This window comes from Alkaliphilus pronyensis (assembly GCF_009017275.1).
GTDB lineage: Bacteria > Bacillota > Clostridia > Peptostreptococcales > Natronincolaceae > Alkaliphilus_C > Alkaliphilus_C pronyensis.
On the sequence record NZ_WBZC01000015.1, the window covers coordinates 1 to 57671 of the forward strand.

Annotated in this window: 49 protein-coding genes and 1 other RNA gene; 37 read left to right on the plus strand and 13 right to left on the minus strand. The window is 32.9% G+C overall.

The window, feature by feature from the left end; genetic code table 11:
• Positions 1-471 precede the first annotated feature (471 nt).
• The 12 genes from eno (at position 472) to F8154_RS05390 (ending at position 12176) form a co-directional block, all read left to right on the plus strand.
• Positions 472-1764 (plus strand): phosphopyruvate hydratase, encoded by a 1293-nt coding sequence (gene eno, locus F8154_RS05335; RefSeq protein ID WP_151860574.1) that lies wholly within the window; start codon positions 472-474, stop codon positions 1762-1764.
• 198 nt (positions 1765-1962) lie between these two features.
• Entirely contained in the window at positions 1963-2205 is a 243-nt protein-coding gene (gene secG, locus F8154_RS05340) for a preprotein translocase subunit SecG (protein ID WP_151860575.1), read from the plus strand.
• A gap of 38 nt (positions 2206-2243) precedes the next feature.
• Complete coding sequence (locus tag F8154_RS05345; protein ID WP_151860576.1) at positions 2244-4268, plus strand: sodium-translocating pyrophosphatase; 2025 nt, start codon at positions 2244-2246, stop codon at positions 4266-4268.
• Between the two features lie 92 nt (positions 4269-4360).
• Entirely contained in the window at positions 4361-4675 is a 315-nt protein-coding gene (locus F8154_RS05350) for a DUF1294 domain-containing protein (RefSeq protein WP_192930171.1), read from the plus strand.
• A gap of 101 nt (positions 4676-4776) precedes the next feature.
• Entirely contained in the window at positions 4777-6891 is a 2115-nt protein-coding gene (gene rnr / locus F8154_RS05355) for a ribonuclease R (RefSeq protein WP_151860578.1), read from the plus strand.
• A 158-nt stretch (positions 6892-7049) separates the two neighbouring features.
• Entirely contained in the window at positions 7050-7739 is a 690-nt protein-coding gene (locus F8154_RS05360; RefSeq protein ID WP_151860579.1) for a TrkA C-terminal domain-containing protein, read from the plus strand.
• 81 nt (positions 7740-7820) lie between these two features.
• The gene (gene smpB / locus F8154_RS05365) at positions 7821-8294 is read left to right on the plus strand and encodes an SsrA-binding protein SmpB (RefSeq protein ID WP_151860580.1); all 474 of its coding nucleotides are present in this window, start codon (positions 7821-7823) and stop codon (positions 8292-8294) included.
• Between the two features lie 138 nt (positions 8295-8432).
• Positions 8433-8785, plus strand: a transfer-messenger RNA (tmRNA) gene (ssrA, locus tag F8154_RS05370).
• A 231-nt stretch (positions 8786-9016) separates the two neighbouring features.
• Entirely contained in the window at positions 9017-9280 is a 264-nt protein-coding gene (locus F8154_RS05375; RefSeq protein WP_151860581.1) for a zinc ribbon domain-containing protein, read from the plus strand.
• A gap of 15 nt (positions 9281-9295) precedes the next feature.
• Complete coding sequence (locus tag F8154_RS05380) at positions 9296-9721, plus strand: DUF3788 family protein (RefSeq protein ID WP_151860582.1); 426 nt, start codon at positions 9296-9298, stop codon at positions 9719-9721.
• Positions 9722-9921: 200 nt separating this feature from the next.
• Complete coding sequence (locus F8154_RS05385) at positions 9922-10593, plus strand: hypothetical protein (protein ID WP_151860583.1); 672 nt, start codon at positions 9922-9924, stop codon at positions 10591-10593.
• 434 nt (positions 10594-11027) lie between these two features.
• Entirely contained in the window at positions 11028-12176 is a 1149-nt protein-coding gene (locus tag F8154_RS05390) for a dicarboxylate/amino acid:cation symporter (protein WP_151860584.1), read from the plus strand.
• A 95-nt stretch (positions 12177-12271) separates the two neighbouring features.
• On the opposite strand, the gene F8154_RS05395 is transcribed toward F8154_RS05390, so the two are convergent.
• A complete protein-coding gene (locus F8154_RS05395; protein WP_151860585.1) occupies positions 12272-13087 on the minus strand; it encodes a hypothetical protein in 816 nt (271 codons plus the stop codon).
• 162 nt (positions 13088-13249) lie between these two features.
• Between F8154_RS05395 and F8154_RS05400 the strand changes: the two genes are divergently transcribed.
• The 9 genes from F8154_RS05400 (at position 13250) to F8154_RS05440 (ending at position 22180) form a co-directional block, all read left to right on the plus strand.
• On the plus strand, positions 13250-14098 hold the full coding sequence (locus tag F8154_RS05400) for a patatin-like phospholipase family protein (RefSeq protein ID WP_151860586.1): 849 nt from the start codon (positions 13250-13252) through the stop codon (positions 14096-14098).
• A gap of 259 nt (positions 14099-14357) precedes the next feature.
• Positions 14358-16139 carry a GGDEF domain-containing protein gene (locus F8154_RS05405; protein WP_192930172.1) on the plus strand — a complete coding sequence of 594 codons (1782 nt, stop codon included), beginning with the start codon at positions 14358-14360 and terminating at the stop codon, positions 16137-16139.
• 131 nt (positions 16140-16270) lie between these two features.
• Positions 16271-16753, plus strand: coding sequence for a ribonuclease H-like YkuK family protein (locus F8154_RS05410; RefSeq protein WP_192930173.1), 483 nt, complete (start codon positions 16271-16273; stop codon positions 16751-16753).
• Between the two features lie 76 nt (positions 16754-16829).
• On the plus strand, positions 16830-17975 hold the full coding sequence (locus F8154_RS05415; RefSeq protein ID WP_151860589.1) for a glycosyltransferase family 4 protein: 1146 nt from the start codon (positions 16830-16832) through the stop codon (positions 17973-17975).
• A gap of 40 nt (positions 17976-18015) precedes the next feature.
• Positions 18016-18504, plus strand: a complete 489-nt coding sequence (locus F8154_RS05420; protein ID WP_151860590.1) for a methyltransferase domain-containing protein — start codon at positions 18016-18018, stop codon at positions 18502-18504.
• Positions 18505-18635: 131 nt separating this feature from the next.
• A complete protein-coding gene (locus tag F8154_RS05425; protein ID WP_151860591.1) occupies positions 18636-19166 on the plus strand; it encodes a phosphatase PAP2 family protein in 531 nt (176 codons plus the stop codon).
• Positions 19167-19304: 138 nt separating this feature from the next.
• On the plus strand, positions 19305-20135 hold the full coding sequence (locus F8154_RS05430; RefSeq protein ID WP_151860592.1) for a YitT family protein: 831 nt from the start codon (positions 19305-19307) through the stop codon (positions 20133-20135).
• Between the two features lie 42 nt (positions 20136-20177).
• The gene (locus F8154_RS05435; protein WP_151860593.1) at positions 20178-21290 is read left to right on the plus strand and encodes an MGDG synthase family glycosyltransferase; all 1113 of its coding nucleotides are present in this window, start codon (positions 20178-20180) and stop codon (positions 21288-21290) included.
• 311 nt (positions 21291-21601) lie between these two features.
• Complete coding sequence (locus tag F8154_RS05440; RefSeq protein ID WP_151860594.1) at positions 21602-22180, plus strand: zinc dependent phospholipase C family protein; 579 nt, start codon at positions 21602-21604, stop codon at positions 22178-22180.
• A 75-nt stretch (positions 22181-22255) separates the two neighbouring features.
• On the opposite strand, the gene F8154_RS05445 is transcribed toward F8154_RS05440, so the two are convergent.
• From F8154_RS05445 to F8154_RS05465, 5 genes are all read right to left on the minus strand, one after another.
• Entirely contained in the window at positions 22256-22651 is a 396-nt protein-coding gene (locus F8154_RS05445; RefSeq protein WP_151860595.1) for a hypothetical protein, read from the minus strand.
• A gap of 14 nt (positions 22652-22665) precedes the next feature.
• Positions 22666-22896 (minus strand): hypothetical protein, encoded by a 231-nt coding sequence (locus F8154_RS05450; protein WP_151860596.1) that lies wholly within the window; start codon positions 22894-22896, stop codon positions 22666-22668.
• Positions 22897-22909: 13 nt separating this feature from the next.
• Positions 22910-24394 carry an HMA2 domain-containing protein gene (locus F8154_RS05455; protein ID WP_151860597.1) on the minus strand — a complete coding sequence of 495 codons (1485 nt, stop codon included), beginning with the start codon at positions 24392-24394 and terminating at the stop codon, positions 22910-22912.
• 86 nt (positions 24395-24480) lie between these two features.
• On the minus strand, positions 24481-24747 hold the full coding sequence (locus F8154_RS05460; RefSeq protein WP_151860598.1) for a hypothetical protein: 267 nt from the start codon (positions 24745-24747) through the stop codon (positions 24481-24483).
• Between the two features lie 95 nt (positions 24748-24842).
• A complete protein-coding gene (locus tag F8154_RS05465; protein WP_151860599.1) occupies positions 24843-25478 on the minus strand; it encodes a hypothetical protein in 636 nt (211 codons plus the stop codon).
• A 257-nt stretch (positions 25479-25735) separates the two neighbouring features.
• Between F8154_RS05465 and F8154_RS05470 the strand changes: the two genes are divergently transcribed.
• On the plus strand, positions 25736-28813 hold the full coding sequence (locus F8154_RS05470) for a cation-translocating P-type ATPase (protein WP_151860600.1): 3078 nt from the start codon (positions 25736-25738) through the stop codon (positions 28811-28813).
• A 101-nt stretch (positions 28814-28914) separates the two neighbouring features.
• Here the strand turns inward: F8154_RS05470 and F8154_RS05475 are convergent, their stop codons facing one another.
• Genes F8154_RS05475 through F8154_RS05485 form a run of 3 tightly spaced genes read right to left on the minus strand, consistent with a single transcriptional unit; the run spans position 28915 to position 31402 of the window.
• Positions 28915-29103 carry a hypothetical protein gene (locus F8154_RS05475; protein ID WP_151860601.1) on the minus strand — a complete coding sequence of 63 codons (189 nt, stop codon included), beginning with the start codon at positions 29101-29103 and terminating at the stop codon, positions 28915-28917.
• A gap of 43 nt (positions 29104-29146) precedes the next feature.
• Entirely contained in the window at positions 29147-31249 is a 2103-nt protein-coding gene (locus F8154_RS05480; protein ID WP_151860602.1) for an HAD-IC family P-type ATPase, read from the minus strand.
• A 15-nt stretch (positions 31250-31264) separates the two neighbouring features.
• The gene (locus tag F8154_RS05485; RefSeq protein ID WP_151860603.1) at positions 31265-31402 is read right to left on the minus strand and encodes a hypothetical protein; all 138 of its coding nucleotides are present in this window, start codon (positions 31400-31402) and stop codon (positions 31265-31267) included.
• A gap of 248 nt (positions 31403-31650) precedes the next feature.
• Between F8154_RS05485 and F8154_RS05490 the strand changes: the two genes are divergently transcribed.
• The 5 genes from F8154_RS05490 to F8154_RS05510 all read left to right on the plus strand — a co-directional run bounded on the left by F8154_RS05490 (position 31651) and on the right by F8154_RS05510 (position 36515).
• Entirely contained in the window at positions 31651-31851 is a 201-nt protein-coding gene (locus F8154_RS05490; RefSeq protein WP_151860604.1) for a helix-turn-helix domain-containing protein, read from the plus strand.
• A gap of 37 nt (positions 31852-31888) precedes the next feature.
• Positions 31889-32482, plus strand: a complete 594-nt coding sequence (locus tag F8154_RS05495) for a 5' nucleotidase, NT5C type (RefSeq protein ID WP_151860605.1) — start codon at positions 31889-31891, stop codon at positions 32480-32482.
• Between the two features lie 255 nt (positions 32483-32737).
• Positions 32738-34258: an alkaline phosphatase gene (locus F8154_RS05500; RefSeq protein WP_243141176.1), complete on the plus strand. Its 1521-nt coding sequence runs from the start codon at positions 32738-32740 to the stop codon at positions 34256-34258.
• Positions 34259-34355: 97 nt separating this feature from the next.
• Positions 34356-35552 (plus strand): YibE/F family protein, encoded by a 1197-nt coding sequence (locus tag F8154_RS05505; RefSeq protein WP_243141177.1) that lies wholly within the window; start codon positions 34356-34358, stop codon positions 35550-35552.
• Positions 35553-35753: 201 nt separating this feature from the next.
• Positions 35754-36515, plus strand: a complete 762-nt coding sequence (locus F8154_RS05510; RefSeq protein WP_151860606.1) for an epoxyqueuosine reductase — start codon at positions 35754-35756, stop codon at positions 36513-36515.
• On the opposite strand, the gene F8154_RS05515 is transcribed toward F8154_RS05510, so the two are convergent.
• Entirely contained in the window at positions 36508-37485 is a 978-nt protein-coding gene (locus tag F8154_RS05515; protein ID WP_151860607.1) for a tocopherol cyclase family protein, read from the minus strand. The genes F8154_RS05510 and F8154_RS05515 overlap by 8 nt on opposite strands.
• A 168-nt stretch (positions 37486-37653) precedes the next feature.
• On the opposite strand from F8154_RS05515, the gene F8154_RS05520 reads away from it, so the two are divergent.
• From F8154_RS05520 to F8154_RS05545, 6 genes are all read left to right on the plus strand, one after another.
• A complete protein-coding gene (locus tag F8154_RS05520) occupies positions 37654-38511 on the plus strand; it encodes a DegV family protein (protein ID WP_151860608.1) in 858 nt (285 codons plus the stop codon).
• 153 nt (positions 38512-38664) lie between these two features.
• Positions 38665-40641, plus strand: coding sequence for a toprim domain-containing protein (locus tag F8154_RS05525; RefSeq protein WP_151860609.1), 1977 nt, complete (start codon positions 38665-38667; stop codon positions 40639-40641).
• A 43-nt stretch (positions 40642-40684) separates the two neighbouring features.
• The gene (locus F8154_RS05530; protein ID WP_151860610.1) at positions 40685-42871 is read left to right on the plus strand and encodes a DNA gyrase/topoisomerase IV subunit A; all 2187 of its coding nucleotides are present in this window, start codon (positions 40685-40687) and stop codon (positions 42869-42871) included.
• Positions 42872-43123: 252 nt separating this feature from the next.
• Positions 43124-44074 carry an L-threonine 3-dehydrogenase gene (locus F8154_RS05535; protein ID WP_151860611.1) on the plus strand — a complete coding sequence of 317 codons (951 nt, stop codon included), beginning with the start codon at positions 43124-43126 and terminating at the stop codon, positions 44072-44074.
• A 150-nt stretch (positions 44075-44224) separates the two neighbouring features.
• On the plus strand, positions 44225-45673 hold the full coding sequence (locus tag F8154_RS05540; RefSeq protein ID WP_151860612.1) for a PAS domain-containing protein: 1449 nt from the start codon (positions 44225-44227) through the stop codon (positions 45671-45673).
• A gap of 89 nt (positions 45674-45762) precedes the next feature.
• Complete coding sequence (locus F8154_RS05545) at positions 45763-47271, plus strand: DUF1846 domain-containing protein (protein WP_151860613.1); 1509 nt, start codon at positions 45763-45765, stop codon at positions 47269-47271.
• 16 nt (positions 47272-47287) lie between these two features.
• On the opposite strand, the gene F8154_RS05550 is transcribed toward F8154_RS05545, so the two are convergent.
• Positions 47288-48505 carry an FprA family A-type flavoprotein gene (locus F8154_RS05550; protein ID WP_151860614.1) on the minus strand — a complete coding sequence of 406 codons (1218 nt, stop codon included), beginning with the start codon at positions 48503-48505 and terminating at the stop codon, positions 47288-47290.
• Positions 48506-48806: 301 nt separating this feature from the next.
• The gene (locus tag F8154_RS05555; protein WP_151860615.1) at positions 48807-49484 is read right to left on the minus strand and encodes a transporter associated domain-containing protein; all 678 of its coding nucleotides are present in this window, start codon (positions 49482-49484) and stop codon (positions 48807-48809) included.
• Between the two features lie 180 nt (positions 49485-49664).
• Here F8154_RS05555 and wrbA point away from each other — a divergent pair, with 180 nt between their 5' ends.
• The 4 genes from wrbA to F8154_RS05575 all read left to right on the plus strand — a co-directional run bounded on the left by wrbA (position 49665) and on the right by F8154_RS05575 (position 56276).
• On the plus strand, positions 49665-50276 hold the full coding sequence (gene wrbA, locus F8154_RS05560; protein ID WP_151860616.1) for an NAD(P)H:quinone oxidoreductase: 612 nt from the start codon (positions 49665-49667) through the stop codon (positions 50274-50276).
• A 157-nt stretch (positions 50277-50433) separates the two neighbouring features.
• Positions 50434-51849: a M28 family metallopeptidase gene (locus tag F8154_RS05565; protein ID WP_192930174.1), complete on the plus strand. Its 1416-nt coding sequence runs from the start codon at positions 50434-50436 to the stop codon at positions 51847-51849.
• A 123-nt stretch (positions 51850-51972) separates the two neighbouring features.
• Positions 51973-53187 carry an efflux RND transporter periplasmic adaptor subunit gene (locus F8154_RS05570; protein WP_151860618.1) on the plus strand — a complete coding sequence of 405 codons (1215 nt, stop codon included), beginning with the start codon at positions 51973-51975 and terminating at the stop codon, positions 53185-53187.
• Complete coding sequence (locus F8154_RS05575) at positions 53187-56276, plus strand: efflux RND transporter permease subunit (protein ID WP_151860619.1); 3090 nt, start codon at positions 53187-53189, stop codon at positions 56274-56276. Before F8154_RS05570 ends, F8154_RS05575 begins: the two co-directional genes overlap by 1 nt.
• A gap of 54 nt (positions 56277-56330) precedes the next feature.
• Here F8154_RS05575 and F8154_RS05580 read toward each other — a convergent pair whose 3' ends face one another.
• Complete coding sequence (locus F8154_RS05580; protein ID WP_151860620.1) at positions 56331-57272, minus strand: TDT family transporter; 942 nt, start codon at positions 57270-57272, stop codon at positions 56331-56333.
• Positions 57273-57671: the final 399 nt, after the last annotated feature.

Genomic DNA, 57671 nt, shown 5'->3' on the forward strand with positions numbered 1-57671 from the left:
AGTTAAAAACATAATCAAAATTGAAAATTGAAAATTGAAAATTGAAAATTGAAAATTGAAAATGGAAAATTGAAAATGGAAAATTGAAAACCTTAAAATCAATTAGTAATGAGTAATGGAAAACCCAAAACCAAAAACCAAAACTAAAGTTAAGAGTGAAGAGTTAAGAGTTAAGAGTTAAGAGTGAAGAGTGAAGAGTTAAGAACCTTAAAATCAATTAGTAATGAGTAATTAGTAATGGAAAACCTAGACAAAATGGAAAATTGAAAACAAGAAAACATAATTAAAAGTGAAAAGTGAAAAGTGAAAAGTGAAAAATTAAAAACATAAAACGAGTTTAAAATTAAAGGCAAAGATAGAAGAAATATTGAATGTTGAATGTTGAATGGAAAAGAGTAAAACAAAACCCAAAACTTAAAAATGAATTTAAAGTTGAAAATGAAAAATGAAATAATGAAAGGAGACTTATAAATGACAATAATAAGTGAGGTATATGCTAGAGAGGTATTGGACTCAAGAGGAAATCCTACTGTTGAGGTGGAGGTTTACTTAGAGGATGGAATAGTTGGTAGAGCCATAGTACCTTCTGGTGCATCTACAGGTGCATTTGAAGCTGTTGAGTTAAGAGATGGAGATAAAGGCAGGTACTTAGGTAAGGGTGTAACTAAGGCAGTTGAAAACATAAATAAAACAATAGCTCCACAGATAGTAGGCTTTGATGCCACAGATCAAGTGGGAATAGATGAGGTACTAATGGAGCTAGACGGTACACACAACAAGGCCAAACTAGGTGCTAATGCTATATTAGGGGTGTCAATGGCAGTTGCAAAGGCTGCGGCAGAGGCTTTAAGCATGCCTTTGTTCCAGTATATAGGAGGGGTAAATGCCAAGCAGTTACCAGTACCTATGCTAAATATCCTTAATGGTGGTGCCCACGCAGATAATAATGTTGATATTCAAGAGTTTATGATAATGCCTGTTGGTGCAGACAGCTACAAAGAGGGCTTAAGAATGTGTGTGGAAGTATACCATAATTTAAAGCTTGTACTTAAAGAAAAGGGACTAGGAACTGCAGTAGGAGATGAAGGTGGATTCGCTCCAAACCTAGCATCAAATGAAGAGGCACTTCAAGTAATTATGCAGGCTATTGAAAAGGCAGGCTACAAGCCTTCAGAGGATATAAAGCTTGCATTAGATGTAGCAGCAACAGAGATATATGACGAAGCAAATAAGACATATAATCTTGCTGGTGAGGGAGTTACAAAGACTGCTGCTGAGATGGTAGATTTCTACGAAGAACTAGTTAATAAATATCCTATAGTTTCGATTGAAGATGGACTTAGTGAAGATGATTGGGATGGCTGGAAACTAATGACCGATAGACTTGGAAAGAAAATTCAAATTGTTGGTGACGACTTATTTGTAACAAACACAGAAAGGTTAGAAAAGGGAATTAAAAACAATACAGCAAATTCAATCCTTATAAAACTAAACCAAATTGGTACCATTACAGAAACCCTAGATACAATAGAAATGGCCAAGAGGGCAGGCTATACCACAGTTATTTCACACAGATCTGGTGAAACAGAAGACTCAACAATTGCTGATGTGGCAGTAGCTGTAAACGCAGGACAAATTAAGACAGGTGCCCCTGCAAGAACAGATAGAGTTGCAAAATATAACCAATTATTAAGGATAGAAGATATCCTAGGAGAAACTGCTCAATACAAAGGAAATGGTGTATTTTATAATATAAACAGATAATTACACAATTTACCAAAATAGAATAAAATATAATATTAAAGCAATAATAAGGGTGAGGCCCTTGTTATTGCTTTATAAGCTATTAGAACAAACAAGCCTCTATTTATTATATTGGCTTATTAATATATTATTTTGTTGATTTTATAATATACCTGTGTTAAAATATGTATGTTAATCACACGTATGGGAGGTGTAGAAATGGGTGGATTTACAGTTTTTTTAAAGGTAGTTCAAGTTATTACCTCTATAATATTAATTGGAAGTATTCTATTACAATCAGGTAAAAATGCTGGACTTTCTGGTTCAATTACAGGTGGCGCTGAGCAAATATGGGGAAAACAAGGTAGAGGCTACGAAGGAGTTTTAAGTAAAGTAACTACTATAGGAGCAGCCTTATTTATCATTAATGCAATAGCGTTAGTTGCAATACAAAAATTATAATAGCAAAAAACTGAATAACATAAGGAGGATAATTCACAATGAATTTAAATGTACTAGCACCTGCTGTAGGTGTGATTGCACTTATTTTTGCCTATATATTAACAAATAAAATCAACAGTGTGGATTCTGGTAATGAAAGAATGAAGGAAATAGCTTCATATATTCAAGAGGGATCTATGGCATTTTTAACAAGGGAATATAAAACTCTTGCAATATTTGTTGTTGTACTTACCATTGTTTTAGCTATAGGTATAAATCCATTAACTGCTTTATGCTTTGTGGTTGGAGCTCTTTTTTCTGGCCTAGCAGGATATTTTGGTATGAGGGTTGCAACTAAGGCTAACGTAAGAACTGCTAATGCAGCCAAAGAAGGCGGTATGAACAAAGCACTCAGTGTTGCTTTTTCAGGTGGAGCAGTAATGGGAATGTCTGTTGTAGGTTTAGGACTATTAGGAGTTGGAGCATTATACATTTTCCTATCTGGAATAACAACAGAGGTAGAAGCGGCAGAAATTATTACTGGTTTTGCTTTAGGAGCTTCCTCAATAGCATTATTTGGACGTGTTGGTGGAGGTATATATACAAAGGCAGCAGATGTTGGTGCCGACCTAGTTGGTAAGGTAGAAGCAGGAATACCAGAGGATGACCCTAGAAACCCTGCAGTTATTGCAGATAATGTAGGAGATAATGTAGGAGATGTAGCTGGTATGGGTGCCGACTTATTTGAGTCCTATGTTGGTTCAATAATAGCTGCTATTGCGTTAGGATTGATTGCTAACAATGGACAGTATGGTACTAACGGAGCACTATTTCCATTGTTATTATCAGCAACAGGCATTATAGCATCAATAATAGGAACTTTTTTTGTTAAGGGTGACGAAAACTCAGACCCTGCAAAGGCTCTACATATGGGTACATATGTAAGTGGAGCTGTTACAGTTGCAGTTGCTTTTATGTTAAGTAGATATTTATTAGGTAACCTAACTGGCTTCTATGCCATTATAACTGGTTTAGTAGTTGGATTATTAATAGCTAGCATTACAGAAAGATACACATCAGGTGAGTATCAGCATGTTAAGAAAATTGCTGGACAATCAGAAACAGGCCCTGCTACAACTATAATAAGTGGACTTGCAGTAGGTATGGCCTCTACAGCACTACCTATAATTATTATTGCAATTGGAATTTTACTGGCCTATGGAGTTGCTGGATTATATGGTATAGCACTGGCAGCTGTAGGAATGTTAGCAACAGCGGGCATGACTATTGCAGTAGATGCTTACGGACCTATTGCCGATAATGCTGGTGGTATTGCAGAAATGTGTGAGCTACCAAAGGATGTACGTAAAATAACAGATAAATTAGATGCAGTAGGAAATACAACTGCAGCGATAGGTAAAGGCTTTGCAATAGGCTCTGCAGCTTTAACTGCTTTAGCATTGTTTGCCACCTATACAGCAGCTGTAAAGTTAAACTCAATTGATATTACTACACCCACAGTTATTGCAGGTATGCTAATCGGGGGTATGCTGCCCTTCTTCTTCTCAGCCTTAACAATGGAGGCAGTTGGTAAAGCGGCATTCCAAATGATTGAAGAGGTTAGAAGACAGTTTAGAGAGATTCCAGGAATTATGGAAGGAACAGCAAAGCCAGAATATGCAAAATGTGTAGATATTAGTACGGCGGCTGCATTAAAGGAAATGGTTATACCTGGTCTATTGGCAGTTGTGGTTCCTATACTAACAGGATTATTACTAGGACCAGAAGCTGTAGGTGGACTGCTGGCAGGAGCATTAGTAGCTGGAGTATTGATGGCAATTATGATGGCGAATGCAGGTGGAGCATGGGATAATGCCAAAAAATACATTGAAGAAGGACATCATGGTGGAAAAGGTAGTGAAAGCCATAAGGCAGCAGTTGTTGGTGACACAGTGGGAGATCCATTTAAAGATACCTCTGGCCCATCAATTAACATATTAATAAAGCTGATGACAATAGTATCACTTGTATTTGCACCAATTTTCCTAAGATATGGAGGACTTCTAGCAAAGTTCTTTGAATAAAAAAAGATAAGCCCTTAATCCTAGATTAAGGGCTTTTTAAATATGGGGATTTATTTAGTTACCATGTAATAATGGTTGAAAGGGGAAGGAGTATGGGTATATACCATGTATTAGCTAATTCTATTGGTTTCTTTGCAGTATTCTATTTTATAGTTGTTTGGTTAATTAATATTGGGGCATTTATATTAATGGTAGTAGATAAGAAAAATGCTAAAAAAGGTGAGCAGAGGGTTCCAGAAAGAGTTCTATTGTCCTTAGCTTTCTTTTCTGGTGCAGCAGGGATTTTGCTTGCTATGGTAATGCTGCATCATAAGACAAGCAAGAAAAAATTTTATATAGGTATTCCACTATTGTTTCTACTTAATAATGTAATAAATATTTTTATAATATATTTTTTAAATAAGTAGCTATACCAATATTCCAATTCAATATAAAGATACTTATTAATAATAAAAAACAATCAAAATACAAATAATGATATATATACATAATGAAGGGAGGATTATTTTTGTCAATAAAAGAAAAAATACTAGAATTTATGGGAGAATTAGCTTATAGTCCAATGCTTGAGGATGAACTTGCAAACAGCTTTAATCTAAATAAAAAAGAAAGAAAAAGCTTTTCTAAGCTACTTGAAGAAATGGAACAAGAGGGCTTAATAATAAAAACCCGTAAGAAAAGATTTGGAGTGCCAGAAAGAATGGGGTTAGTAGTAGGAAGGCTACAGGCTAATCCAAAGGGCTTTGGCTTTATAATATCAGATCAAATTGAAACGGAGGATGTTTTCATTCCAGCCAATCTGATGAATGGTGCAATGAATAACGATAGAGTTATAGCCCGTATAAATACGACTAATTCAAAAACTAGAAAATCCGAAGGAGAAATAATTAGAATCCTAGAGAGAGCAAACCATGAGATTGTTGGAACCTACGAAGATAGTAGAAACTTTGGATTTGTTGTACCTGATGATCCAAGAATTAATCTAGATATTTATATACCTAAGAAGGAAAGCAAAAAGGTTAATAATGGATATAAAGTAGTTTGCGAAATTACAAGATGGCCAGAGGCCAGAAGGAACCCTGAAGGTGTTATAAAAGAGATTATAGGCCATAGTGAAGATAGCGAAACAAACATACTTGCAATCATGAAAAAGTATAATTTAGAAGAAGGATTTCCGAAGGATGTTGAAGCAGAAGTTGATGGAATTTCAGAAGAAATAACAGAAGAAGAAATAGATAGAAGAACAGACCTTAGGGCAATAAAAATGGTTACAGTTGATGGAGCCGATGCAAAGGATTTAGATGATGCTATTTCAATAGAAGTTCTTGAGAATGGTAATTATAAGCTGGGAGTCCATATAGCAGATGTCACCCACTACGTAAGAGGGAGTTCAGCACTCGATAAAGAAGCACTTAAAAGAGGGACAAGCGTGTATCTTGTTGATAGAGTTATACCAATGCTGCCTAAGAAGCTCTCTAACGGTGTATGTAGTCTAAATCCTAAAATAAACAGATTAGCCCTATCGGTTTTTATGGAGATTGACAAAACAGGAAAGGTTCACAGCCATAAAATTGTTGAAAGTGTTATTAAAATAAATGAACGTTTAATATACGAAGATGTATCAGATATATTAGAAAATGATAATCCAGAGCTTAAAGAAAAATATAGTGATTTATTGGTTGAATTTAAAATGATGGAGGAGCTAAGCATAATTCTTAGAAATAGAAGGGAAGCCCGTGGTGCTATAGATTTTGATTTCCCCGAGGCCAAAGTTATACTTAATGAAGCTGGTAAACCTATAGAGGTTAAAAAGTATGATAGACGAATAGCAAACAGAATAATAGAAGAGTTTATGCTGGTATGTAATGAAACCGTTGCTGAATATTTCTATTGGCTTAATGTACCATTTGTATATAGAGTTCATGAGGATCCAAGCATAGAGCGACTTGAAGATTTCAACAAATTTATTCATAACTTTGGTTATCATTTAAAAGGCTTATCGACAGAAGTACATCCAAAGGTATTGCAGGAGCTACTAAAGAAAATAGAAGGTAAAAAGGAAGAAGTAGTAATAAACACTTTAATGCTTCGTTCATTAAAAAAGGCTAGATATACATCAGAAAACCTAGGACACTTTGGTCTAGCCGCAGAGTATTATTGTCATTTCACATCTCCTATAAGAAGATATCCAGACCTAGCTATCCATAGAATTATAAAGGCTATTCTTAGTAACGGAACAAAGGATAAGTGGCTAGAAAAAATGAATGGATTTGTGGGCTATATTGGAGAACAGTCATCAATATGTGAAAGAAAAGCAGATGAGGCAGAAAGAGACACAGTTGATTTAAAAAAATGTGAATATATGGCAGAAAGAGTTGGAGAAGTTTATGAAGGTGTTATTTCAGGCATCATCTCCTTTGGTTTTTTTGTGGAGCTAGACAACACAATAGAGGGAATGATTAGAGTAAGCTCCTTAGTTGATGATTACTATATTTTTGATAGTGAAAATCATACATTAACAGGTGAGAGAAGCCGCAGAGTATTTAGAATAGGTGACGTTGTAAAAATCAAAGTCTCGAAGGTTAACGTAACCCAAAGGGAAATTGACTTTACACTTGTATAGAAACGGAAACGCGGGGACGGTTCTTTTGTTTCTTTCGACGCGAAACAAAAGAACCGTCCCCACGTTTCTATTAAAATATATAAGACTATAAAAGGGTATTTAAGAAGTAATAAAGAATTAAATAAAGTATATAATTTACTTTAAAGGGGGGAATGCATATGCCCATAATTTATGGTATGGTGGTTTTGATAATTTTAGCTATATTAGTTGAAATATTGTCAATTGCATTGAAGGTAACTGGTTTAGATTTAGATAAGGCAAGATTTCAAGTAATCTCCATAATTACACATACTGGTTTTACTACTAGAGAATCAGAGCTTATTACTCAACATTCTACTAGGAGAAAAATTGTTCAAATATTAATGCTTGTTAGCTATGTTACAACTGCAACTTTAATAAGTGTAATTGTAAGTGCATTTAGGAATTACAGGTCCTTTTTGAATTTTACTTTTTTTATAGCAGTAGCACTTCTTTCTGTATTGTTCTTAATTAGAAATAAGCATATATTATACCGTTTAGAAAGCATAATTGAAAATCAGTTAATAAAGCAAATGAAAATAAATAAAAAGTATAAAACAGTAGAAGAAGTGCTAAAACTAAATGAGGAATACGGAGTTGCAGAGTTTATTATTGAAGAAGGAAATCAGCTGATAGGCTTAACTTTAGACAAATCTAATCTTAAGGAAAGCTTTATACAGGTTTTAAACATTGATAGGGGTTCCCATATAATACATTTCCCAAGAAATAATGATATTTTCAGGCAAGGAGATAAGGTAGTGGTTTATGGGCAGATAGAAAAAATAAGTGAATTTATCATAAGTCAAAAGCAAAGTAAGAAGGAATATTAAGTTATTGACAATATAATACTAATATGTTAGTATAGCAAGAGTCACTCGTTATTTAAATAATCAAAAGAGGGTGGGGGAGAAATGGCAGGCAATGGTACTAAGTCAATTGCTACCAATAAAAAAGCAAGATACGACTTCTTTATAGAGGAAACCTATGAGGCTGGTGTAGAGCTTAAGGGAACTGAGGTAAAATCTATCAGACTTGGAAAGATCAACATTCGTGATGGCTACGGTCGTATTGAAAACGGTGAGGTTTTCTTATATAATATTCATATAAGCCCATATGAAAAAGGGAATATATTTAATGTTGACCCCCTTAGACCAAGAAAGCTTTTACTTCATAAAAGGGAAATTAGAAAGCTAATTGGCTATATACAGCAAAAAGGTTACACCCTAATTCCTCTAAATGTTTATTTAAAAAATGGACTTATTAAGGTTGAGCTTGGTGTTGCAGTAGGTAAGAAGCAATATGATAAACGCCAAGACATTGCAAAGCGTGATGCCCAAAGAAGAATTTCTAAGGAAGTTGGAGCAAGAATGAAGGGTGTAGAGTAACATAACTAAGATGAAAAATGTAAGGCTACTAAAAAGTCTTTCACTTTTAGTTTCTAATCTTTTGTGTTTAATTTACAATTTTCAACCTATCACTTTTAACTTTGCATTTATAATTTTTAATTATGTATATATATCCCTGGGGGCGTACTGGTTTCGACGGGGGTTTAGAGCCTTTAGTAGCGAGCCATGTTTAGCTTGGTGACATGTAAAAAACTGAGCATTAAATATAAACGCAAACGATAATTACGCACTAGCTGCCTAATAGCGCAGCTCGTTTCTACCTAGCCTCCCGCCGTTAGGATAGAAACGTCATCTATGCGGGGAACGTCTTAGGGGGTGTCTTGACCCTAAGTTGTACAATTAAGGCTGGCCAAACCTAAAACCTGTTGCTGGGTGTTAGGCGAGGTGAGATTCTAAAACAGTAACTGCGCTCGGAGAAGCTGAAGGTGAAGGGCCTTCGGACAGGGGTTCGATTCCCCTCGCCTCCACCAATTAAATCAACTAATCAATGAAAGTCGCATTTTTATGCGACTTTTTGCGTCCCTGCGTTTCGTACTTGCAATATTTGTGGTGGCGTTGTGGATGTTCATTATAGAAAGTGCACTGAATGTGGTGCCAAACCAAATAATTATTTATATCACTGACACACTGTTGTCAAGTTTTAAGTGATAAAATACAAAGGTAACTAAGAGTTATAATTATTATTTAAGGAGGAAAAGTAAATGCAAGAAAACTATTGTCAATGTTGTGGAATGCCGATGGGACAAACCGATGAAATGTACGGATTAGAAAAGGATGGTAGTAAATCGAAAGACTATTGTAAGCACTGTTATGAGAATGGTGAGTTCACTTTTAACGGCACGATGGAAGAAATGATCGAGTTATGTGCACCCTATATGGCAGAGAGCAATAAGGAAATGAGCGAAGATGAGGCGAAAAAAATGATGCAGGAATTCTTCCCAACGCTTAAAAGATGGAGAAAATAATTTGGGAGGTATAAAATGGAAGCTGTTATCCACCAGTTGTTTTGCAATCCCGACATATATCCAAATGAAGATGTATTGAAACACGCATTATGCAAAAATTACGAAAACTATCAAACAATGCTAAAGATTTTTGATTATCATGGTCTTGACTGTGAATGGCGATATTATAACGACGGAAAGGCATGGCTATGCAAAGTAGTGCAGAATAAAAGAACCATAGTTTGGGTATCGATATGGACTGACTACATAAAGACAGGTTTTTATTTCTCGCCAAAGCATATTTATAAGGTAAGGGAATTGGATATTTCAGATGTTATAAAAGGTCAAGCTCCAACAGAAGATAAAATAAAAAAATTTAACGAGATTGTGTTTGAAATCAATGATATGAGTCTATTGGCTGACCTTGAAAAAGTGATAAAACTAAAAATTCAATGCAAATGAAATAATTACAGGGAAACGCAGGGACGGTTCTTTTGTTTCTTTTTTATCGAAACAAAAGAACCGTCCCTGCGTTTCGCTGTTTCGCTCTGTGTTAATATTTACAAATTAAAAAAAATATGATAATTTATATTCAAAAAGCTAATTAACATTCCTTAGTTAAAATGCTTTTTTTCATAGCCTATATCACAAGGGGGGATTAAATGGAGAAGAAATTACTTAGTAAACATATTAAGAACATAATAGTTTTAGCGGTTGTTTGTGGTATTTCATGGCTTTTATTATATATTATTGGTCATTTTACTGTACTACATCCGAATGCTTATTTTGATATAACAAAAAGCATTTTTTTAGTTTACGTGGTGTATTTAGTGGTGGGAAGCTTGTATAAAGTATTTCATAATATAAAAAACTTTGATGGAATATGGAGGAAATTTTCACTTTGGTGGGGAAATGAGACACCATTTGAAGCCATTTGCGAGTCCTTTACAATTGTAACAGCTATTAACAGTATTATGATGCTAACAGGGCATGATACACCTAAGGAAGGGGTTTTTGCTTACATACACATGATGCTACGGCTTTTAATTATTTCTAGTATTATTACTATCTGGATGTGGAAGGATATATTACAATGGGTAAAAAAATCTACTTTTAGATTTAATATTAAAAGCCTTTATCAGTTATCTAAAAAACATTTCTTTGCATCTATATCTAAACTATTTACAATTATAACAACAGTATATTGTATTTTAGTAATTGCTTTCTATAGAATTTTAAACCCAGCAGGGGGCATAGCTTTTTATCAAACTTTATTAGGAATCTTAGCTTTTACTGTTTTATTTATGTTTGTACATCCTGCTAGACGAGGATAGCTAAATATTCTTAAGCAATAGCTATAATACATAAAAACAATTGAAGTTACATATATTACAAAATGTTAGTATTATTTTTAACCTGTGTTTTATGTTATGTTTAAGTGGAGCTAGGACTTATGGTATCTTTATTGAAATAGAGGAATTATTAAATAATAATCATCATAAGGATGTTTAGAAGGCTTTACTAAGCCATCACGGAAGCAAAACTTATACCTAGGTTAGAGCATGACTAGAAACAACCAAACATGGATATTATTTAAAAAAATAGAAAATTAAAAGAAATGCTTCAAATGTATAAATATTCAGAAATGATGAACTTTTTTAATAGCATAAAAATGTCTTGAAAATGTAATACTTTGACTGTACAATTAATATAACTGTCACGTGTAAATAGCTGACAGATATAAATATTAAAGAATGGAGGAATAAAAATGAAAAAACTTGGATTATTACCTAAGTTGGTAATTGGTATCATTGTAGGTATTATTGTCGGTGCTACAGGTATTGAGTTTCTTACAAGATTACTTTCTACTTTTAGTGGAATCTTTGGAAACTTCTTGGGCTATATCATTCCACTAATTATTATTGGATTCATAGCACCTGGAATTGCAGAATTAGGAGGTAAAGCTGGAAAACTACTAGGTATAACAACTGGTCTTGCTTATTTATCAACAGTTGTGGCTGGAGTATTATCTTTTGTTGTAGCTACAGTTATTTTACCTATGATTATTTCTGGTGGAGACATTGCTGAAGGTGGAAAAAGTGCAGCTCCCTTCTTTGAAATTCAAATGCCTGCTATTATGGGAGTAATGACAGCACTTATAACAGCATTCCTATTAGGTTTAGGTATGGCAACTCTTAAGAGCAAAAGCATGTATGCAGTAATGGAAGAATTCCAACAAATTATTAAGAAGGTTATTGAAAACGTTATTATTCCACTTTTACCGGTTCATATTGCTGGAATTTTCGCTAAGTTAGCATTTGCAGGTACTGTAGCTCAAACATTAGCTGTGTTTGGTAGAGTATTTGTTCTAGTTATAGGGGTTCATATAGGATTCTTAATTATTCAGTATACTGTGGCTGGTTCAATAGCTAAGGTAAACCCATTTACTGCTTTAAAAAATATGCTACCAGCATACTTTACAGCTATAGGAACACAATCTTCAGCAGCTACTATTCCTGTTACTGTAAAAAGTGCTAAGTCAAACAATATTAATGATGAAGTAGCAGAGTTTGCAATTCCTTTATGCGCAACAATCCACTTATCTGGAAGTACAATTGCATTAACTATTTGTGCTATAGCAGTTATGGCATTAGATGGTGCTACTTTAGGATTTGGTCAAGTATTACCATTCATACTTATGCTTGGTATTACAATGGTTGCAGCACCAGGGGTTCCAGGAGGAGCAATTATGGCTTCACTTGGATTATTAGAAACAATGCTAGGCTTTACAGATGGTCAATTAGCACTTATGATGGCATTATATATTGCTCAAGACAGCTTTGGTACAGCAGCAAATGTAACTGGAGATGGAGCAATTGGATTAATAGTAAATAAGTTCGCTAAGGAAGCAAAATAGTTAAGCTTATCATTATTTAGCTTCTGGTTTTGAATAAGAATATTCAAATTATATAATAAAAACCTTATCATAGTAATTTATGATAAGGTTTTTTATTATTTTCTACTGGAAGGTAAGACATCTGTAAAAATATAAGCCCTTTTCCTTAACAATGCCAATATAATAAGAATGGCAAGAACTGAGATACCAATAATGGACATAGTAATAACCGATCTCACCGCCTCTGTTCCTGCTGCCGTTCTTTTGAGATAAATACCAATAAAGGCCCATGCAATAACAGCTGAATAGAAAATATCCCTTCTCATATGTAAAAAATATAATCCTAAAGCAAGGCTAACAACCATAAGGATTACTGTCCAAATAGCCTCAGGAATACCAAAGCCCTGCCAATTAATGCTTACTAGAAATGCTGTTACATTGGCAATTGTAGCTACACTTATCCAACCCAAATAAACACTAAAGTTAATATGTACTAAAAATACTTCTTTTTTACTAGCTGCTGCCCTTCCAATACTAAGATTATTGTAAATAAATATCAAGGAAATCAACATAAGCACCATTATAATTACTGAAGCTCCAACATATCTGTAATGCCATAGAATAACCCATAGCATATTTCCAACCCCTAATAATATGTTCCAATAACCTATTTTGTGTATAAAGGTCACCACACTATCCTTTGTTTTAAAGGCAACAATCAACTGATATGCAGTAAAGATACCTAATAAGGAATAAATAACTCCCCAAATAGAGAAGGTGATACCTGCTGGTACAAATAGATTTGGATAAAGGGCAGAAAGCTCTCCTGTGGTTAAACCATTAAAAGGAATTAAATTAGCTAAGGTATTTATAAGTATAGTTCCAATGAAGGCAACACAATTGAATACTGCAAGCTTTTTTATATAGCTCATAAATCAACACTTCCTTTCATCTAAGTTTTTAATGTTTATACCCGTAATATGATATTCTAAATCTAGCAAATTATGCAGCTAAACTCTCATATTTCTTTAGATTAATGTATGTAAAGGGATAAGCTGTTAATAATTAAGAAAAAAGAGGAATTAGGTGATTATATGGAGAGGGTTGGTTTAATTTTACAGGGTGGAGGTACAAGAGGGGTATATACTTCTGGGGTAGTAGATTTTTTACTAGATAAGAAGCTTTATTTTTCATATGTTATAGGGGTATCTTCGGGAGCTTGTAATGGTGCAGCCTATGTATCGCAGCAAAGGGGCTATGGCAAAATAATGCATATTAAGTATGTTAATGATTCAAGATATATGGGTTTAATGAATCTTCTTCGTAAAGGTAGCTATTTTGGCTTAGATTTCATATTTGACGAGCTTCCAAACACCATTGAAAAATTTGATTTTAGAAGCTTTGCCAGCTCTAATTCTGAATTCTATGTGGTGGCAACCAATTGCAGGACAGGAAAACCCCAATACTTTGAGAAAAAAGAAGCAACTGATATTTTAAATATAATAAAGGCATCATGTAGTTTGCCATTTATCACTAAAATGGTTGAGTATCAAGGTAATCTCTTATTGGATGGTGGTATATGTGATCCAATACCAATTGAAAAATCTATTAGTGATGGAAATAAAAAGAATGTAGTTATATTGACAGTCCCATTACAATACCCCACAAAAAATTATTGGGAAGGATGGGGTATAGGTTTATTAAAATATAGAAAATATCAAGAGCTAATAAAGTCTCTCCAAAATAGTCATGGTGTTTATTGCAAGAAAATTGATTTAATAAAACAGCTTGAAAAAAATAACAGAGCATTTATTATAAGTCCTACTGTTGATTTAAAGGTAGGCGTTTTGGAAAACAATAAGCAAAATCTGGAGGACATTTACTTATTAGGATATAATGATGCTAAGAAAAGCTATCCTATTCTGCTACAGTACCTGTCTTAATATAAGCATAGCATTACTGTTTACAGCTTATAATCTTACTTCATATGGGTACTAACACTTCCGAATATTAAGGTATAGATAAGTGTCGCTAAGCCTATAAATAAGTGAATCAATAGTTCAGCTGGAATAAAAACTACATCTCAACTAATTTTCTTTTAATTATTAACAAATATTTAATACAGTTAATAATAAATATTTATATAATAGATATATAGGACAAAAGTAACATAAATTTTCAAATACGATGGAGGTGAGTGGAATGGGACAGGATATTTTAAAAGCTTTAGATAATACCCACTGTGATGACATTATTAATAATGAATGTATTGATAATGTTTTTCAGTGTATAATTTCCTTAAAGGACGGTTCTGTATTAGGCTATGAAGCCCTATGTAGAGGTCCAAAAGAAACTGCATATGAAAAGCCCCAAAGCCTATTTGAAATGGCTAAAGAGAATGGAAAAATATTTGAGTTAGAAAAAATATGCAAAAAAAAGGCAATTGAAAAATTCAAAAGTAAAGGTGAACAATTAAAGCTTTTTGTAAATATTGACCCAGGTTGCTTCTTAAAGGAGGAAGAAGGCATAAACCTCTTAGATGATTTGTTTATGTCATGGGCTAAGGATTTCTGCTATGTTATATTTGAGGTAACAGAAAAGACAGGTATACATGATTATAAACGTTTTAATAATGTTATTAGCAAATACAAAAAATCTGGCATTAGTATTTCCGTAGATGATGTTTCTAATGGCTATGCAGGAATAAATATGCTGTCAAACCTTGAACCTTTGTATATGAAGATTAATATGGAGCTAGTTCGTGATATACATAAGGAACCCTTTAAGAAAACCGTCATAAAATCCTTAGTAGTAATTGCTAATAATTCAAACTCTAAGCTTATAGCTGAGGGTATTGAAACTAAAGATGAATTAGATGTTTTAATAGACTTGGGGGTACACTACGGACAAGGCTATTATATCCAAAAGCCCTCCTATGAATTACTCTACACACATTCTAATATTAAACACTATATACTGGAAAGAAACTCTATTAAAAGTGATATAAGAATACAAAACATAACAACCACCAAAATCGGAGAGATAAGTAGATCTATAACAAATGTATCTTCAAATACTGTTGGAAGAGAAGTAAACATGTTATTTGATAAAGAATCAGGTATACAGGGTATTCCAGTGGTTGATAAGGATAAACCAGTGGGACTAATAATGAAGCATAAGTTTTATCGTTATTTAGGAAGACAATATGGTTACTCAATTTATATGGATAGAGCTATAGAAATTTTAATGGATAATACACCATTGATAATAGATTTTGATACACCCCTGGATCAAGTTACTAAAATTGCAATGTTAAGGGATGATGACACCCTATATGATTATATTATTGTTACCAAAAATAATACATATTATGGTATTGCCACAATTAAGGATTTATTAGAAAAGACAACGGAAATAGAGCTTAATAGGGCTAAATATGCAAATCCTCTTACGGGATTACCAGGGAATATTATTATAGAACAAAAAATAAGTAATATAATTAAGTCTACAGAGGATTATTCAGTTTTGTATTTTGACATAGATAATTTTAAATCCTATAATGATGTTTATGGCTTTGACAATGGAGATAGAATAATTGAAATGCTAGGTAATCTGATTCAGCAATGTATGTCTCTTTACGAGTTTGAGAAGGGCTTTTTAGGCCATATTGGAGGAGATGACTTTGTTGCAATTGTTGAAAGTCATACGATTAATAAGCTATGTGAGACAATTATTGATAGGTTTGATAAAAGCATACTACACTACTATTCAGAAATAGATCAAAAGAAAGGATACATCATGGCAGAAAATCGTCATGGTACCATTGAGCAATTTCCATTGATGAGCATATCTATTGCTGTTGTAAACAATAAAAATAGATGCTTTGCTAGTGCTTCACAGCTTGCTGAATATGCCAGTAAGATTAAGAAAAAATGTAAAATACGTTGGACAAGCAACTATATTATTGGAGATATCACTGAATAAGTGATATTTTTTTTAAAAACTTATTTTTTAACATAATTTTTAAATACTCTTAATATAAACACCTCTAAAACTGTGAATTGTAGGAGTATTATATATAAGAGGCCTACTAAGAGTTTATGGAGGTGAATAGTTTGAAGAGCATAACCTATGGAGAGCTTTCATTTGAAGAAGTATGCACTAAAATTAAAGAATACATTAAGAAGGATTTAGAAGGAATATATGTTATCTCTATTGGAACTGATTCCCAAAGCTATGGGGGAGCTACAAAAATGGTTTCTGTCATAACCATAGTTCGTAAATCAAAGGGAGGCATATTTTTTTATGATATTAAAAGCCTAAAATTGATTAAGGATTTGCGTCGAAAGATATTTGCAGAGACTCAATATAGTCTGGAGTTAGCAGGAAGGGTTATGCAATTTTTAGAGAAGAATGAGGTTCATGCTGCTATGGAGGTACATGTAGATATTGGGGAAAGTGGCGAAACAAAATCCCTAATAAGAGAAATAGCTGGTTGGGTTGGTGCGCTAGGTTATAAATGCTGTATTAAGCCAGCGTCATATTCATCATCGGGTATTGCTGATAGACTTTCTAAAAGAGGCAGCATAGTAGGCTAATTAATATTCAAATGGTTTATTTGAAATAAAACCTTTTTTATGTTCTTTGAAGGATAGATATTGAAGGAGGGATTTCATGAAAATTGCTATTTTTACCGACACCTATACTCCTCAGATAAACGGAGTAACAAAGACACTGAAAAAGCTTAAGGATTACATGGATAAAAACGGAATAGAATATAAGTTTTTCGTACCTGCAGAAGGAAATCCATTAGAAACTAAGGAGACTATTTCCTTCTATAGTATCAGATTTCTATTTTATCCTGAGTGCAAAATAGCTCTGCCTAGGTATGGAGAGGTGAAAAATGCACTTGATGATTTCAAGCCCGATATAATTCACATAGTTACCCCCTTCTCTGTTGGTTTAAAGGGACTAAAATATGCAAGAGAAAATAATATTCCTTTAGTATCCTCCTATCATACCAACTTTGTTGAATATTTTAAGTTTTATAATCTCCAAATATTAGAAAACATTTGTTGGAGCTATTTTAACTGGTTTCACTCTTTTTGTGAAATAAATTTTTGTCCCTCAATGGATACATTAAACAAGCTTGATAGAAAGGGAATAGGTAATTTGAAAATATGGGATAGGGGAATAGAGTCAGATGAGTTTTCTCCAATTAAATATAATAAAGATTTAAGGGAAAGGTACGTATCACCCAATGTAAAGCTTTTACTCTATGTAGGGAGAATAGCACCAGAAAAAGAATTAGATGTTCTATTGAAAGCAGTACAAATTTTAAGCAAAAAAGATATACCCTTTAAGCTGTTGATGGTGGGTGATGGTCCGTTATACAATGAATTAAAGGCTCAAAATATAAAAAATGTTATTTTTGATGGATACAAATTTGGTTCTGAGCTTCAGGAAATATATGGATCATCAGATATATTTGTTTTCCCATCTAGTACAGAAACCTATGGCAATGTAATTTTAGAAGCAATGTCTTCAGGCTTACCTGTAGTAGCACCCTTTGAGGGAGGAATAAAGGAAAATCTGAAGAATGGTAATAACGGTTTAGTTTTTAATAAGGAAGATAGTATTGATATGGCAAATAAGATAGAGATGCTTCTTAAAGATGAGAAGCTAAGGGTGAGCTTGGCTAATAATGCCAGAGAGCATGCCATGAGTAAAAGCTGGAACAAGGTATTTCAAAAATTGTTCAAGAACTATAAATCTGTAATTGAAAACTTTCATCATAAAATTAACAACCTATCGGCATAATAGCATAACAAAATACGAATGCACTAAAAGGGAGGCTACCATGAAAATCTTAATAATTATAGCTACTATTGGATGTTTATTATATCTAGCCCATTATCTAAGCTATTGTATTTTAAAGAAAAGAATTCTAAAACAGCAGAAATGGGGCTTAAATATCTGCTGTGGTAAAACTGATGGCGGAGGGGTTAATGCAGATATATTTATGCATACAGATGTTCCCTCTTTTCAGCTTATAGAGGACATATACAACTTACCCTTTGAAGATAAACAGTTTGATAGCATACTTTGCTCCCATACAATTGAGCATGTTGAAGATCCCCTAATGTTTTTCAATGAATTGCAGCGTGTTGGAAAAGAGGTAACAATAGTTGTACCTCCCCTGTGGGATTTGTGTGCAGTTTTCAATATATTTGAGCATAGAAGGATTTTTCTAAGCTTTAGGAAAAAGCATAATAGGCTACCAAGGTATGTAAGACTGCCTGTAGCCATAGCACTACAGAGGAAAATTGGACAAGTAATTAATGCATAGTTAAATATATTCCTTAATTGAGCTATATAATATACTTGTCCACTTTAAGTATTTTACATAAACATAACCATCCTATCATTATACTTTAACATAATATAAATATAATTTAATTAAGAAAGGATGTGAAAGAAATGAATGCAATCGGCGGTTTTGTTAGAAAAAGTGATATATCATTATTTTACTTGTTTAACAGAAAAATACATTGCAACTCTTTGGATTTTTTAATGAAATACATTACCCATTTAGGTTCTACTACCTTTACAACTCTGCTTTCATTATCTTTATTTATTTACCCTAAACAAGAAGTTAGACTAATTGGAGGTAAAATGATTATATGCCTTTTAACCACCTTACTGATAGTTCAGTTTATAAAGAAAACTGTAAACAGGCCCAGACCCTATATTACCCTTAGAGACATAATACCTATTAATCCACCCAATTGCAGCTACTCATTTCCTTCTGGACATACCTGTGCTGCCTTTACAATGGCTATAGTACTTGCTAAACATATTCCATCCCTAGGCTTAATTTTTCTTATGCTTGCAATAATGGTAGGATTTTCAAGAGTATACCTAGGTGTTCACTACCCTACAGATACTATTATCGGTGCAATAATTGCATTTTCAACCTCTAAGCTACTGGTAATTCTGGGTTTGATTTAGGGTTTAGTATAATAGCATTTAAAAGAAATAACCCTTCTTGACAACTTGTTAAAATCATCTTAAGTAAGGAGAATAATATATGAAAAAAAGTATAGACTATAAGAAAATTGCTTTGGATTTTGTATTTCTTATGGTGGGATGTATCTTTTGGCCTTTGCTATAACCTCAATCTTAAAGCCCAATGGATTAGTATCAGGCGGAGTTACAGGAATATCTATTATGCTTGATAAACTAACTGGTATAAAATATACCTACATTTACTACACCATATCAATTCTGATTTTTATAAGTGCCTGGTTAACATTAGGAAGAAGGGAAGCAAAAAAAATATTACTATTATCTATCATATTCCCGTTAATTCTTATATTATTTGAAACTCTAGATGTTTCCTTTATAAGAAATGACACTATGTTGGCATCGGTTTATTTTGGAATTATTGGTGGTATAGGCTGTGGATTAGTTTTAAAAAGGGGATTTTCTACAGGTGGCACAGATACAGTAGCAAAAATATTTCACTATAGAATTGCTCCCTTTATTAGCATAAGCCAAATTCTTTTATGTATAGATGTTTTTATTATACTGGCATCAGCATTTATATATGATGAAAATATAGCATTATATGCAGTGTTAGCTCAAATAGTTATGATGAAATCAATTGATGTTGTTCTTTTTGATTTTGGCTCAAAGTATGTTAAGATAGAAGTGATTAGTGATAAAAATAATGAAATAGCCGATTATATCATGAACAATATAAGAAGAGGAATAAGCACCTATGAAATTAAGGGTGGATACACAAACCTTACCAGAGAAAAATTGGTTTCAGTTTGCTCCCCTAGAGAAAGTATGTTAATAAAAAGGTTTATTTCTGTGACTGATTCAGATGCCTTTGTAAATGTGCTTCCAGTAATGGGGGTATGGGGCAATGGAATAGGTTTTGAAAGTGTAATAGAAGAAGCAATAGATAAATAAGAATATATTAAAGCAATACTTCATTCTTTAAGGAGGATATATATGAGAATAGCTATAGTAACAGCTTCAATAGGCCATGGTCATAACTCAGTTGCCTTTGCCCTAAAGGAAGCTTTACTAAATGAAAATAGCAACAATTGTGTAGAGGTTTTTGACATATTAGACGATAGTAAATTATATCAATTAGTTACAAGTGTTTATCTTGAAGTAATATCTAAAACTCCATACTTGTATAGTAAAGTTTTTCATTGGTCACAGCATTATCAAAAAACCAACTCAATAGTGAATCTTTTAAGCTTCTTATCCTTAAAAATATTAAAAAACATAAAAAGCTCATTTCAGCCGGATGCCTTTATATTTACACATCCTATACCTGCCATGTGCTATAACAATAATAAATTAAGAGTTCCTGCCTATACAGTCATAACCGATTATGCATATCATCATTTTTGGTTTAACCCTAAAGTAGCAGGCTACTTTGTTGCTAGTCCAGAAATTAAAAGGCAGCTTGAAAAAAACAAGTTTCCTTCAAAAAATATATTTAATACAGGTCTACCAATTAAAAAGTCATTTACATCAAACAATATGAAGAATAGCCTTCATAACTCAAATATTAGTGAAAAACCTTTGGTTTTGGTTATGGGAGGGGGCTTCGGTATAGGTCCACTAAAGGGCATTGTTGATGAGTTAGAAAAAATTCAATTGCCCTTTCAGGCAGTTGTGATAACAGGAAAAAATGAGAGTTTATATCAAGACATTTTAAAGTCTATTGAGAATAAAACAAAGGACAGATGGAAAGTTATATCCTTTACTGATGAAATCCATACCCTAATGAAGAAGTCCTCCTTACTAATATCAAAGGCTGGTGCTATAACCTTAACAGAAGCTCAGATAAGCGGTTTGCCAACAATTATATACAAACCAATACCAGGACATGAGGAAGAAAATGCTAGATTTGTTTGTCAACAGGGTTGGGCTACTTGGGTTAAAAAATCAGAAGAGCTGATATCGATTACTAGCAAACTACTGTCTTCTGCTGAGGAGCTAGAAGCTATGAAGAAAAAATCTAGCTTATACAGTAAGCCCTTTGCAGCAAGCAATATATGTAGAATTATATCAAATTATATAGAAGCTCCCCTAAGAAGATCATTATAATAAAACATTTAATAGTTTTTTAATGTTTTATTTACCCCCATATAACATTTTTATTTAATTGTATTGATATAATATAATCAAAATGAATTGAATAGAAATAGCTAACATAATTTATATATAGAGTAAAAGAGTGTCGTTCCCCCCTTTAAGATACTCTTTTTTATTTTTTGTAAATTGATAGGAGGTTGTTAATTAGAAAATAACAATATCTTAAAACTAAATTAATTGATACTTAATATTAGAAATCTATAATGTATATAGAAGGTACTTTATTACTTTAGTAGAGGCAGTTTTAGAGAGGAGTTGGTAGTATGATTATGGAAACTCATATGCTAATAGGACAAAAAGTTTTTAATAATATTAATGAATTAACTAACATGAACCTCAATAGAACAAGTTTTATATTCGGAAACATGAAGCCTGATATTGTATATAGCCTGTTAAAGAAGTCTCATCGTATGAAGGACTCTTTATACTTTGTTATTAAAGAGATAGATAAGCTTTTAACATCTGAGATAAAGGACAAAAACAAGTTCTCTTCAAGCTTAGGAGTTATAAATCACTTCCTATCAGATTTTTTCTGTAGTGCCCACTACTATAATTTAGATAAATTTAATGGAGGAATTAACCATATAAGATATGAACTAAAGCTACATAAAACCTTTAAGAAAATGGAAAAGGAAAAGCAACTGAATCTTCAAGAGCTAAACATTAATAGGTATATGAAGGATACCGTTCTTAATTCAATTTATTCTCTTGAGAATGAGTATAAGAAGCAAGAGCCCAGTATGGAAAATGATATTATTTTCGCTTTAAGGGTATCTACAGTAATAAGTGTTTATATATTAAATAATTCAGTGTCAACTAAGAGCATACTAGTAGCTGCATAGTGGTTTATTATAACATCATTAAAAAAGATAATATATCTAAGCAATATAGATAATTATCTTTATTTAATCAACTTATTATTTGTCCTTTAGCTTAGCATCATTAGCTGTTTTCTTTAAGGCTTGAACCTCTGATTGAAGACTCTTCATTGTTGTAGATAGTTCCTTTAAAGCACTATTAAATTCCTCTCTATCGGATTTTATTTCTTTTATTAAATCTTGTCTAAAATTATGCTCCATCTCCATATAGTCTTTTTGATGGCCAGTCATACTATCAAATAAGTTGCCCATACTCTCCTTGCCAGATTCCATCATATTAGTTGCAGTATTACCTGCCATCATGGCTCCTTGCATTCCTTTAACCGCAACAGTTCTTGCACCTTGTTTTAAAGAAGGTCCCAATAAATAGCTAAGGGCGGCTATACCCACTCCTAATATAAAATTTTGACTACCAAATGGCTTTAATAAATTCATTATGTTTCCTCCTATCATTTAAATATCAACATTTTAGTATTTCCTTTTATTATAGATTTGTTACTATACTTTTCACTCATTACTATAGATTCCTTTATAAAGTCATTTCCAAACTCCTTCCACATATCAACTATCTCATTAGTATCATTAGGATTATTTTCGAGATGCTTAAAGCATATCTCCATGTTTTCCTTTAACTGAGTGAGTGCTTCATTTATATTAGTTTTTACATTTTTCTTATCCAAAATTCATCACCCCTTAACTATAACTATATCCATTTTTTAGAGGCATTAGAGAATTAAAGTATACAAAGACTTTGCTAAATATAGCCAGTAACCAAGTGTATAATGGTAAAACACCGCTATAGGTAAAAAGTATACCTATTAAATAGCTCCAAAAGGATAGCAATTGATTTTGTAATACCTTTTCATTGGTATACTTAATAAAGTCTATGGAATCCCCTAACATATAAATATTGTTACCAAGAATAACAATATCAAAATTATTTAGCTTTTTATTAAAGTCCTCTTTAATAACAATGCTAATATGATAGCTATTACTTTTATCTACAATTGCTTCCATTAATTTCTCGTCGTTACTAATAATAGCTATGGTTTTCATATTATCTTTAATAATCTGTAGCTCTTTTAACAAATCTTCTAATATTGGATTATAATATTTAATCTCTATTCCTAAATCTGCTGCAAGCTTGTTTAATTTAGCACTATTAATGCTTGTAATAACTCGAATATCTATAACTCCTCTTTCTCTAATGCTTTCAATTATTGTAGGATTTATATATTGAGTATTACTAATAATAAATACGGCGGTATCAATAGCTTCAATGTTAAGGAGGCTATCAATATTATAAAGTAGAATGTTATGGCTTAGTCTGTTGTAGTAGGCTGCTTTATAGGGTAAACTAACACCTAGCTTAACGGGGTTTAGTATTGATAAAACCATAATAGTTAATAGCACCAGGGGACTATTAGTAACAGCCATAATTATTAAGGCCAGTAGTAAGCTAAGGCTCTCAATTTTATTAACAGCAGTTAAAATTGGTGTACTAATGCTTATTTTATTACAAGCTTCACAACCATAATCCATTGATGTGTATAAATTTTTCGATTGATTGTAAAGCTTTTTTTCAAAGTAACTACTTAAAAGTATATCTACTATATTACTCAAATATAATACAGTTAAAACTACAAGAGCTGTATAGGTTTGTCCCATTAGTATAGGTAATCCAATAACTCCAATACCTAACAAGCCTAATTTTAAGCTGTGGTTTTTTATAATAGCATCAGCATATTTTCTAATTAGTGGATATCCTAAAGCTAACAACAATATACTTTTTGCTAAGCCATTAGGTGTAAACATCGAAATAATTATTGGCTTAAGCAAAAGACCAGCGCAAACTCCGCCAAAAACAAAGGATTCAATAGTCCTAGTTATGCTTTCCGTCTTTAATGGTGGAAAGTCATTATTAAAGCCTGTTTCTTTTTTATGACTATATAAATCTTTATTTATTTGATGTATTAAGTTTAGGATCTCTATAGATTTAAGGTGTTTCTTATCATAAGTTATCAATATATTAGAGGTATATATATTTGGCTTTACAGTATAAATATGTTCACTATTAAGCTTTGAAACAAAAGCTTCTAACAAATTACTATTTTTATATAAGCCCTTAATATTTAATCTCATTCTACCTGGTATATGGGAAAGAACTTTAATATTCATTTTATATGCCCATAACCATACCAATAAGATTAGAGCTTAAGATAAAAATACCCCCTATTAAAAATATTTTTAGTATTAATGACATACTATTTACCTCCTTTATCAATAGTTTGCTCCATTGTTAAGTTTTGCTGTCTCTTCATGTTTTCATATTGAGCTTCAGCTATTATATCTTCAAACTCCTCCTTAATAGTGTGGGCTGTAGTCTTAGCTGCATCAACTGCATTAAACATTTGACTTGTAACCATAACAGCAGCCCTTCTAATAGGTTTATTTGTGACCTTCAATAGGCCAGATACACCAAAAAAAGTTGCTATTCCAAAGAAAATACCTATTGGTTCCAAATTATTCATCCTCCTGCAAAGTATTTTATTTAATTAAAGTATTAACAGTTACAATAAAATTATTCGTAAAAAAAAAACCTCAGTTGAGGTTTTAAATTTCTTTCTTATGCATTTTTTCTATATTCATGGGCTGATTGAAGATATATATGAATTTGCTCCTTAATTGCTTTTAATAATCTATATTTAATGTTTAATAAAATTCCCTTAATTCTATTTCCAACATCCTTATTATGCTTATCAAAAACCCTCTTACTATGAAAGCTAACATCTAAAACATCCATTACTATATCGGTAAAATCTATTTCATTATATATAACTTCTATTAACTGATTGCTGTAGAATCCTAATAAAGAGTTTTCTATAACATCACCTAAACACTTTTCACCTTTATCAGCTATAATATGGGAAAGCTTATACTGATTAACTAAAGATGAGTTAAAATTGCAATTTACTATTTTTTCATCCTTTATGGAAAGTGTAAAGGGAACATATCCGCTGTGGCTTTTAAACTCAATATTTAAGGTTTCAGATATTGAAGCTAACATATCATAAAAATCTTTATTCTTAGTTACTTGATTAACAATATCATCTTTAGTTATATTGTATAAACCCTTTTTTAAGCTAATCTTTTTTAGTAGTTTGTTTTCTATTTTTAAGAAGTACTGGTTAACTTCTTCATCTATAAAGCTAAAGGTGTTGTTAATGAAATGTGATTTAGTGACTATAGATAAGCTCCTCATTTTTTCTATCCTCTCTAATGTAAAATATAAAGTATATTAAAATTATAAAGGGTTTATATTAAATAAGAATGTATTTTATGTTAAGTTTATGCTAAATATATTTATATGTTTTAACCCAATGTTAAAAAAAAGTAAATTTAGTACCACTTATATCGAAGCTTGACGGCACTTGTCTTCCATTATGAAGTGGGAGTAATAGTAACGTTACTAAGATATAAAGCTTTCATCTATGTAGGAGTAGGAGGATTGTAAAGGCAATGGAGGAAATTAATTTTTATGTTTTGTCAAGTATTCCAGGGAGAATAAGGTTTAAAAGCAGTGAGTTATACCAAAACCCCAATATAGCCAGATGTATTTACAAAGGGTTGGCTGAGGTAAAGGATATTAACAGGGCAATTATTAATATCTATAGTAGTACTATATTAGTAATATTTAATGACAAGGCATTGAATGCTGAGGAAGTTTTCAATGTAGTTAAGGATATAATAAGGAGCTATCAAACCACCTTGACGTTAGAAGAGGAAACTAAAGCTTCTATATCAGTAACTAAAGATAGTGTAGTGCCACTAAAAAAAGCTATTGGTAATGAGGATAATATAATTGCCTTAAAAGCTAACTATAAAAAACCCTACAGAAAAAATACCTTAGACCATCATAGCTTTTATAAAATGTCCATTAATGAGATAAAGCTTCTTCTGAAATCAGATATTGATATGGGTTTACAGGAAGCAGAGGCTTTGAAGGTATTAGAATCCATAGGCTATAATGAATTTGAGGGAAAGAAAAAAATGTCAGTTATATCAATGTTCTTTCAGCAGTTTAATGATTATATAATGAAGCTATTATTGGCGGCCAGTGGAGCATCAATGTTCCTCGGGCAGGTGGCAGATGCTATTACAATAATTGCAATAGTTGTTGTTGAAGCAATACTAGGAGTATGGCAAAATTATAAGGCTGAAAGATCATTGGAGGCACTTGAGAAATACACTGCTCCAGTTTCAAAGGTAATTAGAGACGGTGAAACTAAAATTATACCATCAAGAAATTTAGTACCTGGAGATATTATTTGCTTTGAAGCAGGAGACATTGTTCCAGCAGATGCAAGACTAATTAATAGCTCCAACCTACAGCTTCATGAGGCCTCATTAACAGGAGAATCAGAAGCTATTGAAAAAACCTACAAAATTAATTATACAAAGGATGTACCCCTTGCAGATAGAAAGAATATGGTGTTTTTAGGAACAAGGGTTATAAAGGGTAACGGTAAGGCTATTGTGGTAAATACAGGTATGAATACAGAAATGGGTAAAATAGCTAAGCTTATTGATGAAACAGAGGAAGTACTAACTCCTCTACAAAAGGATCTGAACAGATTAGCTAAAGTAATAACATGGGGTTGTGTAGGTATTTCTATAGGGGTAATAATAAGTGGAGTTTTGGGAGGACAGCCCTTCCTTGAAATGCTTAGAACTGGAGTCAGCTTAGCAGTAGGTGCCATACCAGAGGGTCTATCCACTGTTTTAGCTATTTCTCTTGCCTTTGGAGTACAGAGAATGAGTAAAAAAGGGGCCATTGTAAAGAGGCTACCTAGTGTTGAAACCCTAAGCTGTGCCGATATAATCTGTACAGATAAAACTGGTACCTTAACAACAGGACAAATGACTGTTACAGAGGTATATACATTTAATAAAGAATACAAAATTGGTGGAGATGCTAATAAAGCTTATGGAGATTTCTATCATAAGGATAAAGCTATTGATGTTGAAGGGGATAAAACCCTAAAGCAGTTAATTACAGTTGCCTATCTATGTAATAATGCCCATTACAAAATAAAGGATAATGAAGAATTTCAAATGCTAGGGGACCCTACAGAAGTTGCTTTAAAGGTGTTAGCAGAAAAAGCAAAGCTTAAGATAGATCATATGAATTGCTACACAAGGGTAAAGGAGTTAGCCTTTGACTCGGAAATTAAAAAAATGACTGTAATTTGTAAGGATCATGAGGATAAATATACAGTAAACATTAAAGGGGCACCGGATGTAATATTAAATAAATGCAATAAGCTATTAGATGAAAAGGGAATAATTAGAGAAATTACATCTGATGATCTAAATGCCATTAATAGGTATATTGATAATATGGCAGAAAAATCCCTAAGGGTTATGGCTTTTGGCTTTAAGGAATTGTCTACAATACCAGATACAGAGGATGAGATTGAGGAGGATGTTGTGTTTTTAGGCTTAACAGGATTAATTGATCCACCTAGACCTAGAGTAGCCTCATCAATAAAGAAATGTCATAAAGCTGGTATTAAGGTTGTCATGATTACAGGAGATCATAAAAAGACTGCTTTAGCTATTGGCAAGCAAATAAACCTTTTAGATAAGGGTGGAACCATATTAACTGGATTAGAACTGGATCAGCTTTCAGATAAAGAACTTACAGACATAATCGATGATATAGTAATTTTTGCTCGAACATCGCCAAATCAAAAACTCAAGATAGTAAAGGCCCTAAAGAACAAGGGTCACATAGTTGCCATGACTGGTGATGGCATTAATGATGCACCGGCTATTAAAGAAGCTAATATTGGAATAGCAATGGGTAAAGCAGGAACAGATGTAACTAGAGAAGCTGCATCTATCATTTTAGTGGATGACAATTTTACAACTATTGTAAAGGCAATTGAAGAGGGACGAGGTATAAGTGGTAATGTTAAAAAGTTTATTAGGTATGTTCTTACAGGCAATATAGGAGCGGTATTTACTATATTAACAGCTTCTTTATTGCGAATGCCTACTCCATTAATAGCTAGTCAAATATTAATGATTAATTTAGTAACTGAAGGAATACCAGCACTTGCCTTAGGGCTAGATTCTCCAAGCTATAATATTATGGAGGAGCCACCAAGGGATGCAAAGAAAAGCATATTTGATAAACCCCTATTAAAGAAGATTATTTCAAGGGGGTTACTGATGGGATTAAGTGCATTGGGATTATTTACTGGAACCTATCTATTCACAGGTAATATTACTAGAGCCAGAACCTTAGCATATGCTGGTATAGTTGTTAATCAAATGCTACATGTGTTTGATTGCAGAGAAAAAACCATAACTGAGAATAAGTATTTGCTACCTGCTGTAGGAATTTCCACCTTGATACTTGTTGGAAGTATTTATATTCCTGCTATAGCTCATTTATTTGGAACATGCCCACTTTCAATAATAGATTGGATAGCACTATTATTTATGGCTACCTTTATTGGTAGATTAGACTATATTAAAGAAAAAGCTACGAGGCTTGTTACTAATAGAATGATGCCTATACCTGCATAAAGCCATCTGCTCTAAAGAATATTAAATTTCAATATAAAAATACTCCCTACTACAGTATGTATTATAACCTGTGGGTAGGGAGTTTTTTATTTGTTTAATTCTTATCTGAGTGAGGTTTTATCTAAGACTAATTTAGCTTCATTACCATGTATATTAGACATCAGCTTTTTATTACTTTTGGCTTCACTTATTAAATCTTGAATAATTGGTGTAATCATATAGCTTAATAAAGTTAAACCAAGACCCAGTAATAAGCCCTCTGCAGTGAAGGAGCTTAATAGTTTTTTCATGTTTTATCACCTCTTTGCTATTGTTTTATATTATAAGTTTTCTTTATATGGTTTTTGATGACACCCTTATGCTATTAAATATTGATAATATTGAGTTAAATGTATTGAGACTTTTGGCTTTAAATGGACCTACATATCCAAAAGCAGCCAAAATACCAAAAACATAATTATAGTTTTGACTAAAGTCAATATTTCGTTGAATTTTATAGTAGCTTTTTTCTGTTATTTCAATTAACCTTGCAACTAATAGTAAATCCTTCTCCATAAGCAGACAATCTGATTTTAGTATTGTATGCTGGCTAGCTCCATTGGCAAAGGAGATGCTTACATCCGCCTCCTCCATAGCAAGGGTATCATTAATACCATCACCAACCATTATTACAGTATTGTTTTTTCTTTTATCCTTGATATATTCAACCTTATCATTAAGAGATAAGCCTCCAATATAATTTTTCACACCAAGCGAGTTAGCTATATTCTCTGTATTCCTTTTTAGGTCTCCACTAATTATTGATATGTCATTAATACCTAAGCCTTTTATTTGCCTTATCAGCTGTGGAGAATTAACCTCCATATCTTCTATCAAAAGGATTTTAGCCCTTAGCTTATGGTCAACAGCAAAATATATAGGAATATAATAGTTTAGCTGCTTATCCTTTGATTTTTTTTCATTAACTAAAGAAAATTTCTCCTTCATCATAAGTCTGGCATTTCCCATGACAACTCTATGGCTCTTGTAATTGGAGATAATTCCCTTAGAGGGAATATAAATAGTATCATTATTGTATTCTAGCTTCTCCTTACCCTTAGTAAAGGCAGAGGCCACTGGATGATATATGTTGCCCTCACAGGAGGCTGCTATTTGAATAATATCCTCTTGGGTGTACTTGTCATCATAAATCTCTATCTTACCTATTCTTAAGTTACCATCTGTTAAGGTACCGGTTTTGTCAAACACAATACTGTTTGCATTAACAACATTTTCTATGGTATTGATATTCCTCAAAATAATTTTGTTTTTCATAAGTAGCTTTAAGTAGTTGGCTATACCTGCATTTAAAGCCACCTTTGAGGCTGAAGGAGTCATAAGCAATAATACTGACAAGGCTGCCAATGAACTACCTGTTATCATAAGACTTAACAAAGCTAAAGCAGAGGCAAAATATAGTGATTTTTCTTGATATCTCTTAACTCTTTTTCCGATATTTAAGCTATTCAAAATAAGGTCTGATTTTGGAGCTTTATCTGGTATCCTTTTAACCTTTACTTTAATATTACCAGAAACAACAACCATCCCATCATATACATTGGTGTTTTTCCTAACCCTCTTAATCTCTGGCTGACCAGAGTAATATAAGTGGTTTATCAATGCGTTTCCTTCCATAATAATACCATCAACTACAATAGTATCATTTTGATGAAAGGTAACTACATCCCCCTCCTCTAGGTACTGTATAGGTAATAGATACTGGTTCTCATTATGGTTATACCACACAAGGGAATTGTGAGTGCCTTTGTTTTCTATGAGAATTCTCATTATTTGAAGCCTAGAGTAGGATTGTAATGCATCGGTAAAGGCCTTTAAAAACAGAAGCATAGTACCTTTATTGCCTTCTCTTGACAAGGTAAGAGCAGTACCTGCCACCAACAAAAGCTTATCAGGATTTGTAGGGAAATACTTTCCTATCTTGTGATAGCTTGCTTTTAATTGTGGATAACCCTTAATTAGTGTAATTGCAGCAGCCACCTTTAACACAGGGAGGCTACTACCTATAAAGAACTTACCGAAGAAATACTGTTTTATTTTATATAGTAAATAAATGGACCCAAATATCAGCATTTTATTTTTGGCTATTTGTAGATTTCTTTCTTCCTTTAGGTAGTCCTTATAATCCTCACTAATATATTCTAGATATTTCCCATTAGAATCAGCTATACTACTAACCTTGCTTTTTAAGGTATTAACATCAATTATGCTGGGATTATACTTTAATGCTACTGTACCAATTATAGGGTTTACTTTAACACCTTCAACACCCTCTAGCTCTTTAAAGTACAGCTTAAAGCCTTGTGAAAGCTCGTTGTTCTTACGTATTATATCTAATTTTAATCTAACTCTTCCAGGAACAAAGCTTACTACCTCCATAACTTCACTCCTTTATTAATATACAAACATATTTTTTGGTGTCGATTTAAGTATTGCCCAGCCAATAAAAATAAATATCCAGCCCGGCATAATTGGCATAATTATGCCAACTACCCCTAATATAAGTAACAAAATACCACAAAGCTTTTTCATATAATACCTTCTTTCCTTAATGAATGTTATTGGTGGAGTTAAAACTCTATCTGAACTAAGTTTTCTTTATAATTTTACCAATCTATAAGAAAATATGCATAAAAGAATTAATTGTACTTAACTAACTTTTAATCTAGTTTTAATGATTAGTTATAACATATCTTATAGAATTAAGATGTAATTAGCTATATATTATTGCCACCAGTACTAATAGTTTTCTGCTTATATTAATTCTTAGGAGGGATTTTATGTTAAATGGTTTAAAACTTCGTGAGCTACGTAATGTTAAAGGATATACTACTCTTGATATTGCTAATTTAACACATATCTCAAAAAGCTATATAGAAGAATTAGAGAGGGGAACAAAGCATAACCCTGCCTTTAACAAGGTGGTTTCATTGGCTTCTGTACTAGGGGTTAAGGTAGATGAGTTAATATTAAGATCTTAAATATAAAGTATGCTTGAATAGGAGGTAGGGACTGAAGATGAATAGGCTAAATTTGTGTATTGACATTGATGGAACAGTTACTGGTGCTTATGACTGGATACCTAGAATAAATAATTATTTTAATGTAAGCCTTAAACCTAAAGATATAAAATATTACGAAATACATCGTGTACTAGGGGTGGATAGTAAGGAGTATGATATGTTTTATCATCAATATGGAGAAATTATCCATAAGGAGGCAAGCATAAGAACGGGTGCAAGAAAGGTCCTTCAAAAACTATATAAGCATAATAAAATTCACTTTGTTACAGCTAGGGAAGAAAAAATGAGGAATGTTACTGATGGGTGGTTTGAAAAAAACCAAATACCCTATCATACCCTATCATTACTAGGGAGTCATAATAAGGTTCAGAGGGCTAAGGATTTAGCCTGTGATATTTTTATTGAAGATCGTTATGAGAATGCTATACAGCTTTCAAATGCAGGCTTTGAAGTTTTACTGATAAACTGCTACTATAATCTGGGTTCATTGACAAAAGGAATTACACGGGTTACTAATTGGTCAGAAATTGAAGATTATATAAATAAACGTTGTAACAAACAGCTTGATAGCTACAAACTGGCTACATAAATAAGCTTTTTATTCCTACAACCTCCATAAATAACAAGTAGCCCTACTGCTTTATAGCAGTAGGGCTATTGCTGTCGGGGTATTTTGATAACTTCTTAGCTATATTTCTTATATTAACTAATTAACCCATTATTTACATATGTATAATAGGTCATTAACAAATAAAAGTTATGATTGACTTGGATAAATTGATAACTTATTTATTCAAAGAATAATTGCGCAATTATTCAATATAAAACAAGGAGGAATATAAGGGTGTTTAATTTAAAAAGAAGATTAGGCCTCATAGTATCTATCGCTTTAGTATTTGCTCTATGTGTTGGTTTCATGGGAGATTCAATGGCAACAAGTAGTAATCATGCAAATAATACATATCGTGGTAAAGCCCCAAAGTATGTGTTTTTGTTTATCGGTGATGGTATGAGCTTCCCGCAAATTACTTCTGCAGAAATGTACCTGGGACAAAAAAATGGCACAAAAGCTCTAACCTCTGAATATTTAAGCTTTAGTAAGTTTCCAGCTGCTGGTACAGCTTTAACCTATGATGCAGAGTCCTTTATTCCAGATTCAGCCTCTACAGCAACTGCCTTAGCTACTGGAGAAAAAACCCTAGGCGGAGTAATCAATATGGATGTTACAAAGCAAATTGAGTTCACACCTATTTCAAAGAAGCTAAAGGAACAAGGTAAAAAGATCGGTATTGTTTCAAGTGTTCCTATTACCCATGCTACTCCTGCCTGTTTCTATTCAAATGTACCAAGCAGACGTATGGCATATGAAATAGGATTACAATTGGCAGATAGTGACTTTGACTTTTATGCAGGTGGATCCTTTGATCAACCAACTGGTGCGGATAAAGACAAAGTGCATATTTTAGATGTAGTTAAAAGCAAGGGCTACAATGTTATTAATACAAAGGAAGAAATATTAGAGCTTAACTCAGAATCAGGTAAAACAGTTGCAATTAGTCCAGTACTAGACGGAAACGCAATGACCTACGAAATAGATAGAAAAGCAGATGAATTAGCTTTATCTGATTTTGTAAAAAAAGGCATTGAGGTATTAGATAACAAAGATGGTTTCTTTATGATGGTAGAGTCTGGAAAAATTGACTGGGCTGGTCATGCTAATGATGCTGCTGCTTCAATACATGATACAATTCAATTTTCTAAGGCAATAGATGAAGCAGTAGAGTTTTATAATAAGCATCCTAAGGATACCTTAATAATTGTTACAGGAGACCATGAATGTGGTGGAATGTCAATAGGTTTTGCAGGAACAGGCTATGAAACCTTCTTTAACAAAATTGACAGAGTAACTATGTCTCAATCAAAATTCAATGGTATTGTTAAAGAATATAAGGAAAACACATCAAAGGACAAAGCAAAGCTATCAGATTTGTATGATGAAATTAAAAATGCCTATGGTTTAATAGCACCTACTGATGAGGATGCTAAAAAGGAAGAAAATAAAAGCATGGTATTGACTCAATATGAGATAAATAGATTAGAAGAAGCATTAAAGCAATCAATGAGGGATTCTGAAGATAGAATATATACAGATCAAGAAAAGGTAATGTACGGGTACTATGAGCCTCTATCTATTACATTAACCCACATATTAAATAACAAGGCTGGTATTGACTATACATCCTTCTCCCATACAGGGTTACCAGTTCCTGTATATGCTATTGGTGTAGGACATGAATTATTTAATGGTTATTATGATAATACTGATATCTACGAGAAGTTAGCAGCTATTACTAAGGTAAAATAGTTTAAATATTAAAGTCAAATATTTTTAGCTAAGATGGGGGAGGAAACTCTCCCTTTAAAGCTATTAGCTAAAAAAAGGCATAGAAGGGGTTGAATAGATGATGAAAAAAAAGCTACTAAATCCAGACCGAATATTTGTTATAGTGGTTACTCTGCTGGTGATCCTACTTTTTATGATACCCACAGGATTTAATGATAATGCCTATCCTAATAGTACAAGGGCTGAGGCCTTAGTTCTTGAAGTTGATAATAGTAATGTGTATAGTGCTGGAGGAACTGTTTTACAAGGAACTCAAGTATGCAGGGTTAAGATTTTACAGGGAACCTTTAAGGGTGAAGAATATGAGGCATTAAATAGATTTACAGGTAAGCTAGAGTTTGATAAGGTATTTACTGAAAATGACAGAGCATTGGTTGTAATAGACTTCTTAGATAATGAAGTTCAGCATGTCAATATAATTGATCATTATCGTATTAATTTAGAGCTTATATTATTCGGAGCCTTTGTAGTTCTATTAGTTACATTTGCAGGCTGGACGGGAATAAAGGCAATAATTTCATTTATATTAACAATACTAATGATATGGAAGGTATTAATTCCTTCGTTATTAAAGGGTTGGAACCCGATAATTGTCTCACTAGCCATTGTTGTAATTCTTACTATTTGTATTATCACCCTTGTGGGGGGAGTGAATAGAAAATCCTTAGCAGCAATTTTAGGCTCCTTTTCAGGTAGTTTATTAACCTGTGTTTTAGCTATAGTGTTTGGAAAATTGTTTAAAATTCATGGAGCGGTGCTACCCTTTTCTGAAAGCCTATTATATTCAGGTTATGCAAATTTAAATTTAACTGATATTTTTATAGCTGGAATATTTATAGCCTCAGCTGGAGCAGTTATGGACGTGGCTATGGATATATCTACATCTATCCACGAAATTGTATTAAACAACCCTAAAATAACTACAAAGGATGCTATAAAGTCAGGATTTCAAATTGGTAGAGCGGTTATAGGAACAATGACTACAACCCTTCTACTGGCCTACTCAGGCGGATATGTTGCTTTATTGATGGTATTTATGGCTCAAGGGACACCAGTTGTTAACATACTTAATTTAAGATATGTGTCAGCAGAAATACTACATACAATAGTGGGAAGCTTTGGGTTAGTAACCGTGGCCCCCTTTACAGCTATTTTAGCATCTTTTCTTTTAACTGAAACAAGCTATGTTACTAATATTGTAAAGGATTTAAATAATAATTCAAAGCTAGAGGGAGACTTAAAGCTAGAGCATTAATTTTAGCCTTAAAAAATAAATATATACAAAGAAGAACCATATTTAGTTAAAGGGCTTAATATGGTTTTTATATACTCAAAATAGCAGGAATTTTAAAAAAAATGGTGAAGTATTTCATTTATAATACATATTTTAGTGGAAGCCGATAGTATTCTATATTGCTTATATAAAAATACCAGTAGGCTAAAGGGGGATTAGAATATGCAAAAAAGACTTGAAGCCTATATAAAGGGTTTTGTAAAAGACTACCCTAATATAAAAGGAACTATAACAAAATGGGGAGAACCATTAATAACCTTCTGTGATGCTAATAATAGGGAGTTTGAAAAGTTAAAAAAGGTTGTAACCCCAGAGCATAGTATGCCAAGAGACTTTTTGCCTGATGCAAAAACAATAATAGCTTATTTTCTTCCCTTTGAAGAAGCTGTTATAAAAAGCAATATAAAAGGTATAGAAAGCTCTAAGGAATGGGGAGTAGCATACATAGAAACCAATAAACTAATTTACGATTTAAACTCATATATATTTAATATAATAAAGGAATTAGGATATGAGGCAACTATTATTCCTGCAACCCATAACTTTGACGAAAAAAAGCTTGTTAGTCAATGGTCCCATAGACATGTTGCTTATATAGCTGGCTTAGGAAAGTTTGGTTTGAATAATATGTTAATAACAGAAAAAGGATGCTGTGGTAGAGTAGGAAGCATAGTAACTAGCTTAAAAATTGAAACTACAGGCTTTCACAATGAAGAGTATTGCATTTATAAGGTAAATGGTGGCTGTAAAAAATGTGTAAAAGCCTGTGTCAACGGGTCACTACAAATTGATAGTTTCAATAGACATAAATGCTATGAAATGTGTCTTTATAATGACAATAACCTTGGCGATATAGGGGTTGCAGATGTTTGTGGAAAATGTACAGTTGGTATGCCCTGTTCAACAAAGATACCTACTAGGTAGCTAATAGGGATAAATCTCCAACCATTTCTAGCCCTGTATTGGCACCTTCTCCTTCGAAGATTATATTACCTTTATTATCTGATAGCTTAACATAAACCTTTGCAGTGATGCTCTCTAAAATATCTCGCTTCATAACGCCATTTTGTGGAGCCAGAAGAATACTGGAATTAGAAAAATAAGCTGTAATTTGAAGGCAGCCTTTGCCATCCTTTATAGTTGCCTCAAGCATATTGTTTGAGATATTAATACTCTTAACAATAGCGCCAGTATATGTGGCAAATCTATAGAAGCTATCACCTATTCTTAAGAAGGAAATGTGACCTATAAAATGTCTTTTTAACCACGGAATTTTTGCTATGGAAAACATTACAGAAACGTCTTTTTCTGCAAAGTGATTGGATTGAAGCCAGATATAAGCCTCTGGAAAGGAGGTCCCCCAATCCTTTTCTATATACCCATAGCCATTATCAAATGAAGTATTAATACCATTTATTAACAATGCTCCCTTTATATTATGATGTATATTTACAATTCCGTGATAGCATTCCATAAAGGGTATAAATGAAAAAGGACCCATAATACCTGGATTTAAAAAGGACTTAGGGAAGGGGACTATATTTGTGAAGCTTAACTCGCCTTCAATAGCACAATCAGAGGACTTTAAGCTTAACACAATTTTATTATTACTAAAATAGTTTTTATTAATAGAGATTTCAAAGGTATCCTTGGAGTAACTGAAATTATCAGTTGGGAAGGATATATAATAGGTTTTATTTTCCTTACCTAAAAATACCTGTATAAATCCATGGGATTTCTCGTTTTTAGACTCATAGGATATACCTGGAATTATAGCAAGAATATTATTAGTGTTTTCGTCGATCAGCTTAAAATACCAACCTTCAAAGTAATTTTTTTTCTTAAAACCGCCTTGAAAAATCTCTGGATTAAAAAGTTTTTTTAGTAAATACATTTTCATCTTCCTTTAGTTGTTAATATGTAATTATTAGTATACCATAAAACATAGCTTTATTTTCACCAAAGAATTATAGAATATGAGCTAATTATGCTTTATACATTCATAATAATTTATGTTAGAATTATAGTAACTATTATTTTAGAAGAAATTGGAGGAAAAGACATGGGTATTAAGGTATTAACAGATAGCACAAGTTATATAGATGAATTAACTAAACAGCAGCTGGATATAAGAATAATTCCTTTAAGGGTAGAGTTTCCAGATCAGACCTTTAAAGAAACAGAATTAAATAATGAAAGCTTTTATGAAATGATGGATAAAAAGGGTATACCAAAATCCTCTCAACCCTCTGTAGGAGATTTCTATTGTGAAATGGAAAAGGTTATAAAAGAGGGACATGAGCTAGTTTGTTTTTTTTTATCGTCGGATATGAGTGGTACATACTATACAGCCAATTTGGCAAAAGATATGGTTTTAGATAATTACCCCGATGCCAAAATTGAAGTAATTGATTCAAGATCAAATTGTATGCAGCTGGGATTTGTAGCAATAGAAGCAGCCAAAGCAGGAAAGGAAAATAAACCCTTAGAAGAGGTTGTTAAAATAGCTAAGGCCAATATTAAAAAAAGTAGATTCCTCTTTATTCCAGATAATTTAAAGTATTTAGAAAAGGGTGGAAGAATAGGACGTGCCAATGCTATTATAGGTAATCTTCTAAAAATTATTCCTATTTTAACTGTAGAAAATGGAGTAACTTCAATATTCAAGAAGGTTAGAACAAAGAAAAAAGCAGTAATAACTATTGTTGATCAGGTTATAAAGGATATAAAAAGCTATGGGCTTGGTAACATTGTAATTCATCACATAAACTGTAAAGATGAAGCCTTTGAGGTAGTTAAAGAGTTAAAGAAGTTTATTGACGTGAACATAAAAATACAGGATATAGGTCCCGTTATAGGACTACATGTAGGACCAGGAGCTATTGGTGTTGTCTATTATACTAAAGAGGACCTACGATAGATCTACGAGGGAAGAATAATTATCACATTTGTTTAATCCATAAAGTCTAATACCATATTGCTTACAATCTGAGTATTAGACTATATTATCTTTTGCAATGTATTTTTATGCTATTATAAAAATTGGTATTTACTTAAGAAAAGAGGAGCATAGATGGAAAAAAATCAACACAATTATGGAAACGATAGTCTATCAACCTTAGAGGAAAAGGATAAGGTAAGACTCAGACCAGGAGTAATTTTTGGAAGTGATGGTATTGAGGGATGCAGGCATACTCTTGTTGAAATTGTTGCAAATGCTAGGGATGAAGCACAAGAAGGCTTTGGAGATATAATAGAGGTCTTTAGATACAGGGATAAATCTATTGAAGTAAGAGATAAAGGAAGAGGGATACCTCTTGAATACAATGAAAAGGAACAAAAATATAATTGGGAAATAGTGTTTACTATCCTCTATGGAGGAGGCAAGTATAATAATAACACTGGCAGCAATTATCAATATAGTATTGGTCTTAATGGTCTGGGAACAGCTGCTACACAATTTGCTTCTGAATACATGGATGTAGAAGTTTATAGAGATGGATATAAATATCAGCTACATTTTGAAAAGGGAGATAATATTGGAGGGCTAATTAAAGAGAGGTGCAATTATCAAAATACAGGTACAATAATAAGATGGAAGCCAGATTTAGCAGTATTTAATGATATTGATATACCCTTAAGCTTTTTTCAAGAAACCCTTAAAAGACAAGCTATAGTGAATAAGGGAATAACATTTAAGCTTTATGATGAAGAATCAGATAGCTTTTATGAATATATATATGCAAATGGAATTATAGACTATGTTAAAGAGGCAGGTCAAGGGAAAAGCTTTACAGAGCCCCAGTATTTTGAAATTGAAACAAAGGGTAGAGATAGAGAGGATAAAGAAAAATACAAACTAAAAATTGAAGTTGCCTTTGCCTTTAATAATGAGCATACCCTTTTAGAATATTATCATAATTCTTCTTTTTTAGAGCATGGTGGTTCTCCAGAAAAAGCAGTTGATAGTGGGTTTTCATCGCAAATCCATAATTTTATTAAGGATAAGAACAAATATTCTAAGAATGAAAAAAGGGTTACCTTTACTGACATTAAGGATAGCCTAATATTAGTTACTAATACCTACTCAACAGTTACAAGCTATGAAAATCAAACAAAAAAAGCAATAACCAATAGATTTATTCAAGAGGCAATGACCTCCTTCTTAAAGGAGAAGCTTGAGGTGTACTTTGTTGAGAACTCAAATGACCTAGATAAGGTTATAGAGCAGGTTTTAGTTAATAAGAGAAGTAGAGAAAAGGCAGAGCTAACTAGAATAGATGTAAAGAAAAAGCTAAGTAAAGGTATAGACAGCTTTTCAAATAAGGTGAAAAAATTTGTAGATTGTAGAACTAAAGATGTCTCAAGAAGAGAGCTTTTTATAGTTGAGGGAGATTCAGCTTTAGGCTCAACAAAAATGGGTAGAGATGCTGAGTTTCAGGCAATTATTCCAGTTCGTGGTAAAATACTAAATTGTTTAAAGTCTGATTATGATAAGATATTTAAGAATGATATTATTGTCGATATTATAAAGGTTTTAGGCTGTGGAGTAGAGATTAAAAATAAACATAATGACTTAAGCTTTTTTAATATTGAAAAACTTAACTGGAACAAAGTAATCATATGTACAGATGCAGATGTGGATGGCTTTCAAATTAGAACCCTTATCTTAACAATGCTTTATGTACTAACACCTACATTAATCGATAAAGGCTATGTTTATATTGCTGAGTCACCTCTCTATGAGATCACCGATAGTAGGGATAATGTTTATTTCGCCTACTCAGATGGCGAAAAAAATAAAATACTTAAGAAGCTTAAGGGTAATTATAAAATTCAAAGATCTAAGGGTCTAGGGGAGAATGAACCTGAAATGATGTGGCATACCACAATGAACCCTGAAACAAGGAGATTAATACAGGTGACACCAGCAGAGGCTAAAGCAACCAAAGAAGCCTTTGAGTTGTTTCTTGGGGATAATCTTAATGGAAGAAAAGAACATATTTCTCAGCATGGATATAAATATATTGATGAATCTGACGTTGTTTAAAAATTATTAATCATATTTAGATAAAAGGAGTGGGTAGCAAAATATGCAGTCTAAAGTAACCCATTTAAATGTAGTAGAAACCTTAGAAAAAAACTATATGCCATATTCTATGAGTGTAATTATCTCCAGAGCATTACCTGAAATAGACGGTTTAAAGCCATCCCATCGCAAACTATTATATACAATGTTTAAAATGGGATTATTAAAGGGGAGTAGAACAAAGTCCGCAAATATTGTTGGACAGACAATGAAGCTTAACCCCCACGGGGATAGTGCCATATATGAGACTATGGTGCGTTTAACCCGTGGTAACGAAGCTCTTTTACATCCTCTGATTGACAGTAAGGGGAACTTTGGTAAAAACTACTCAAAAGAAATGGCCTATGCAGCACCACGTTATACTGAAGCTAAGTTAGAGGCCATATGCGAAGAGCTTTTTAAAGATATAAATAAAGACACTGTAGATTTTGTACCAAACTATGATAATACACTACAGGAGCCAAAACTATTGCCTACTACCTTCCCTAATGTGTTAGTTAATCCTAACATGGGTATAGCAGTAGGTATGGCCAGCTCTATATGTAGCTTTAATTTAATAGAGGTATGTAGGTCCACTATTGAATATCTAAAGGACCCAGATACTGATATTACACAATACTTAAAGGCTCCTGATTTTTCTTCGGGAGGACAAATCATAATAAACAAGGCTGAATTAAAGTCCATTTATTCTACTGGAAAGGGCAGTTTTTATTTAAGAGGTAAATATATTTACGATAAGAAAAATAATTGCATAGAAATATATGAAATACCATACACAACAACTACTGAAGCAATTATTGATAGGGTTGTTGAGCTGGTTAAGGGTGGAAAAATTAGAGAAATAAGCGATATAAGGGACGAAACAGATAAGGAAGGGCTAAAAATAACAATAGATTTAAAACGAAGTGCTGATGCAGAACAGCTAATGAATAGACTTTACAAGCTTACAACTCTTCAAGATGCCTTTAGCTGCAATTTCAACATATTAATTAAGGGTAATCCAAAGGTTTTGGGTGTTAAAGCTATCATCCATGAATGGACAGAATTTAGGATTGATTGCATAAAAAGGCAGTTGGCCTACGACATTCAGCAAAAAAGTCAAAGGCTGCATCTTTTAATGGGCTTAGAAAAGATATTATTAGATATAGATAAGGCAGTTAAAATAGTAAAGGACACTAAAAATGACAAAGAGGTTGTACCAAATCTAATGAAGGGCTTTGAAATAGATGAAGTACAGGGAGAGTTCATTGCTGAAATTAAATTAAGAAACTTTAATCAAGAGTATATATTAAATAAGACTAAGGATATAAAGAAACTTAATAAAGAGATTAAAAATCTAAATGGTATTTTAAAAAGTGAAGCTAAGGTTAAAGAGGTAATTATTAAGGAGCTACAGGATGTTTCCATTAAATATGGAAAAGATAGAAAAACAGAAATAATAGAGGAAAAGCAGGTTGAAGTAGTGACAGAAGAGCTCTTAATTGAAGACTATAATGTTAAGCTATTTTTGACAAATGAAAACTATTTAAAAAAGGTATCATTGGCCTCCTTGAGGGCCAGCAGTAATGGACACAAGCTTAAGGATAATGACTTCATTGTACAGGAGGTTGAAGCCAACAATAAATGTGACCTATTGCTTTTTTCCAATAAGCATGTGGTGTATAAGCTTAAATGCTATGAGTTGGAGGATAAAAAGACAAGCATTCTAGGAGACTATCTGAAAAACCTATTATCATTAGATGAAGAAGAAAAAATTATATACATGACTGCCACAAATGATTATTTAGGACATATGCTTTTCTTTTACAAGAATGGCAAGTGTGCAAAAATAACTATGGAAAGCTACCAAACTAAAACCAATAGAAAGCAATTAGCAAATGCTTATTCAAATGAATCGGAACTGGTTTACATTGAGCATTTAATAGAGGATAAGGAGCTAATTGCCATAAGCAGCATTAACAAAGTATTAATTTTTAATACAAGCCAAATTAACGATAAATCTACACGTAATTCAATGGGTATACAAGTCTTAAAATCTAAGAATGGCAGTACCCTATCAAGGATTAAGGGTTTAGAAGAGGTATTCTTTAAGGATTTAGAGTATTATAGGGGTAACATACCAGCAATAGGTACCTTCCTTAAGAAGGATGATTTTTTAGAAAGGCCCATAGAAAACCTAAGCTTCATTTAAATTTCAATATTGTATATTTATGAATTTTATGTAATGATTAAGCTTAACTATTTATTTTAATTTTTTATTTGATATAATAGTAATATAAGCCAAAAACACTGAAGCATCCAACATTGAGTAAGGGCTTACAGCTGTAATTTTAGACAAAGATATTTAAATAGTAGGATTAACTATTAAATATTTTAATGGCTTTGGGAGAAGAATATATAGAGGCAATTGTTTAAGCAAATTATTTATAAGGAGTTGAATAGCATGAAAAAGATTTTAGTAACTGGCTCATTGGGGCAAATTGGAACAGAGCTGGTAGTAAAAATGAGAGATATCTATGGTGCTGACAACATAATAGCATCAAACAGAAGCAGAAAAAGTGGACATGAATTAGTGGAATCTGGAATCTTTGAAGAGTTAGATGTAACTGATGATAAAAGATTTTTTGAAGTAGCTAAAAAGCATAATATTGATACCATTATTCATATGGCAGCCCTATTGTCAGCTACAGCAGAAAATAATCCTCTTATGGCGTGGAACATTAATATGGGAGGACTTATTAATGCCCTAGAGGTTGCAAGGGAGTTAAATTGTAAATTCTTTACTCCTAGTTCTATTGGTGCCTTTGGTCCCTCAACCCCAAAAGATAATACTCCGCAGGATACAATACAAAGACCAACCACAATGTATGGTGTTAATAAGGTATCTGGAGAGCTGTTATGTGATTATTATTTCCATAAGTTTGGAGTTGATACTAGAGGACTTCGTTTTCCAGGCTTAATATCATATGCCCAAGAACCAGGTGGAGGTACAACTGATTACGCAGTGTATATTTTCTATGAGGCTTTAAGAAATAAAAAATATACCAGCTACATAGGAGCAGGTACATATATGGATATGATGTATATGCCAGATGCAGTAAATTCAATAATTGACTTAATGGAGGCAGACCCAGCCAAGCTAAAGCATAGAAATGCATTTAATGTAACAGCTATGAGCTTCGATCCAGAAGAATTAGCTGCTGAAATAAAGAAGCATATACCAGAATTCACCATAGATTATAAGGTAGATCCTATGAGACAGGCAATAGCCAACAGCTGGCCAAATTCCATTGATCCTACAGCGGCAATAGAGGAATGGGGCTTTAATGCACAATATGACTTAGCAAAGATGACCGCAGATATGCTAAGCAAGCTAAAAGAAAAGGGTATTTAATAGATTAACTTAAAGGCCTAGCAATCTTCCTATCAAAATAGATAATAGGATTGCTAGGCTTTTTGATGTTAATAAAGAAGTATAAAGAGATTTACTCAATATGAAATAAAAGCTATAATTATATATAAGAAAACAAAGGGGGGTGGTACTTTGGATATAGATTTATATAATAAAATAAGCTTTAATCAATTAAAGGATATATTTCCATCTGCCTTATATATTATAAAAAATTCAAAGATAGTTGACTGCAATAGGGCTGCAGTAGAAATATTTGGCTATCAAGAAAAAAACGAAATTATTGGGCTAAAGCCATATGATCTCTCACCTGAAAAGCAATCTAATGGTGATGTTTCTAGTATTAAGGGAGAAGAAATAATTGCTAGAGCTTTGCATGAAGAACAAGACATGGAGTTTGTATGGACCCATAAGAAAAAAAATGGGGATGCATTTTTTGCTAGAATAATACTAAAAAATTATAATAACACTTTATATGCTGTAATAATAGATATTGATGAGGTTCAAAAACTTAAGAAGGAGCTAAAGCAAAGACAAGAAAACTATCAATTACTATTTGAAAATCATAAAAGTATGATGCTCCTTGTAAATCCTTCTACAGGCAAAATAATTGATGCTAACAAATCAGCAGTAGACTATTATGGGTATTCAAAAAATCAATTATTATCTATGAGGGTGCATGATATTAATGCTCTAGATGAAGAAGAAGTATCAAGAGAACTAAGCTTAGCTAAATTAGAAAAAAGAAATTATTTTCAGTTTACCCATCGTATTGCAAGCAACCAGTTAAAGGATGTAGAGGTCCATAGCTTTCCTGTTGAAATAGGAAATGAAAAATTATTGTTTTCCATAATACATGATGTATCAGATAAAACCCATCAAAAATTAATGTTTGATACTTTGTTTTTTGATTCACCCTATGCAGTAGCTATATTAGATAAAAATCAAAATATAATCAACGTAAATAGGAACTTTACAAATTTGTTTCAATATTGCTTAGAGGATGTAAAAGGAAAAGCAATAAATGATTTTGTATCAACAAAAACCATTAAGGCCCAGGTAGATAAAGACATTCAACTGGTATATAGAGGTGAAGTAGTTAGGAAAGAAGATAAAAGAAGAAAAAAAGACGGAACTCTAATAGATGTAGAGATTTTGTCATACCCAATAATTAATCATAATATTATAATTGGTGCATATATAATTTATTCAGATATATCAAAAAGAAAGTCAACTGAAAAGCAATTACATCTATATAGAAAAATACTTGAAAGCTTACCTGATGGAGTTATTATCACTGAGTTAGATGGTAAAATTAAGTGGATTAACAAGGCCTTTATGAAGAGTAGTGGCTACTCCTTTATTCAAGTAATAGAAAAAAAACCTAATCTCTTCAGCTCTGGACTTCATGATAAGGAATTTTATGAAAATATGTGGAGGGAAATAAAAGAAAAGGGTAGTTGGCAAGGGACAATCTATAATAAAAATAAGCGTGGTAGCGTAATTCAACAGGTACTTAATATAAATGGAATAGAAGACGAGAACAATAGGATTATTTATTATGTAGGTATATATAAAGCCTAATGATAGTAATTAATCCGTTAATAATAAGACTTTATGCTTACATTTAATTAAGGCATAAAACAAATTTACTTAATAGGTGAGGAGATAAAATGCAAATTGGATTCGACCATAAAAAATACTTAGAAGAGCAATCAAAATACATTTTAGAGAGAGTTAATAATTATGATAAGCTTTATTTAGAATTTGGTGGAAAGCTACTATTTGACTTACATGCAAAAAGAGTTCTGCCTGGCTTCGATGAAAATGCAAAAATAAAGCTGCTACATAGGTTAAAGGATAAAATAGAGGTTTTAATATGTGTTTATGCTGGGGATATTGAAAGAAATAAGATAAGAGGAGATTTTGGTATCACCTACGACATGGACGTTTTAAGGATGATTGATGATTTGAGGGCATTTGAGCTTGAGGTGAATAGTGTAGTAATTACAAGATATGACGGACAACCTGCCACCAATGTATTTATGAATAGACTTAAGCAAAGAGGAATAAAAGTGTACACCCATAGTAAAACAAAGGGCTATCCTACAGATATAGATACAATTGTAAGCGATGAAGGATATGGTCAAAACCCATATATTGAAACTACTAAACCAATAGTTGTGGTTACTGCTCCAGGACCAGGAAGCGGTAAGCTTTCAACCTGTTTAAATCAGCTTTATCATGAGCATAAGAAGGGAAAAGCAGCAGGGTATTCTAAGTTTGAAACCTTTCCAGTTTGGAATATACCATTAAAGCATCCCTTAAACATTGCATATGAAGCTGCTACTGCAGATTTAAAGGATGTAAACATGATAGATTCATTTCATTTAGATGCCTACGATAACATAGCAGTTAATTATAATCGGGATATAGAAACATTTCCAATTTTAAAGAGAATTATTGAAAAGATTACTGGAGAAGAATCTGTATATAAATCCCCTACAGATATGGGGGTTAATAGGGTTGGGTTTGGTATAATTAACGATGCAGTAATAAAAGAGGCCTCTAGGCAGGAAATAATAAGAAGACATTTTAAAATAGCCTGTGAATTTAAAAAGGGCTATGTAGATAGGGAGACATATGATAGGATAAAGCTAATAATGGAGGAACTAAACCTTAAGCAAGAAGATAGAAGGGTTGTTGTATACGCCAGAGATCGATCTGCAAAACTAAAGGAATTAACCAATGGAAACGAGGTTTGTCCAGCAGTAGCAATTGAGCTAGAGGATGGAACTATTCTAACCGGTAAAGGCTCAAAGGAGATGGAGGCTACAGCAGCTGTAATACTAAATGCTGTAAAGTATTTAGCAAAAATATCTGATGAGATACATCTTATTTCACCCCTAATACTGGAGCCAATTAGAAGCTTAAAGGCAAATACATTAGGTAGTAATAACACCGCCCTAAATTGTGAAGAGATTCTAATAGCCTTAAGCATATGTGCAGCTACAAACCCAATGGCTCAAGTTGCAATGGAGAAGCTTTCAATGCTAAAGGGATGTCAAGCCCACTCTACAACTATTTTGTTAAGCAATGATGAAGAAATATACAGAAGGCTGGGGATAGATATTACAAGTGAACCAGAATATCCTTCAGAAAGCCTATATTATAATATTTAATTAAAATAAAACCGTACTAAAAAGTACGGTTTTTTCTATCACATATCAAGGATTTAGCCATTTCTTCAGCAATTTCACTGCATAATTTAAATTCCTCTTCCTTAGGTGAGGATTGGGCTTCTACAGACCTACCAACTTGTGTCCATTTCATTTTTTCAGCAAACTTATTTAGGGTTGAAACGCCACCACCGCTCCAGGAGGCTGTTCCAAATATACCTAAATATCTATTTTTAAGCTGTGAGTTTTCAATTTTATGTAGCACATTTTCCATAGAAGGGAATAGGCCTGTATTATAGGCACAGCTACCAAGAACTAGTCCCTTGAATCTCCAAATATCACTAATGATATACGAAACATGTGTTTTTGAGGAGTCATATATACGAATATTTTTTATATCTCTTTCAGAAAGCTCCCTTGCAATATAATCCGCCATCTTTTGGGTATTTCCATACATTGATCCATATACAATTACAACACCTTCTTCGGTTTCAGCCCTAGACCATTTATCATAATAATCTATAATACAGGTGGGGTTGCTTCTCCAAACCGGACCATGAGTTGGGGCTATAACATTAATTGGTATATTTGCAGCATTTAATTTCTTTAATGCTTTTTGAACCATAGCTCCATATTTTCCTACTATGTTGGAGTAGTACCTCCTTATTTCATCAGTATAAAACTCTAAATTGACTTCATCATCAAATACTCCACCATCTAGGGTACCAAAACCACCAAAGGCATCACCAGAGAATAACACACCTCCAGTAACTTCATATGACATCATTGTTTCAGGCCAATGTACCATTGGAGTCATATAAAACTTAAGCTTTTTTTCTCCTAAGTCAAGAACATCTCCATCTTCTACCACTAAATAATTTGGCATTTTACCATAAAAGTTTTCTAAAAGCTCAAAGGTCTTTTTATTACCTACAATAGTAATATTAGGGTACTTTTCTTTAACTGCCTTTATAGAACCCGAATGATCTGGCTCCATATGATTAATTATTAAATAATCTACTGGCTTATCCTTTAAAAGGCTGGCTATTTTAGAGGTGAATGACTCCATTTTTGTGTTTTTAACAGTATCAATTAGCGCTACCTTTTCATCATTAATCAAATAAGAATTGTATGACACTCCCTTATCAAGGGGCCACAGATTCTCGAATAGATGTGTTTCTCTATCATTAACACCAATAAAATATAACTTATCCTGTACCTTTATTGTATCAATCATTTTCTAACCTCCTAATTAATTACTTTAAAAATAGTTTAACAATTATTTTAAAATATATCAATATTCTTAGGAATATCGTAGACTGATCAAAAAGTCTTAGTTTCGAGGCGCAAAAAATCCTAGCCATTGCAGCGTAAACATAAGAAGCTAGAAGTTGGAGGTTAGAAGCTTTAGAGAAATCATAAACTCTAATCTCTAGCCTCTTGCATCCTGCCTCTAAGTTTTTTAAGTGTGCTAGGATTTTGAAGTAACAAAAATATAGGGATTTTTCATTAGTCTAAAGCAGGTTATAATAACCTGCTTATAATGAGCTAGCTTTTTGCTTTTCGCAATCATTTAATATTACCTCTTCTATCAGCCCATCCTTCATTTTCAATATTTTCATAGAAAGATTTCCTACCCTATATTCTGCACCCTCCTCTATAGGTGTACAGGTTTCCTCTGAAAGATGACAAATTAATCCTCCGATGGTTTTTCCCTTATCCTCTGGTATATCCAGGTCCCCTTCAAAATTGAGGGCATGTATAGGAGAAGCGGCTGAGATTATTCTTCCAGCCTTAAATGAATATTTTGGAGACATTAAATACTTTCTAATAAAGAATACTATTGCTATAGCAGTTGTACCTATTAGCAAATCAAGGGGTGCTTCACTATATACCAGCATTTTACGGGCAATTGCGAAAAGCACAAGCTCTAAAATACTACTGGTTGAATGGGATAAAAGCATAAGAACAAGCTCGACGCCAATTACCAGTAATAATGCAAAACCAAGAAACTTTTTAAAGACTTCATAGGTGTATGCTGCATCAGTTTGATAAATTATTATTAAATACTTAACTATAGTTATTAGTCCAATTACTATGGCCAATAGGACACATAAGGCTAAAATAAGCTCTAGCCCCGATGCACATTTAACCAGCTTTTTCTTAGCACCATCTAAATACATACTAAAACCTTCCTTCTGTATATTGTCCACCATAAAACAGTATACTCCTCTATAAGAAACTTTGCAACTAGTTAAAATGCAGTTGAATTTAAATCTCCATTAATTAATAAGCATAATCTGTAATAACTGCTAATAAATATAAATAGCTTTTTAGTTTTGAGAATGATTATTAGGGTATAAAAAAGTTAAATTAGAGATAGGAGGAAGATATTAATGAAACTATTAGTATTGTTTTACTCCACCTACGGACATGTATACCAAATGGCTAAGGCTATAGCAGAGGGTGCAAAGGAAGTCCCAGGTGTTGAAGTAGAAATTAAGAGGGTTAAGGAAACTTTATCAGAAGATATTATAGAAAAAATGGGTGCGACAGAAGCACAAAAGTCCTTCGCCCATATACCTGTAGCAGATGTAAGGGATTTAGAAGATGCTGACGCTGTTATATTTGGAACACCAACACGATTTGGAAATATGGCGGCACAAATGAAGCAGTTTTTAGATGCAACAGGCTCTATTTGGAGTAAAGGTTCTTTAATTGGAAAGGTTGGTAGTGTATTTACCAGCACTGGAACCCAACATGGAGGACAGGAGTCTACTATACTAAACTTCCATACAACCCTATTACATCATGGTATGATATTAGTGGGTTTACCATATAGTTTTTCAGGTCAGTCTAAGATGGATGAAATAACAGGGGGCTCACCCTACGGTGCCTCAACAATGGCGGGAGGTAAAGGAGAAAGGCTACCAAGTGAAAATGAGTTGGAGAGTGGACGGTTTCAAGGTAGACATGTAGCTGAAATTGCATTAAAATTAAGTAAATAATATATATAAAAAAACCAATTGCTTTATGCAATTGGTTTTTTTCACATTAAATAATTGTAACAAATATGAATAAAAAGACACAAGGAATAGCAAGGTAGTTATTGAAATATTCAATATATAAAGAAAATTATTGATTTGATTTATGCAGGGGATAAAATTGAAAAAATATTTTAGTAGAAATCTTAAGTTAATATCTATATTAACTATACTGGCTTTGATGGTGGGATGTACTACAGCCCCAGCTTCACCAGAAGAAATGACCCAAAGCTTAAATAAAGAGTCTATAGATATTACGAACACAATAAGAATAATAGAGGAACTATCCTCAGAGGATTTTGACGGAAGACTAACGGGAACAAAGGGCAATGAACTGACAGTGGAGTATATAGAAAACTACTTCAAAAAAATTGGATTAGATAATCCTACAGGTATAGAAGGATATAGACAATCTTATGATCAAAAGGTATTGCTTAATGAAAGTAAGCCAATGATTGCAATTAAAGACGGAATGGGAAATATCACTAAGGAATTTGGCTTTCTTTCGGACTATAGAAAAATGGCTATTTTCGAGGATGTAAAAATCCAAGGTGAAGCAACAGCAGAAATGATTATAATTAATAATTTTGATGAGATTAATAACGATGATAAGGCCTTAGATGGAAAAATTCTACTTATTTCTAATAATGTAATTGCAGGGAATCCCACTGGTGGATATGATATACTTCAAAAAGTACTGGATTTAGAACAACAGGTAGAGGGAATAATTGTAAACCTAGATAATAGGTATGGTGAACATTACTTAGTAAGTACATCCTTAAGATACATAAATACTAAATTAGGAGAAGGCTTCAATAATAAAACAGGACCTATAATGGCTTATTTTCATGATGAAGCCTTTGAAGAGCTAACTCAAGCTGCCATGGATGGAAACACACTTCATATGAAGGTTGACTATAGCTACAAGGATGAAGTAGCCCATAATGTTATAGGTGTTATTCCTGGAAGTGATGAAGAAAGCCAAGAAACTTTAATAATAGCTGCTCATTTAGACCATGTTGGAAACAATCAAGATGGAACCTATAATCCAGGCGCTTTAGATAATGCATCGGGAACAGCGGCTATAATGGAGATAGCCAGAATGTTGAAGTCTGAAGAGCTTCAGCCTAAAAAAACCATCATCTTTATTGCCTTTAATGGAGAAGAGCAGTATTTATGTGGATCAACATATTATGTAAGGAACTCATTATATCCACTGGCAAATACAACAGTAATAAACCTAGATATGGTTGGCTCAAAAGAGGTCATTCCTTTAACTATAGGCGGTTCAAGTAATAACCTGAATAAAGACTTATATGACATAGCTACAGAGCTTGGAATTGATGCCCTTATATCACAGGATATAGCAAGTGATCAAAGACCATTTAATGACGTTGGCTTAGAGGCAACAACTCTAATTCATTTAGATACAAACAAAATACATACTAAATTTGATACTATTGAAAATGTTGATAAGGATAGATTGGCAAATATTATTAAACTGGTTTTAAGCTATATTGAAAAAACTGCTTATTAATCAACCTACCTATTCTAATTAATGTGCTTAACAGCCTTTTAACACTATTTTGTAAAAAATCACAGACTTTTTAAAATATCAAACGTAGAAGTAAATGTAACTAAATAATAGGAGGAAAATACTGTGAAAATCAAAAAAATTGTTGCCATCTTTTTAACTCTGTTAATAATAGTAGCTATTGTTGTTGGCTGTGGAAGTAAACAACAGGAGGAAGTTACCCTTCAGCTAACTCCAGTAGAAACATATAGCATAAAGGAAATGAGTATACAAAATACCCATAACAGCTACGGTAGCATAAAGCCATTAACAGAAGTATCTATTATTCCAAAATTGGCTGGTAAGGTAGAGAAGGTTTTAAAGAATGTAGGAGATAAAGTAAATAAGGATGAAATATTGCTTACTATAGAAAAAACCTCATATTATCAACAGCTAGAGCAGCTAGATGCCCAGCTACAGCAGCAACTAATACAGGCAGAGGCTGCTATGAAGCAGGCAGAAATTCAATATAGTATCTCAAAACAAGACTATGAAAACAATAAAGCCTTATATGAAGCTCAAGCTGTTTCACAACAAATGCTTGAATCATATAATAAAGCATTTAATTTAGCAGAGCTACAATATAAAAACGCTCAAGATAATTATTACCTGTTACAAAATAAAGTATTAGTTGGAATAGATGAAAATAACACTCAATTAATGGGAAACACTAAGTCTGTTTTAGAAACTCAAAAAGATGCGGTTTATCAAATGATCACTGACTCAGAGGTGAAATCACCTATTTCAGGAGTCGTAGCTATTAAAAATGCTGAGGTAGGAGAAATAGTTTCACAGCAAATACCTGCCTTTACTATTATTGATATTGATAAGGTTATAATTGAAACAAGTGTAACCGAAAAAATGATAAATAATATAGAAAAGGGTCAAGAAATAGTAGTAACTATAGAGGCATTAGATAGAATGCAGTTTAATGCTATAGTTGATACTATTAGCCCTGCTAAGTCAGGACAAGGAACAGGATATTCCATAAAAAAAGTAATTGACAACCAACATCATCAAATTAAGCCTGGTATGTTTGCAGAGGTATCATTTGTTATTGATAATAGGGATAATGCCTTACTAGTACCATTAGAGGCAGTTTTGACGGATGATGATGAAGGATTTGTTTTTATTTTAAAGGATGACAATACTGTCATAAAGCAGCCTGTAGCAACTGGCTATAAGAATGCTGAATATATTGAAATTACCAATGGTGTAAAGAAGGGTGATAAGGTAGTAGTAAAGGGTCAGCACTTTATTGTTGATGGGGAAAAGGTACAGCCCGTGGGGGGTGTCCAGTAATGAAAATTTCTGAAATAGCCATCAGTAGACCTGTAACAGTAACAATGATGGTGTTAATGATATTGGTCTTAGGAGTGGTTTCACTTACTGGTCTTAACCTAGACCTTTTTCCCGATGTAGGGTTACCAACTGCTGTGGTAATAACAAACTACGATGGTGTTGGTCCCCATGAAATAGAGAACATGATAACAAAGCCTCTTGAACAAGTTATGGGTACAGTTGATAACTTCAAGAAGGTTTCTTCTACATCTGCTAATGGTCAGTCAATGGTTATGGTTGAGTTTACTCAAGGTACTAATATGGACTATGCTGCTCTACAAATGAGAGAAAAGCTCGATATGGTAAAAGGTGCATGGCCAGAAGAAGTGGGTAATCCAATGATTTTTCAATATGATATGAGCATGCTTCCCATTATGCAAATAGGAATGTCATATGGAGATGATTTAGCTGGTCTAAAGCTTTTAGCAGAGGATAAAGTTAAAGAACGATTAGAGAGAATTAAAGGTGTGGCAACAGTAGACATTTATGGGGGACTTGAGGAAGAGATTAAAATTGATATAATACCCCATAAGCTAAAGGGCTATAGCTTATCATTAACCCAAATAGATCAAGCACTAAAGATGGAAAACCTTAACTTACCTGGAGGTAGTCTTCAAGAGGGAAAATACAAATATACTATAAGAACTACAGGTGAATTTTCTGTCTTAGAGGATATTAAAAGTTTGCCCATTACTACCCCTAAGGGTGTTATTAGGCTAAATGATGTTGCTGAAATTAAGCTAGGATATAAGGATGCATCTGTAAACACCTTAATGAATGGGGAGCCATGTGTTTTATTACAGATTAGAAAACAGTCAGGATTCAATACTGTAAAGGTTTCTAATAGCGTTAATGCAGAGCTAGATAAAATAATTGAAGAGTTAAATGAAGTAGAGTTTAAAACCATTTTTGATCAGGCAGACTTTGTTAAACAGTCCTTAGGAAGTGTTTCAAAAAATGCAGTTATTGGTGGTATACTTGCTATATTTGTACTTTTTATCTTTTTGAAAAATGTAAGAACTACACTTATAATAGGTATTGCAATACCTATTTCTATCATTACAACATTTATTCTAATCTTCTTTAGTGGAATAACCTTAAATATGATGTCACTTGGTGGGTTGGCTTTAGGAATAGGAATGCTGGTGGATAGTGGGATTGTTGTACTGGAAAGCATATACAGATATAGAGAGGAAGGCTATAGCCGTATAGAGGCAGCAAAGGCAGGTAGTAGCGAGGTTGCCATGGCTGTAACAGCTTCAACATTAACTACAGTAGCAGTTTTTTTACCTATTGCATTTATAAGAGATAATATTGCAATAGAAATGTTTAGAGAATTAGCATTAACAGTTGCCTTTTCACTGTTGGCCTCTTTGGTTATATCTTTAACCTTAGTACCTATGCTGGCATCAAAGATATTAAAGCTTGATACTAATGGTAATAAGAAAACACCAATAAAAAGGATTGGTAAGGGCTTTGATAAGCTAATTATTAAAATAGAGAGCATATATGAAAAGGGTTTAAAGTGGTCAATTAAGCGTAGAAAATCAGTAATAATAGGTACATTGATAATGCTTTTAGCAAGTATTATTCTTGCTGTAGTGTTTGTTGGTGCAGAATTTTTTCCAAAGACTGATGAAGGGATGTTTACTGTAACAATAGACCTACCAAAGGGATATGCATTAGAGGAGACTTCAAAGACAACAGCTGAAGCTGTAAAGAAGATACAGGATTTTAATGAGCTAGAGTATATTTTTGTTTTAGAGGGGGATGCTGGAAATCCAAGCACTGCAATAATTTATGCCTCATTTGGATCGAAAACCAGTAGAGATAAGGGCATAGATCAGCTATTAGATGAGGTTAGAAGTAAGCTGCAACCAATAGCAGGTGCAACAATAAGTGTTGAGAAAAATTCAATGATGTCAATGGGGGCAGGAGGAAAGCCAATCTCTATTAGTATTATGGGAGATGACTTAGATACACTACAGGATATTGCAGACCTTCTAGTTGAAGAGGTAAGACTTATACAAGGAACAAGGGAGGTTACTTCGTCTGTTGATGAAACTGTACCTGAGGCTCAGGTAATAATTAATAGAGAAAAGGCATCCCAATATGGAATTTCCACATATTCAGTTGCAACCACAGTACAGACTGCAATCATGGGTAAGAGGGTAACAAGCTACAAGCTAAATGGAGAAGAAATAGATGTTAGATTAAGATTAAAGGATAGCTGGAGAAGTAGTTTAAGTGATTTAGATTATATAACTATACCTTCCCCAATGGGAGAACATGTACCTCTATATGAGTTAGCAGAAATAACCTATGATCGGTCACCCTCCAGTATAAATAGAGTTGATCAGGTTAGACATGTAACGGTTACGGGGGATATAAGTGGAAGAGATGCCAGAAGTGTCTTTGTAGATATTCAGAAAAGGATTGATAATATAAACATTCCAAATGGGTATGAAGTAAAGCTGGGTGGAGAAAATGAAGATATGATTGATGCAGCAAAGGCATTTGCTCTTGCTTTGCTATTGGCTATACTGCTTGTATATATGATTATGGCTTCACAATTTGAGTCATTGCTACATCCATTCATTATTATGTTTACAGTGCCACTGGCCTTTATAGGAATATCTATTGCTCTAGTTTTATCAGGCAAAGCATTTAGTGTTCCTGCCTTCACAGGTGTAATAATGCTGGCAGGTATTGTAGTAAACAATGCCATTGTTTTAGTAGACTATATTAATGTTTTAAGAAAAAAGGGAATGGAAAGAACCGAAGCAATTTACAAGGCTGGACCAGTTAGATTAAGACCTATTTTAATGACTACCCTTACAACAGTACTGGGACTAATACCTCTAGCGTTGGGCATTGGGGAGGGGGCAGAGCTACAGGCCCCTATGGCAATAACAGTTATAGGAGGATTAGCTTTTTCTACATTATTAACCCTACTATTTATACCAGTGCTATATACATTATTTGATGATTTTAGCATTTTCATAAAGAAGAAGATTTTTAAAAGAAGTGAAACTATGAATAATGCCTAATAAAAAGCCAGCTGTAGAGCTGGCTTAAATTTAACATAGCTTAAACTAGGATTTTTACTGAGGCTCCTTTAAAGCTGTTTTCTTTTCAGGTAATAAAAACATAATGTATCTTATCAATACATAAAGAACCATAGCAACAGTCCAAATTTCTAGAAATCCAATAACATAGTCCAGTAGAGCTAGTTCTATATTTAGGCTACTTAAATAGCTTTTAGTCCCCTTCATGGCTACAGTACTAATGGCAAAAGGAAAAGTAAAGGCAGAGTAGCTGGGGTAAAATTTAATTGTCAATAGCTTAAACATATACATTATTGAAGCTGTAACCATTATAGCCCCCAATATGGCAAGAAAACCTACAATTATAGGGCTTTTTACTTGAAAGGAGCTTAAATACCCTGCTAAGCAAAGACTTGCAGGTGCAGCAAAAATAATTACTGTAGGAAGTGCAGCCTCGGGTATATCTTTAACTAAAAAAACTCTATATATAACTAATGGCAGCAAAGCTAAATACATTACAAAGCCAAACCAAAATATAGCCTGACCTAAACTAGCTAAACCATAAGCAGGTGCGGTAACACTACCTACAACAATTCCTACATATACAACAAAATAGCTAGGAAAAACCTTTTTAATATTGAAGTTTAACATATACTTTTTAGTAAGCAAAATAATTAGTACAGCATGCAGGGATAAGGCTATAGTCCAAATAAAACTAGCAAAAAAAGGTGAAAATCCTTTAATGTAGGTGGATAAAATCATAATTCCCATTGATAATGTAGGCATAACACTGGCTATTACTGGGTTTTGAAAGCCTTCTGCCAATGATCTAGGAAATAAAATCAATTTAGTTATTATAAGAATTAAAATAGCTCCAGATAATAAACCAAATATGTTCCTGTAAAGATTGCCATAGGGCAGTAGTAAATTACCTGTAGTAGCCAATGCCAGCATTAAACCAGCAATAGGTATAGGTATTTTTTTAATAAGTTCATACATTTGTATCACTCCTCAATAGCTTTAATATGATTAAACAATTCTAATAGAGAATATCATATTTATATGAAAGTTGATAATTGAATTTATCTATAATAGCTTTTTATAATATTGAATTTACTTATGGTAATGGAGCAGGGAAGATTAACTAACTGAGGATAAAAAAGGATATACAGAGTTTTTGTCGTATACTAGTTAGAGAAATATATATAATTAAGTAGGATTGGGGGTGAAATAAATGAGCTGTCTTTTAACTAGAGCCTGTTGTCCAAAATGCGGAGCAGACATAAACTTCAAAAAAACCACAAAAGGATTTTGTAATTGTAAGAAATGTGAATGGATTTGTAAGGGAGAATGTGAAAAAAGTAAAAGATAATAAAATGATTACCCCAGCAATAGGTT

Bases quoted from the DNA above. Each gene is read 5' to 3' on its own strand.
- eno (WP_151860574.1), top strand. From the start codon at position 472: ATGACAATAATAAGTGAGGTATATGCTAGAGAGGTATTGGACTCAAGA.
- secG (WP_151860575.1), top strand. From the start codon at position 1,963: ATGGGTGGATTTACAGTTTTTTTAAAGGTAGTTCAAGTTATTACCTCT.
- F8154_RS05345 (WP_151860576.1), top strand. From the start codon at position 2,244: ATGAATTTAAATGTACTAGCACCTGCTGTAGGTGTGATTGCACTTATT.
- F8154_RS05350 (WP_192930171.1), top strand. From the start codon at position 4,361: ATGGGTATATACCATGTATTAGCTAATTCTATTGGTTTCTTTGCAGTA.
- F8154_RS05360 (WP_151860579.1), top strand. From the start codon at position 7,050: ATGCCCATAATTTATGGTATGGTGGTTTTGATAATTTTAGCTATATTA.
- smpB (WP_151860580.1), top strand. From the start codon at position 7,821: ATGGCAGGCAATGGTACTAAGTCAATTGCTACCAATAAAAAAGCAAGA.
- F8154_RS05375 (WP_151860581.1), top strand. From the start codon at position 9,017: ATGCAAGAAAACTATTGTCAATGTTGTGGAATGCCGATGGGACAAACC.
- F8154_RS05380 (WP_151860582.1), top strand. From the start codon at position 9,296: ATGGAAGCTGTTATCCACCAGTTGTTTTGCAATCCCGACATATATCCA.
- F8154_RS05385 (WP_151860583.1), top strand. From the start codon at position 9,922: ATGGAGAAGAAATTACTTAGTAAACATATTAAGAACATAATAGTTTTA.
- F8154_RS05390 (WP_151860584.1), top strand. From the start codon at position 11,028: ATGAAAAAACTTGGATTATTACCTAAGTTGGTAATTGGTATCATTGTA.
- F8154_RS05395 (WP_151860585.1), bottom strand. From the start codon at position 13,087: ATGAGCTATATAAAAAAGCTTGCAGTATTCAATTGTGTTGCCTTCATT.
- F8154_RS05400 (WP_151860586.1), top strand. From the start codon at position 13,250: ATGGAGAGGGTTGGTTTAATTTTACAGGGTGGAGGTACAAGAGGGGTA.
- F8154_RS05405 (WP_192930172.1), top strand. From the start codon at position 14,358: ATGGGACAGGATATTTTAAAAGCTTTAGATAATACCCACTGTGATGAC.
- F8154_RS05415 (WP_151860589.1), top strand. From the start codon at position 16,830: ATGAAAATTGCTATTTTTACCGACACCTATACTCCTCAGATAAACGGA.
- F8154_RS05420 (WP_151860590.1), top strand. From the start codon at position 18,016: ATGAAAATCTTAATAATTATAGCTACTATTGGATGTTTATTATATCTA.
- F8154_RS05425 (WP_151860591.1), top strand. From the start codon at position 18,636: ATGAATGCAATCGGCGGTTTTGTTAGAAAAAGTGATATATCATTATTT.
- F8154_RS05430 (WP_151860592.1), top strand. From the start codon at position 19,305: ATGTATCTTTTGGCCTTTGCTATAACCTCAATCTTAAAGCCCAATGGA.
- F8154_RS05435 (WP_151860593.1), top strand. From the start codon at position 20,178: ATGAGAATAGCTATAGTAACAGCTTCAATAGGCCATGGTCATAACTCA.
- F8154_RS05440 (WP_151860594.1), top strand. From the start codon at position 21,602: ATGATTATGGAAACTCATATGCTAATAGGACAAAAAGTTTTTAATAAT.
- F8154_RS05445 (WP_151860595.1), bottom strand. From the start codon at position 22,651: ATGAATTTATTAAAGCCATTTGGTAGTCAAAATTTTATATTAGGAGTG.
- F8154_RS05455 (WP_151860597.1), bottom strand. From the start codon at position 24,394: ATGAATATTAAAGTTCTTTCCCATATACCAGGTAGAATGAGATTAAAT.
- F8154_RS05460 (WP_151860598.1), bottom strand. From the start codon at position 24,747: ATGAATAATTTGGAACCAATAGGTATTTTCTTTGGAATAGCAACTTTT.
- F8154_RS05465 (WP_151860599.1), bottom strand. From the start codon at position 25,478: ATGAGGAGCTTATCTATAGTCACTAAATCACATTTCATTAACAACACC.
- F8154_RS05470 (WP_151860600.1), top strand. From the start codon at position 25,736: ATGGAGGAAATTAATTTTTATGTTTTGTCAAGTATTCCAGGGAGAATA.
- F8154_RS05475 (WP_151860601.1), bottom strand. From the start codon at position 29,103: ATGAAAAAACTATTAAGCTCCTTCACTGCAGAGGGCTTATTACTGGGT.
- F8154_RS05480 (WP_151860602.1), bottom strand. From the start codon at position 31,249: ATGGAGGTAGTAAGCTTTGTTCCTGGAAGAGTTAGATTAAAATTAGAT.
- F8154_RS05485 (WP_151860603.1), bottom strand. From the start codon at position 31,402: ATGAAAAAGCTTTGTGGTATTTTGTTACTTATATTAGGGGTAGTTGGC.
- F8154_RS05490 (WP_151860604.1), top strand. From the start codon at position 31,651: ATGTTAAATGGTTTAAAACTTCGTGAGCTACGTAATGTTAAAGGATAT.
- F8154_RS05495 (WP_151860605.1), top strand. From the start codon at position 31,889: ATGAATAGGCTAAATTTGTGTATTGACATTGATGGAACAGTTACTGGT.
- F8154_RS05505 (WP_243141177.1), top strand. From the start codon at position 34,356: ATGATGAAAAAAAAGCTACTAAATCCAGACCGAATATTTGTTATAGTG.
- F8154_RS05510 (WP_151860606.1), top strand. From the start codon at position 35,754: ATGCAAAAAAGACTTGAAGCCTATATAAAGGGTTTTGTAAAAGACTAC.
- F8154_RS05515 (WP_151860607.1), bottom strand. From the start codon at position 37,485: ATGTATTTACTAAAAAAACTTTTTAATCCAGAGATTTTTCAAGGCGGT.
- F8154_RS05520 (WP_151860608.1), top strand. From the start codon at position 37,654: ATGGGTATTAAGGTATTAACAGATAGCACAAGTTATATAGATGAATTA.
- F8154_RS05525 (WP_151860609.1), top strand. From the start codon at position 38,665: ATGGAAAAAAATCAACACAATTATGGAAACGATAGTCTATCAACCTTA.
- F8154_RS05530 (WP_151860610.1), top strand. From the start codon at position 40,685: ATGCAGTCTAAAGTAACCCATTTAAATGTAGTAGAAACCTTAGAAAAA.
- F8154_RS05535 (WP_151860611.1), top strand. From the start codon at position 43,124: ATGAAAAAGATTTTAGTAACTGGCTCATTGGGGCAAATTGGAACAGAG.
- F8154_RS05545 (WP_151860613.1), top strand. From the start codon at position 45,763: ATGCAAATTGGATTCGACCATAAAAAATACTTAGAAGAGCAATCAAAA.
- F8154_RS05550 (WP_151860614.1), bottom strand. From the start codon at position 48,505: ATGATTGATACAATAAAGGTACAGGATAAGTTATATTTTATTGGTGTT.
- F8154_RS05555 (WP_151860615.1), bottom strand. From the start codon at position 49,484: ATGGTGGACAATATACAGAAGGAAGGTTTTAGTATGTATTTAGATGGT.
- wrbA (WP_151860616.1), top strand. From the start codon at position 49,665: ATGAAACTATTAGTATTGTTTTACTCCACCTACGGACATGTATACCAA.
- F8154_RS05575 (WP_151860619.1), top strand. From the start codon at position 53,187: ATGAAAATTTCTGAAATAGCCATCAGTAGACCTGTAACAGTAACAATG.
- F8154_RS05580 (WP_151860620.1), bottom strand. From the start codon at position 57,272: ATGTATGAACTTATTAAAAAAATACCTATACCTATTGCTGGTTTAATG.